Source organism: Polaromonas sp. CF318, assembly GCF_000282655.1.
Lineage (GTDB): Bacteria > Pseudomonadota > Gammaproteobacteria > Burkholderiales > Burkholderiaceae_C > Polaromonas.
The window spans coordinates 1-54,458 of sequence record NZ_AKIV01000076.1 but is presented as its reverse complement, the minus strand read 5'-3'; the positions used below and the strand labels follow the sequence as shown (position 1 = coordinate 54,458).

The following is a 54,458-nucleotide window of genomic DNA, read 5'->3' as shown; positions in this document are numbered from 1 at the left end:
ACCTGCAGCACCTGGTCTATCCATTTCACCGGCACGATCTCCAGGCCGCTTTTGACGTTGTCGGGAATCTCCTGCAGGTCCTTGGCATTCTCTTCGGGGATCAACACGGTCTTGATGCCGCCGCGCAAGGCCGCCAGCAGTTTTTCCTTCAGGCCGCCGATCGCGGTGACTTCACCGCGCAGCGTGATCTCACCCGTCATGGCCACATCGCCGCGCACCGGGATGCCGGTCAACGCGGACACGAAAGCCGTCGTCATCGCGGCGCCGGCGCTCGGTCCGTCCTTGGGCGTCGCGCCGTCGGGCACGTGGATGTGGATGTCACGTTTTTCGAACATCTCGTCCTTGATGCCCAGCACCTTGGCGCGGCTGCGCACCACCGTGCGCGCGGCTTCGACGGATTCCTTCATGACGTCGCCGAGCGAACCGGTGCGCGTGATCACGCCCTTGCCGGGCATAATGGCGGCTTCGATGGTCAGCAGGTCGCCGCCGACTTCGGTCCATGCCAGGCCCACGACCTGCCCGACCTGGTTCTGCTGCTCGGCGCGGCCGTAGTTGTATTTGCGCACGCCCAGGAACTCATTGAGATTGTCCGGCGTGACAATGACCTTGGGCTCCATCTTCTTGAGTTGTATGCCCTTGATGACCTTTCGGCAGATCTTGGAGAGTTCGCGCTCCAGCGAGCGCACGCCGGCTTCACGCGTGTAGTAGCGCACGATGTCGCGCACAGCCTGCTCCTGCACCTCAAGCTCGCCTTCCTTCACGCCGTTGTTCTTGACCTGCTTGGGCAGCAGGTAGCGCATGGCGATGCTGGTTTTTTCGTCCTCGGTGTAGCCGGACAAACGGATGACTTCCATGCGGTCCAGCAGGGCCGGCGGAATGTTCATCGAGTTCGAGGTGGCCACGAACATCACGTCGCTAAGGTCGAAGTCAACCTCGACGTAGTGGTCGCCGAAGGTATGGTTCTGCTCCGGGTCCAGCACCTCCAGCAAGGCGCTGGAAGGGTCGCCGCGGAAGTCGGTGCCCAGCTTGTCGATCTCATCGAGCAGGAACAGCGGGTTGCGCGTGCCGGCCTTGGTCAGGCTTTGCAGGACCTTGCCCGGCAAGGCGCCGATGTAGGTACGGCGATGGCCGCGGATTTCCGCCTCGTCGCGCATACCACCCAGCGCCATGCGCACATACTTGCGGCCCGTCGCCTTGGCGATGGACTGGCCCAGCGAGGTCTTGCCCACGCCGGGAGGCCCGACCAGGCACAGGATGGGCGCCTTGAGCTTGTCGACGCGCTGCTGCACCGCGAGGTACTCGACGATGCGGTCCTTGACCTTCTCGAGCCCATAGTGGTCTTCATTGAGCACGTTCTCGGCATTGCCCAGGTCGTGCTTGATCTTGGTCTTCTTGCTCCAGGGCAGGCCTGTCAGCACGTCGATGTAGGTGCGCACCACGGTCGCCTCGGCGGACATGGGCGACATGAGCTTGAGCTTCTTGAGTTCGCTCTCGGCTTTTTTACGGGCTTCCTGCGGCATCTTGGCCGACTTGATCTTTTTCTCGATCTCTTCGATATCGGCGCCCTCTTCGCCTTCGCCCAGTTCCTTCTGGATGGCCTTGACCTGCTCGTTGAGGTAGAAGTCGCGCTGGTTCTTTTCCATCTGGCGCTTCACACGGCCGCGGATTTTCTTGTCGACGTTGAGGATGTCGACTTCGCGCTCGAGCTGCTCGTAGAGATTCTCGAGCCGCGCCTTCACGTTGGCCAGGTCCAGGATGACCTGCTTCGCGTCGAGTTTGAGCGGCAGGTGCGCGGCAATCGTGTCGGCCAGGCGGCCGGCATCGTCGATGCTCGAGATCGAGGTGAGGATCTCGGGCGGAATTTTTTTATTCAGTTTGACGTAGTGGTCGAACTGCTGCATCACGGCCCGGCGCAAAGCCTCGATTTCGCTGGTCTTGTCGCCGGCAATCACGGCCACGGTTTCGACGGGAGTCACGTTGGCCGAGAAATGCTGCTCGCCTTCTTCAATCTTGTTGACGCTGGCGCGCTGCTGGCCTTCAACCAGCACCTTCACGGTGCCGTCGGGCAGCTTGAGCAGTTGCAGGATGGTGGCCACGCAGCCGACTTCGAACATGTCCTCGACCGAGGGTTCATCCTTGGCCGCGGCTTTTTGCGCCACCAGCATGATGCGGCGCTCGGCCTCCATGGCCGATTCCAGCGCCTTGATGCTCTTGGGGCGACCCACGAAGAGCGGAATCACCATGTGCGGGAAAACCACCACATCCCGCAAGGGCAGGAGGGGGAGGTCTATGGGGGTGGAAGGCAGTGAAGTTTGTCCGGACATATAAACCTTAAACGTTGGCCGTGGCAGCCAGTTGCATGGCCCGGCGAAACACAATCAACCCAGACATGGGGCGCGGGGAGCGCTTTTCAAGCATTCCGGCCAGCCTTTATGGTGCTCAGGCTTTCTTGGCCGCTTCGCGGTACACCAACAAGGGAGCCTTGTTTTCCTCGATTGTGGACTCGTCCACAACAACCTTGTCCACATTGCTGGCATTGGGCAGGTCGAACATGGTGTCTATCAGCGACTGCTCCAGGATGGACCGCAAGCCGCGCGCGCCGGTCTTGCGGGCCAGGGCCTTGCGGGCGATGGCCTTGAGCGCGGAGGGGCGAATCTCAAGGTCCACGCCTTCCATGGCCAGCAGCTTGCTGAACTGCTTGACGACGGCGTTTTTCGGCTCGGTCAGGATCTGTACCAGGGCGTCTTCGCTGAGCTCGGCCAGCGTGGCGACCACGGGCATACGGCCGACCAGTTCGGGGATCAGGCCGAACTTGATCAGGTCTTCCGGTTCGACTTCCTTGAAGGCTTCGGTCAAGGTACGGGATTTCTTGCTTTTGACGGTCGCGCCAAAACCCATGCCCGAGGCTTCCGTGCGGTTCTCGATGACTTTTTCGAGGCCGGCGAAGGCGCCGCCGCAGATGAACAGGATGTTGGTGGTGTCCACCTGCAGGAAATCCTGGTTCGGGTGCTTGCGGCCGCCCTGCGGCGGCACCGAGGCCATGGTGCCTTCGATCAGCTTGAGCAGCGCCTGCTGCACGCCCTCGCCCGACACGTCGCGCGTGATGGAAGGGTTGTCGGACTTGCGCGAGATCTTGTCGATCTCGTCGATGTAAACGATGCCCTGCTGGGCGCGCTCGACTTCATAGTTGCAGCTCTGCAGCAGTTTCTGGATGATGTTTTCGACGTCCTCACCCACATAACCGGCCTCGGTCAGCGTGGTGGCATCGGCCATCACGAAGGGCACATTGAGGGTGCGCGCCAGTGTCTGGGCCAGCAAAGTCTTGCCCGAGCCGGTGGGGCCAATCAGCAGGATATTGCTCTTGGTCAGTTCCACGTCGTCTTTTTTGGCTTTTTCCTTGTGGCGCAGGCGCTTGTAGTGGTTGTAGACGGCCACGGCCAACGTGCGCTTGGCCGGCTCCTGGCCGATCACGTAGCCGTCCAGTGTTCCCTTGATTTCCAGGGGAGTGGGCAAATCCGTGCGGGTTTCGCGGACATCGTCGCCGGCGGGAAGTTCGTCGCGAATGATCTCGTTGCAGAGATCGATGCATTCGTCGCAGATGAATACCGAGGGGCCAGCGATCAGTTTTTTGACTTCGTGCTGACTTTTACCGCAAAAAGAGCAGTGCAAAGTCTTTTCGCTGGAGGAGCCTTTTTTCTCGGCCATTGTGGGGATGCCTTTTAAGGAGCCTGAAGGGAACTGTTACCTAATGATAACCAATAAAAAAACGGCGTTTCTGTTACAGAAAACGCCGTTGTTGCAGAGCAACTTGAGGGGGTTCTGGGCCGACTGGCCGGTTTTACCGCCCTGGGACGCTTAAGGCCGCTTGGCGATCACCTGGTCGACCAGGCCGTATTCCTTGGCGTCTTCCGCGAACATGAAGTAGTCACGCTCGGTGTCGCGCTCGATCTTCTCGATCGGCTGGCCGGTATTGGCCGCCAGGATGCGGTTGAGCTGGTCGCGCGTCTTGAGGATGTCGCGGGCATGGATTTCGATGTCCGTCGCCTGGCCCTGGGCACCGCCCGAGGGCTGGTGGATCATCACGCGCGAGTTCGGCAGCGAGAAGCGTTTGCCCTTGGCGCCGGCCGACAGCAGGAAAGCGCCCATGCTGGCCGCCATGCCCACGCAGAGCGTGGAGACGTCGGGCTTGATGAACTGCATGGTGTCGTAAATCGCCATGCCGGCGGTGACGGAGCCGCCCGGCGAGTTGATGTAGAAGGAAATATCCTTGTCCGGGTTTTCGCTTTCCAGGAACAGGAGCTGGGCCACCACCAGGTTGGCCGTCTGGTCGTTGACCGGGCCCACCAGAAAGATCACGCGCTCCTTGAGCAGGCGCGAGTAAATGTCGTAGGAGCGCTCGCCGCGGCCGGATTGCTCGATGACCATGGGCACCATGCCCAGGGCTTGCGCATCCAGGGCGCCGGCTTGCGGGCCGGTATGGACGCCGCCGTAAATACTGTTTCGGACCATCATGTTTTCTCCAGAGATGTTTGTACTGTACCCAAAAATTCCACCAGGGAATTTCGGCGAAGGCTGGCGGCGCACTCGCGGGCTGCCGATGCCATAGCCCAAAGAAATTGGGGCCTGCGCCGCAAAGCACAAGCCCCAATGCCAGGAAAGTCAGGAAAGGCGCTGAAGAATCAGTTCTGGCCCATCAGGTCGTCGAAGGAAATGGCTTTTTCGGTGACCTTGGCCTTGCCCAGCACGAAGTCGGTGACGTTGTTTTCGATTACAACCGCCTCGACTTCCGCCATGCGGCGGTTGTCGCTCAGGTACCAGCGCACCACGTCCTGCGGTTTTTCGTAGCTGGCGGCCAGCTCTTCGATGTGGGCCTTGAGCTGCTCGGGCTTGGCCTGCAGCTCGTTGGTGCGCACCAGTTCAGCAACCACCAGGCCCAGGCGCACGCGCTTTTCGGCTTGCGGGCGGAAGATTTCTTCGGGAATCGGCGCCTTGTCGGCGTCCTTGATGCCGCGCTGCTTGAGGTCGGCGCGGGCGCCTTCGACCATGCGGTCCAGTTCAGCCTGCACGCTGGACTTGGGCAGGTCGAGTTCGGCATTGGCGACCAGCGCGTCCATCACGGCGTTCTTGTTGCGGGCCAGCAGGCGGAACTTGACTTCGCGCTCGAGGTTTTTCTTGATGTCGGCGCGCAGGCCTTCAACCGTCGCATCGGCAATGCCCAGGGACTTGGCCAGCGCTTCATTGACTTCAGGCAGGTGCGCGGCTTCGATCTTCTTGACCGTCACGAGGAAGTCGGCCTGTTTGCCGGCCACGTCCTTGCCGTGGTAGTCGGCCGGGAAGTTCAGCGGGAAGGTCTTGCTTTCGCCGGTCTTCATGCCGCGCACGGCGTCTTCGAACTCCTTGAGCATCTGGCCGTCGCCGATCAGGAACTGGTAGTCCTCGGCCTTGCCGCCGGCGAAAGGTTCGCCGTCGATCTTGCCTTCAAAGTCGATGGTGGCGCGGTCGCCGTCCTGCGCGGGCGCGTCGGCGGCGCGCTGGGCAAAGGTGCGGCGCTGCTTGCGCAGGATGTCCAGGGTCTTGTCGATGGCCGCGTCGCTGACTTCGGCGCTGACTTTTTCGACCTGGGCACCCGACAAGTCGGCGATCTTGACTTCGGGATAGACCTCGAAGACCGCGTCGAATGCGAGTTCGCCTTCTGGAGCGCCCTCTTTTTCGCTGATGCGGGGCTGGCCGGCAACGCGCAGCTTGGCTTCGTTGGCGGCCACGGCGAAGGCTTCACCGACCTTGTCGTTCATGACCTCGTAGTGCACCGAATAGCCGTAGCGCTGGGCCACGACATTCATGGGGACCTTGCCGGGACGGAAACCGTCCATCTTGACCGTGCGGGCCAGGCGCTTGAGGCGGGTGTCAACTTCCGACTGGATGGTGTTGACGGGCAGCGTGAGCGTCATCTTGCGCTCGAGCTTTTCAAGGGTTTCAACAGTCACGGCCATGATGGTCTTCCTAAGATCAAAAAATAGTCAAAACAGGTTTTCACCTGGCATGTCGCGGATTTCCGCAACGCCTGAATGCATGGACGCAAGAACTGCCGTCCGCAAGCCTCAGGGTGGTGCGCGGGGGGGGACTCGAACCCCCACACCATTGCTGGCGTCAGGACCTAAACCTGGTGCGTCTACCAATTTCGCCACCCGCGCGCCGGAAATAAAAACGGGAATCCGAAAAACCTCCGAATCCCCGCTTGAAATCGGTCAACTCTCTATTTTAGCCGTATCGCGCCCGGTTTTTGCGTCCGGGCGGGCGGCCGCAAAGAATCAGGCCGGCAATGGCTTTTCGGCCGTGGGCGGCCCGGCTTGCAGCCTGTCTTCGCGTTTGACCCGGAACCAGGCAGCGTACATCGCCGGCAAAGCCAGCAAAGTCAGCACCGTCGCCACAATCAGGCCGCCCATAATGGCGACCGCCATCGGCCCCCAGAACACGCTGCGCGACAGCGGGATCATGGCCAGCACGGCGGCGGCGGCCGTCAGCACGATGGGCCGCAGCCGGCGCACGGCCGCCTCGACGATTGCATTCCAGGTCGGCACGCCGCGGGCGCGGTCCTGTTCGATCTGGTCGATCAGGATCACCGAGTTGCGGATGATCATGCCGAACAGCGCGATCACGCCCAGCAGCGCGACGAAACCGAAAGGCCGGTTCAGCGCCAGCAGCGCCCCTGCCACGCCCGCGATGCCCATGAAGCCCGTCACAAAGGCCAGCATCGACCGGCTGAAGCTGTGCAGTTGCAGCATCAGCAGGGTGAGTACGATAAACAGCGCGACCGGCAGGCCGGCAACAATCGAGGACGAGCCCTTGCTGCTTTCCTCCACCGCGCCGGCCACCTGGATGCGGTAACCCATCATGCCTTTTTCCAGCCATTTCGCTTCCAGCGCCTTGAGCTTGGGCATCAGTTCCTGCGTGACCGTGGCACCCTGCATGCCTTCGACGATGTCGCTCTGCACCGTGATGGCGTAGTCGCGGTTCTCGCGCCACATCACGCCCGGCTCCCAGGTGAACACCGGCTTGGCGATCTGCGTGAGTGGAATCGATTTGCCCGATGCCGTGGGCAGGTAGGCGTTGCCGATGTCGGTGATCGCGTTGCGTTCATCCAGCGGCTGGCGCAGCACGATATCGATCAGCTTGTCGCCTTCGCGGAATTGGCCCACGGGCGTGCCGGCCAGGATGGTGCGCGAGGCCTGGGCGATCGACTGGCTGGTCACGCCCAGCGCGCGCGCCTTGGCCTGGTCCACCTCGAGGCGCAGCACTTTCACCGATTCGTTCCAGTTATCGTTCACGCCGCGCGTGTTGCCGCTTTCACGCATCACCGCCTTGACCTCGTCGGCGCGCTCGCGCAGCACCAGCGGGTCTATACCCACCACGCGGAACTGCACCGGGTAAGGCACGGGTGGGCCGTTGGGCAGCAGCTTGACGCGGCCGCGCACCTCGGGGAATTCGGTGGCCAGCAGGGCGGGCAGCTTGATACGCAGCGACTCGCGCACCTTCAGGTCCTTGGGCAGCACGATCATCTGCGAGACGTTGGTCTGCGGAAAGACCTGGTCCAGCGGTAGGTAAAAGCGCGGCACGCCCGAGCCCACCCAGGTGCTGACCGAGCTCACCCCCTCCTCCCGCATCAGGCGCTGCTCCACGCGTTTGGCAGTGGCCTCGTTGGCGGCAAACGAAGTGCCTTCGGGGAACCAGATGTCGACCATGATCTCGGGCCGGCTGGAGTCGGGGAAGAACTGCTGCTGCACCTTGCCCATGCCCACGATGCCCAGCACGAAGATCAGCACGGTGGCGCCTATGGTGAGCCAGCGGTGCTCCACGCACCAGTCCACCGTTTTTCGGAAGTTGCTGTAAAACGGGCTGTCGAACATCTCGTGCGGGCTGTCCTTGCCGGCAGCCACTTCCTGCACGTGCGGCGGCACCTTGAGCAGCAGCGTGCCCAGATAGGGCACGAAGTACACCGAGACGATCCAGCTGAGCACCAGAGCGATCACCGTCACCGCGAAAATCGCGAAGGTGTATTCACCGGTGGTGGACTTGGCCAGGCCTATGGGCAGAAAACCCGTGGCAGTGATCAGCGTGCCCGTCAGCATGGGCATGGCGGTGATTTCATAGGCGAAGGTGGCGGCGCGCACCTTGTCGTAGCCCTCCTCCATCTTGCGCACCATCATCTCGACGGCAATGATGGCGTCGTCCACCAGCAGGCCCAGCGCGATGATCAGCGAGCCCAGCGAAATCTTGTGCAGGCCTATGCCGTAGTACCACATGGCCAGGAAGGTCAGGCTCAGCACCAGCGGGATGGTGATGCCCACCACCAGGCCGGGCCGCATGTCGATGTAGTAGCGCTTCCAGAGCGGCAAGGGGCCCGATCCGTTGTCCGGGCGTTTGTGAAAGCCCAGGCTGATGAAGCTGACCGCCAGCACGATCACCACCGCCTCGATCAGCACGCGCACGAACTCGTTCACCGAAGTGGACACCGCCTTGGGCTGGTTCTGCACGTTCACCAGCTTGATGCCGGCCGGCAGGGTCTTGTCGATGCGCTCCGACAGCGCCGTGAGCGACTTGCCCAGCGCGATGATGTCGCCGCCCTTGGCCATGGAGACGCCCAGCGCGATCACTTCCTTGCCCTGGTGGTGCACCTTCACGGAAGGCGGGTCCACATAACCGCGTTTGATCTCGGCGATGTCGCCCAGCTGCAGCTGGCCGCCCGAGCTGCCGCGTATCGGCATGGCGCGCAGCTGCTCTATCACTTCGAACTGGCCCGCCACGCGCACCTGCACCACGTCCAGCGGCGTCTGCACGGCGCCGGCCGCCTCAATGGCGTTTTGCTGGCCGAGCTGGGCCAGCACCTGGTTCAAGTCCAGCCCCAGCTGCGCCAGGCGTTTTTGCGAGATCTCGATGAAGACTTTTTCGTCCTGCACGCCGAAGAGTTCGACCTTGCTCACGTCGGGCACGCGCAGCAGTTGCTGGCGCACGTCGTCGGCAAAGGTCTTGAGCTCGGCGTAGTTGAAACCGTCGGATTCGAGGGCGTAGATCACGCCATAGACATCGCCGAACTCGTCATTGAAGAACGGCCCCTGGATGCCGCCCGGCAGGGTGCCGCGCATGTCGCCGATTTTCTTGCGCACCGAATACCAGACGTTGGCGACCTCGCTGGGCTTGGAAGAGTCCTTGATCTGGAAAATGATCTGCGACTCGCCCGGCTTGGAATAGCTGCGGATGCGGTCGGCATACGGCGCCTCCTGCAGCGTACGCTCCAGCTTGTCGGTGACCTGCTCGGCCACCTGCTGCGCCGTGGCGCCGGGCCAGTAGGTGCGCACCACCATGGCGCGGAAGGTGAATGGCGGATCCTCGTCCTGACCGAGCTGGAAATAGGACGCGAAGCCCAGGATCATCAGCACCAGCAACAGGTAGCGCGTGAGCGCCGGATGGTCCAGCGCCCATTTGGAGAGATTGAAGCGGGTCGAGGGCGAGGCGAGTTCTCCGGCAGCGCCGTGGCCGTCGTCGTGATGGGCTTGCGTCATGGCCGCCTCACTTCGCGCCGGAGGCAGCGGATGCGGGTGCCGCGGCGGCAGCCATGGCATTCGGGCTGGCCTGCGCCGGCGTCGCGCCGGCCAGCGCCACGCTGGGCTGGTAGAAGGTCACTTTCTGGCCCGGCGACAGCACATGCACACCGGCGCTCACAACCAGCATGCCGGCCTGCAGTCCCGAGCCCACCACCACTTCGTTGCCATCGGCCGTGGCGACCTGGATGATTTGCGGCTTGACCGTCATGCTGGCTTTGTCGACCACCCACACGGCCGTGGCCTTGCCTTCCTGGCGCAGCGCCGTGGTCGGCAGCTTGATCACCGGCACGCCGACGGCGGTGCCCGATTCCGGCACCACATACACCGTAGCGCCCAGCGGCGGCGGCTCCTTGGCATCGATAGAAACCTTGACGGTGTAGGTGCGCGTGACCGGGTCGCTGCTGGCGGCGACTTCCCGAACCTTACCGGCCAGATCGGCGTTTTGCGACCAGACGCGTATCTTGACCGCTGAGCCGGCCTTGATGCCGGCCACCTTGTCTTCGGGCACCGAGAACACCACGTCGCGCACGCCGTCGGCCGCGATGCGCACCACCGGCGCGCCTGCCGCCACAACCTGGCCCGGCTCGGCCTCGATGGCGGTCACCACACCCGATACATCGGCCACCAGCGCCGCGTAATTGGCCTGGTTGCCCTGCACCGCGAACTGCGATTGCGCCTGCTCGAGCTGCGCCTGCGCCGCCTTGAGGGTGGTTTCGCGGCGTTCCAGTTCGGCGCCGCTGATGAAGTTCTGCTCCTTGAGCTCCTTGTAGCGCTTGAAGTCGGCGGCGGCCAGGTCGCGGTTGGTGGTGGCTGCGGCCACCTGGGCGCGGGCCGAATCGGCGGCCAGCCTGAAGTCCTGCGGGTCCAGCTGGGCCAGCACCTGCCCGGCCTTGACGCGCTGGCCGAGCTCGGCCTGGCGCTTGATGATCTTGCCGCCTACCCGAAAGCCCAGCCTCGACTCGACCTGGGCTTTGACTTCGCCCGCATATTCATGGCTGGACGAAAACGCATTGGCCCCCACAGTGAGCACCTTCACGGCGCGAACCGGCTCTTCGGGCGGGGCGGACTTGGAACAGGCGGCCAGCAGCACGGCAGCGCCCACCACGGAGAAAACGGTTTTATTCATGGTCGGATTGGTGTGAAAACTCGGACGGCATGCAGCCAGGCGAAAGCTTAGAAAACTCACTACTGACTGACCGGTTAGTAATCTAGGGTAAATGCCCAGGCTTGTCAAGCGACAATCGCCCGCATGACCCCAGGCCTCCAACAGCCCAGCGCCCCGGTTCCCCTTCAAGGGGTGTCGCACTATGAAAACTTCCCCGTGGCCTCGCTGCTGTGCCCGCCGCGGCTGCGCCCGCCCATCGCGGCGATTTACTGGTTTGCCCGCACGGCCGACGACATCGCCGATGAGGGCCAGGCCACGCCGCAGGCCCGCCTGGACGAGCTGGCCGCCTACCGCGCCGACCTGATGGCGACCGCGGCAGGTTTACCGCCCTCCCCGCGCTGGGCGCCGGTCTTCGAGCGGCTGCGGCCCCAGATGGCGCGGTTCGAACTGCCCGTCAAGCTACTGGCCGACCTGCTGAGCGCCTTCGAACAGGACGCGGTCAAGCAACGTTATGCCGACGAAACCGAACTGCTGGACTACTGCAATCGCTCAGCCAATCCCGTGGGCCGGCTGCTGCTGCACCTCTACGGCATCCAGGACGCGGCTTCGCTGCAAATGAGCGACGACATCTGCAGCGCCCTGCAACTGATCAACTTCTGGCAAGACCTGGGCGTGGACATCCCTCGCGGGCGCATCTACCTGCCGGCTGATGCCTGGGTCCGCCACGGCGTCGATGAAGCGCAGTTGCTGGCGCTGCAAGCCAACCCGGCCACCCTCGCGCTGATAGCGGCCCATGTGCATGCCGCACGGGCCATGATGCTCAGGGGTGCACCTCTATGCAAAAAGATACCCGGGCGCGGAGGCTGGGAGCTGCGCCTGGTGGTGCAAGGCGGCCTGCGCATCCTGGACAAGATAGAAGCGCAAGGCTTTAACACCTTGCAGCGGCGCCCAAAACTCAAGCCCTGGGACTTGTTGCTGATGGGCTGGCGCGCCTTGTTGATGCGCTGATCCGGCACCCTGGCCGCGCGGCATCCCATGTGACAATCGCCGCATGACGCCCGAGCAGTATGTCCAGCAAAAAGCCGCCGCATCCGGCAGCAGTTTCTATTACGCCTTCCTGTTTTTGCCCAAAGAGCGGCGCGCCGCCATCACGGCCTTTTATGCGTTTTGCCGCGAGATCGACGACGTGGTCGACGAGGTCACCGACCCCGGCGTGGCCCGCACCAAGCTGGCCTGGTGGCAAACCGAGGTCCTGAAATCCTATGCCGGTGAGCCTGCGCACCCGGTCATGAAAGCGCTGATGCCGCTGGCCGCCACCTACCGCATCGAGGCGCGCCACCTGCAGGCCGTGATCGACGGCTGCCAGATGGACCTCGAGCAAAACCGCTACCTCGACTACCCCGGACTCAAGCAGTACTGCCATTTGGTGGCAGGCATCGTGGGCGAGGTCGCCGCGCGCATTTTCGGCCAGGCCGACGAAGCCACCACGGCCTACGCCCATAAGCTGGGCCTGGCCTTCCAGCTCACCAACATCATCCGTGACGTGGGTGAAGACGCGATGCGCGGGCGCATCTACCTGCCCGTCAACGAGCTGCAGCAGTTCGACGTGAAAGCGCATGAGATATTGAAGCGCCAGTACTCCGACCGCTTTACCGCGCTCATGAAATTCCAGACCGAGCGCGCCCTGGCGCTTTACGACGAAGCGCTGGCCATGCTGCCCGAAACCGACCGCCGCGCGCAAAAACCCGGCCTCATGATGGCCAGCATCTACCGCACGCTGCTGCGCGAAATCGCCGCCGATGGTTACCAGGTGCTGCACCAGCGCGTGAGCCTCACGCCGCTGCGTAAATTCTGGCTGGCCTGGAAAACCCAGGCATTCGGGCGAGTTGTGTAAATGAGAGTTGCGGTGATAGGCGCAGGCTGGGCCGGCTGCGCGGCAGCGGTGGAGGCCACGCGTCTGGGCTATCAGGCCACGCTGTTTGAAACCACCCGTACCGCGGGCGGGCGCGCGCGCCGCGTGGGCGGCACCCTGCAGGCCCAGGCCGTGGCACTGGACAACGGCCAGCACATCCTTATAGGCGCCTATGCCGAAACCCTGCGCCTGATGAAAGACCTGGGCGTGGACGCCGATGCCACGCTGCTGAGGATGCCTCTGACATTGCAGTTTCCCGATGGCGGCGGCCTGAAGCTGCCGCAGTTGCCGGCCCCGCTCGATGCGCTCGCCGGCATCCTGCTGGCGCGCGACTGGCCGATGGGCGACAAGCTTTCCATGCTCAAGCTCGCGGTGGGCTGGCAGCTCAAGAAATTCCAGTGCGCGCCCGATGAGTCGGTCGCCGACCTGTGCCGCGGCCTGGCGCCCGGCGCCATGGCTGCGCTGATCGATCCGCTGTGCGTCTCGGCGCTCAACACGCCTGCGGAGCGCGCCAGCGGCCAGGTGTTCCTGCGCGTGATGCGCGACGCGCTTTTTTCAGAGAGCGGCGGCTCCAACCTGCTGCTGCCGCGCACCGACCTCAGCGCCCTGCTGCCCGACGCGGCGCTGGCCTGGCTGGCCGCACAGGGCAATGCGCCGCAGCTGGGCGCGCGCGTGCAGGTCATCGCGCCTGTCGGCGCGGGCTGGGTCGTCAGTACCGACACCAGCGCGGCCTTCGACTGCGTGGTGCTGGCCTGCCCGCCACAGGAAGCGGCGCGCCTGGTTGAAGGCAGCGGCGTGGCTGCGGTGGACTGGCTGGCGCGCGCGCACGGCCTGCAGCACGAGGCCTTGACGACCGTCTATGCCTGGGCTTCGGGTGCGCGCCTGCCGCTGCCCATGATGGCCTTGCCTTCCAATGCCGCGGAACCGGCCCAATTCGTGTTTGACCGGGGGCAGCTCGGCGGCCCGGCCGGCCTTCTGGCCTTTGTGATCAGCGCCAGCAGCGGCGACAGCGCCACGCTGACCGCACAGGTGCTGGCGCAGGCGAAATCACAACTCTGGCATCTGGGGCTGGGCGCCATGGAGGCCGTGCAGACCATTGTGGAAAAGCGCGCCACCTTTGCCTGCACGCCCGGTCTGCAGCGCCCCGGCGCCGAGGTCGCGCCCGGCCTGTATGCCTGCGGCGACTACATCGCCGGGCCCTATCCCGCCACGCTGGAAGGCGCGGTGCGCTCAGGGCTGGAGGCTGCCCGGCATCTTCATTAAGCGGATTCAGGCGCTCTTGGCCAGCAAACGCACCGTGCGGTAAGCCGGCCGCGACAGGCAGCGCTGCAGCCACTCATCTACCCGCGGGCATTTCTCCATCAGCCCGGCCCCGCCCTGCACCCAGGCCAGCACCGAGGCCACGCAGATGTCGGCCGCGGTAAAACGTTCGCCGGCCAGGTAGGGCCTTGCCTGCAGGTGCTGGTCAAGCACGCGCAGCGGCGTCAACAGGTGGCGTTCCGCGTCATCGGCCAGTTGGGGCTTGCGGCGTTCGGCCGGCATCAGGATGCGGTGCATCAAAAACGCCAGCGCGTCTTTTTCGCACTCGGTGACCACCCAGAAGCTCCAGCGCAAAATCTCGGCCTGCTCAGCATGGTCTTGAGCGGCCAGCAACGGCACGCCGGGCGCCTTGAAGCGCTCGGCCAGGTAGAGCACGCAGGCCATGGATTCCCAGACCAGCACGCCGTCGTCGTCCACCACGGGAATGCGCCCGTTCGGGTTGATGGCCAGGAACTCCGGCGTGCGTGTGGCGCCGCCCGTGAAGGGCAGCGGGATGTGTTCATGGGCCAGGCCCATCTCGTGGACCAGCCACAGCGGGCGCGCAGCGCGCGAGGCGGCCGTGCCGTAGATCTTGAGCGTCATGGAGAAAACCCCTTCCCAAAAAAGCCCCCCAGGGGCCGGCCCGCCTCAGCGTGGAAACAGGTCGCACAACTCGGTCAGCGTGGCCACCGTCTCGTGCGGCACGTCCGGGTGCGCCCACAACTGGTCGGAGCGGTTGACCCACACCGTCTGCATGCCGCAATTGAGCGCTCCCAGCACATCCAGAGTGGCGTCGTCGCCCACATGCAGGACCTCCCCGGGCAGCACCTCCACCGCGCCGGCGGCGGCATGGAAGATGCGCGGATCGGGTTTGCCCACGCCGAACTGCTGGGCGCTGATGCTGGCCTTGAAATAGCCGTCAATGCCTATGCGCCTGATGTCGGCATTGCCGTTGGACACCGCCACCAGCGGGTAGCGGTCGGACAGGAACTCAAGTGCCAGCACGGCGTCCTCGAACAGCGTCACCTTGTTGCGTTCGTCAAAAAAAACATCGAAGGCGGGCTCGGCCAGCAGCGGATCCTCGCGCGAGCGGTACAGCGCCAGCCGTATCGCCTCACGGCGTATGGCGCTGAGGTTGTACTTGAGCTCGGGGCGCGAGCGCGTGACATGCTCGCGGATCTCGTGCCGCGCGGCGGGGTTGGAAAACAGCGCCGCGGTCATGGGGGCATGCCGGCTGAGCCAGTCGTCCAGCGCTTTCTCGGCTCTTTCGATGGCCGGCCAGATGGGCCACAGCGTGTCATCGAGGTCTAGCGTGATGGCTTTGATGGTGGTCAGGTCGAGCATGGTAAGCGGAAGATGGATAGGCGAGAATAACCCATGTTTTTTCGCCCCCGCTTCACCCCCGAACCGCCCTTCTCCCACGGCGCGCCGCCCGTCGGCCCGGCAGCTTCTTCCACCACCGCCGTGCTGCTCTGCAACCTGGGAACCCCTGACGAAGCCGCGGCGCCGGCGTTGCGCCGGTACCTGGCCGAATTTTTGAGCGACCCGCGCGTGGTCGAAATTCCCAAGCCGCTGTGGTGGCTGATCCTGCACGGCATCATCCTGCGCGTGCGGCCCAAAAAATCAGCCGCCAAATACGCCAGCATCTGGACGAAGGAAGGCTCGCCGCTGCGGGTCTGGACGCAGAAGCAGGCCACCATGCTGCGCGGCTACCTGGCGGTGCGCGGCCACCCGGTTGAGGTGCGCTACGCCATGCGCTACGGCAAGCCGTCCATCGCCTCGCAGCTGAGCCAGCTCAAGGCCGACGGCGTGGAGCGCGTGCTCATCCTGCCGGCCTACCCGCAGTACAGCGGCACCACCACCGCCAGCGTGTTTGACGCGGTCTACCAGTGGGCGGCACGCATACGCCGCATCCCCGAGCTCCGGTTCGTCAACCACTACCACGACCACGAGGGCTACATCAAAGCCCTGGCCGCCCGCGTGCGCGAGCACTGGCGCACCCAGGGCCGCGCCGAACAGCTGGTCATGAGCTTTCACGGCGTGCCCGAACGCACGCTCACACTGGGCGACCCTTACCACTGCGAATGCCACAAGACCGCGCGCCTGCTGGCCGCGCAGCTGGGCCTGGAGCCCGCGCAGTACAAGGTCACCTTCCAGTCACGCTTCGGCAAGGCCAAATGGCTGCAGCCCTATACCGAGCCTTCCCTGGTGGCCATGGCCCAGGCCGGCGTCAAGCGGGTCGACCTGATCTGCCCGGGTTTTACCGGCGACTGCCTCGAAACCCTGGAAGAGATCAACATGGAGGCGCGCGAGGCTTTCCTGCACGCGGGCGGCAAGGAGTTCGGCTACATCCCCTGCCTCAACGACAGCCATGAATGGATCGCCGGGTTGGCCGAGATCGCGCAGCAGCACCTGGCGGGCTGGCCGCAGCAGGCCGATGCCGCGGACACGGCCAAGGCCATGGCAGCCTCGCGCGAACGGGCGCTGGCGCTGGGCGCGACCAAATAGCCTGTCCGAAGATCAGGCCTTAAATCAGACCTTGAGCTTGAGCAGCTGCACCATCAGCTGCGTGGTCTTCACATCGAAGTCGATGAAGTTGCCGAGGTCCGGCCCCGACATCCAGGACTGCTCCCAATAGCTTTGCTTGAGGGTCTTCTTCCACAGCTCATAGGCCAACGAAGCTTTCACGGCCTCCACCATCTCGGCCTGGCGAGCGGCCGGCACGCCGGCGCCGGTGAACACGGCGCGCCAGTTGGTGAGGTCCACGTCCAGCCCCTGCTCGCGAACCGACTTGACGCCGTAGCTGGCTTTTTTGGAGGAGACACCGATGGCGCGCAGCTTGCCGCCGGCCAGCTCCGCACTGAAGGTGCCGTAGCTCGAAACGCCGGCCGCCGCCTTGCCGCCCATCACCGCATCGACCAGCTCGAAGTTGCGCGCGAACGGCAGGTAGACCGCGTCTTCCGGCCTGGCGCCGGCAGCCTTGGCCAAGAGGCCCGCGAACACATGGTCGGCGCCGCCGACCGCGCCTATGGCCATGGACGTCTGTTTGGCGTTGGTGCGCAGGCGCTCCACCAGTTCGTTGATGGTCTTGACCGGCGATGCGGCCGCCACCACGACCACCGGGTAGTCGCTGGTCAGGCGCGCAATCGGTTTGACCTTGGTAAGGTCCACGGCCGGTTTTTGCAATGCCAGCGCACCGACGAGGTTGCTGTCGCCCATGAACAAGGCGTTGGGGTCGGCGCTGTACTTCTGCACATACCAGGCCAGGCCCGCGGTGCCGCTGCCGCCTTCCTTGTTCTCGTACTCGATCTCGTCGCTCAGGCCCTGGCCCACCAGGGCATCACCGAGGGCACGCCCGGCTTCGTCGAGCGCGGTGCGGGACATGGCGGGAATGACGATGCGCAGCTTGGGCGCCAGCTTGCCCTTGGGCGCCGATTGGGCCCAAAGCGGTGCGGCCATTCCGAGGCCGGCGAGTGCGCCCAGAACCGTACGTCGTTGGATGGTCAGCATGTCTTTTTCCTCCCAAGGCCATGGTAGATCGAGTCTCCAGGGCAATGGCTAGGTGTTTGATCCAGTACCCGGACCCTTGCACCAGAGCACTTTTCATGCCACTCGCAGGAGCACGGGCACCCGGGCGTCGCACCCGGGGCGCGCGCTCGCGGCTCAGGCCTTGAGCTTGAGCAAATGCACCATGACCCGCGAAGTGGTCAGGTCGAAATCGATAAAGCTCGCGAGGCTGGGGCCCGAGAGCAGCGAAGACTCCCAGTGGTTCTGCTTGAGCGTTTTCTGCCAGGATTCATGGCCGGTGGCCGCCTTCACGGCTTCCAGCATTTCCGCCTGGCGCGCCTCGGCCACGTTCTGGCCGGTGAACACGCCGCGCCAGTTGGCCATGTCCACGTCCACCCCCTGCTCGCGGATGGAGGGAATGCCGAACACCGTGCGCTTGGACGACACGCCGATGGCGCGCAGCTTGCCGCTGGCCAGCTCGTCGGCGAATTCGCTGTAGCCCGAGATGCCGGCCGCCGCCTTGCCGCCCAGCACGGCCTGCACCACTTCGGCGCCGCCGGCAAAGGGCAGGTACACCAGTTCTTCCGGCTTGCTGCCGGCCGCGCGGGTGAACACACCGGCGAACACATGGTCCACGCCGCCGGCCGAGCCGCCCGCGATGGGCACGTCCTTGGGGTTGGCCCGCATACGGCCGGCAAGGTCCGCAATCGTGCGCACCGGCGAATTGGCGGCGACCACCACCACGAGGTAGTCGCTGGTCAGGCGCGCGATCGGGCGTATGCGGCTCATGTCGACGGCCGGCTTTTGCAGGGCCACCGCGCCCACCATCACCATGCCGCCCATCAACAGGGTGTTGGCGTCGCCGCTGTATTTTTCGGCGTAGTAGGCCAAGCCTATGGTGCCGCCCTTGCCGCCCTTGTTTTCATACTCGATCTCATCCACCGCGCCGGCACCGACCAGGGCCGTGCCCAGGGCGCGGCCGGTCTGGTCCCAGCCGCCGCCGGCATTGGCCGGGATCACGATGCGCAACTTGGGCGCCAGCTTGACCACCTTGGCTTTGGGCTGTGCGGCCGCCGGCGGCCTGGCCGCCGTCTGCGCCCACGCGGGGATGGCCCCGCCCCATGTCGCCAATCCCAGCCCTGCGAGTTTTTCCAGGGCAGCGCGTCGTTTGATGGTCAGCATGTCGTCTCCTTCTGTTGTTGGAACCTCAACTTACAGTTTTGCTCCTCGTCCAGTATTTGGCAAGGCGTGGAAGTACCAGTACCGCCACCACAATCACGACCAGCGTGATCGACATGGGGCGCTGGAAGAACACCATGGCGCTGCCCTCGCCTATCGACACGGCATTGCGCAGTTGCGCCTCCGCCAGAGGGCCCAGGATCATGCCCACCACCACGGGCGCGGTGGGGAAGTCGAAACGGCGCATCAGCACGCCCAGCAACCCGATGGCATAAAGCAGGAACAAATCGAATGCGCTCTGGCGCATGCCGTAGGCACCCACCGTCGCGAAGATCAGGATGCCCGCATAGAGCTGCGGCTTGGGGATCTTCAGCAGCTTGACCCACAGGCCCACCATGGGCAGGTTGAGCACCAGCAGCATGACGTTGCCGATGTACAGCGAGGCGATCAGCGCCCACACCAGGGCGGCGGAAGTGGTGAACAGCTGCGGGCCGGGCTGGATGCCGTAGTTCTGGAAGGCGCCCAGCAGGATGGCCGTGGTGTTCGAGGTCGGGATGCCCAGCGTGAGCAGCGGGATCAGCGCCGCCGTCACGGTGGCGTTGTTGGCCGCCTCGGGGCCGGCCACGCCTTCGATGGCACCCTTGCCGCCGAACTCGGCCTTGATGTCCGGGCTCGCCAGCTTCTTTTCCGTGGCGTAGCTCAGGAAGGTCGGTATCTCGGTGCCGCCGGCCGGAATGCAGCCGAAAGGCGTTCCGATCGCGGTGCCGCGCAGCCAGGCCGGAATCGAACGCTTCCAGTCGGCCTTGGTCATGTGCACGCGGCTGAGCTTGTTCTGGTCCTCCACCGTTTTGCCCTCATAGAGCACGGCATAGAGCACTTCCGCCACCGCGAACAGGCCGACGGCCACCAGCACGATTTCAATGCCGTCGAGCAGTTCCGGGATACCGCCGGTGTAGCGGCCCTGGCCCGAGATCTGGTCCAGGCCGACGCAGCCGGCGGCCAGGCCGACCAGCAGTGCCGTCATCCCGCGCAAGGTGCTCTTGCCCAGCACGGCGCTCACCGTGGTGAAGGCCAGCAGCATCAGCAGGAAATACTCGGGCGGGCCCAGCTTGACGGCAAATTCCGCCACAAAGGGGGCGAACAGCGTGACGATGACGGTGGCGATGGTGCCCGCCACAAATGAGCCTATCGCCGCCGTGGCCAGCGCCGCGCCGGCGCGCCCGCTCTTGGCCATCTTGTTGCCCTCCATGGCCGTGACCATGCTGGCGGTTTCGCCGGGCGTGTTCAGCAGGATGGAGGTCGTCGAGCCGCCATACATGGCGCCGTAGTAGATCCCCGAGAAAAAAATCATCGAGGCGGTGATGTCGACCTTGGCTGTGATGGGCAGCAGCATGGCCACCGCCACCGCCGGGCCTATGCCGGGCAGCACGCCCACGGCCGTGCCCAGGGCACAGCCCACCAGGCACCAGATCAGGTTGACCGGCGTGATCGCCGTGGCGAAACCCGCCATCAGGGCATTGAAGATGTCCATGTCAGATCCACCCCGTGTTCGTCAGGCCCGGCAGGTTGATCGCCAGGAATTTGGTGAACATCCAGAACACCGGCGCGGAGATCAGGAGCCCCACCACAAAATCGGTGACCCAGGTGCGCGGCGCATTGACGCCCGCCTGGCCGCTCGCGCGGCGAAGACCTTGCACCGCCAGCAGGTAGCACAGCGTGCAGCTCAGGATGAAGCCTATGGTGGTGATCAGCGCCGCATTGAGCAGCAGCCCCGCCGAAACCCAGGCAAAACCGGGCCAGTAGGCCTGCGCGGCACCGGAAGGGGGGTCCAGCTCGCGGAAGCCGCCGCTGCGCGCTTCCCAGATGATCCAGGCGCCGCAGACCGTGAGACCGACGGAGACCAGCCAGGGCAGGAAGTTGGGGCCGACGCCGCCGTAGCCGGCCTCGGAAGAGATGCTGATCGCGCCGAAGGCCAGCGCCAGGCCGGTCAGCAGCACGCCGGCACCGACCAGGGTTTGCGGCCAGACGGCCGAGGGATCTGAAGTTGTTGTCATCGTTATAGTTCCCGAAAGACGTGGGACGGACGTGAACAGTCTGGCGGCACGCCGCCCTTTCGTCAAATTTTCATCAAATCCGACACCGGGACGGCGTGGCGCCCTTGCACGCTTACACGCGCGAAGACCTGAAGGGTCAGACCATGCCGGACTTGACCATGGTCGCGCGCAGGGCGGCGAAGTCGTCATCGACGAACTTGGCAAAAGCCTCGCCCGACAGGACGGCGGGCGTCCAGTCGTTCTTCTTCACGGCTTCGGCCCAGGCCGGCGACTTCAGCGCGGCCAGCACCAGGTCGGTCAGGGCCTTGCGCTGCTCGGCCGTGATGCCGGGGGCGCCGTAGACGCCGCGCCAGTTGCCGATTTCCACGTCGATGCCCTGCTCCTTGAGCGTGGGCACGTCCACGCCCGGCAGGCGTTTGCCGGAGGTCACGGCGATGGCGCGCATTTTGCCGGCCTTGATGTACTCGGCGAACTCGCTGTAGCCGCTGCCGCCCACCGTGACGTTGCCGCCCAGGATGGCCGCCGTGGCCTCACCGCCGCCGCGGAAGGCGACGTAGTTGATCTTGGAAGGATCGGCGCCAACCTTCTGCGCGATCATGGCCGCCGCGATGTGCTCGGTGGAGCCGCGCGAGCCGCCGCCCCACTTCACGCTGCCGGGATCCTTCTTGAGCTGGTCGACCACGTCCTTCATGGTCTTGAAGGGCGAATTGGCGGGCAGCACGAACACGTTGTACTCGCTTGAGAGGCGCGCGATCGGCGTGGCCTGCGAGAGGCTCACCGGCGGCTTGCCGGTGATCAGGCCGCCCAGCATCACGGCGCCCATCACCATCAGCGCGTTGGGGTCGCCCTTGGAGCCGTTGACGAACTGGGCCAGGCCCAGCGCGCCGGCGGCACCACCCTTGTTGTCGTAGGTCACCGTGTCGGCAACCTTGGAGTCGGTCATGGCCTTGCCCAGGGCGCGGCCCGTGGTGTCCCAGCCGCCGCCGGGATTGGCCGGAATCAACATCTTGATGTTGGCGGCCGCGGAGGCCGACAGGGGCAAGGCACCGGTCGCGGCCAGGGCCGCCAGGGATTTCAGAAAGGTATCGCGACGCATGAGAATGTCTCCTGTGGATGGGCGCCCAAGGCGCCCGGATGGCTGATAACCCGCCTATCATGCACCCCCTGGCTGTCAAACGGCTGTCCGGCGGGACTGGGGAAAGTGCTAATGTCTAGGGCCTGTTAACAGGCCCCAACAACAGGCCCTAACCCATGATGCCCACGGTGATGTCCACGGTCAAACTACTGCTGGTGGAGGACGACGCCTCCATGCAGGCGGCGCTGCAGCGCGCCCTGGGGCGGCGCGGCATGGAGGTTTTCAGCTGCACCGACGGGCGCCAGGCCCTGGCGCAGTGGAAGGCCACGCAGCCCGACGTGGTGGTGCTGGACCTGACCCTGCCCGGCCTGGACGGCCTGCAGGTGCTGGCGCAGGCGCGCGGCCAGGGCCTGACGACCCCGGTGCTGATCCTCACGGCCCGCGGCACCGTGGGCGACCGCATCGTCGGCCTGAACACCGGCGCCGACGACTACCTGCCCAAGCCCTTTGACCTGGACGAACTCGAGGCGCGGCTGCGCGCCCTGGGCCGCCGCCGCCCCGCGGCCGGCGCGGAACCCGGCGCCGCGCCCCAGCTCGTGGGCCATCTGCGCTATGACAGGGAAAGCGGCGCCATCTACCACCGCGACCAGGTGCTGGAACTCACGCCGCGCGAGCTGGCCCTGCTGCAGACCCTGATAGGCAAACTGGGCCACGCCGTGTCCAAGGAACGTCTCTTCGAACTGGTGTTTCCCGGCGAAACCGACGTGCAGTACGAGGCCGTCGAAGTGGTGGTCTACCGGCTGCGCAAAAAGCTGGCCCAGACCGGCGTCACCCTGGTCACCTTGCGCGGCCTGGGCTACCTGCTGAAAGTGGATGCATGAGCGGCCGGGAGCCTGAGCCGCCGGAGCAAACGTCGCCAGCAGGCCCGGCACCGCATGAAGCCAGCGGCCAGAGAGCCATTTCCCTTAGGCGGTATCTGCTGACCGGCATCCTGCTCCCCGTCGGTGTGCTGATCATCGTGAACACCGCCAGCCTGTACCGCCAGGCGCTGGCCGCGGTGAACACCGCCTATGACCGCACCCTGCTGGCCTCGGCCAAGTCCATAGGCGAACAGCTGGACGTGACCGGTTACGACGAGCAGTCCGAACTGCGCGTGACCGTGCCTTATGCCGCGCTGGAGGCCTTCGAGGCCGACAACCAGAGCCGTTTGTTCTACCGCGTCTCCAGCCTCAAGGGGGACCTGGTCTCGGGTTTTGAGCAACTGCCCTTCTGGCGCGGCGAGATCCCCATACGCCCGCCGTATTCGGCGCTGGTGGATTTTTACGACGACGTGTTCCGCGAGGAACCGGTTCGCGTCGCCGTGCTGCTGCAGCCCGTGGCCAGCGGCAAGGGCCGGGCCATGGCCGTGGTGCAGGTGGCCGAGACCCTGGAGCTGCGCAAGACGCTGGCGCGCAAGATCCTCTTTGACACCTTGTGGCGCCAGGCCATCCTGCTGGCGGTGATCGCTCTGGTCGCGGTGGTGGTGGTGCAGCGCGCCACCCGTCCGGTGCGCCGGCTCAGCGCCGAACTCAAGGCGCGCCCCGAGGGCGACCTGACGGCCATCGCCGCCCCCGACGCGCCGCGCGAGCTGTTGCCGCTGATCGAGGCGACCAACCAGGTGATGGGCCGGCTGCAGCACCTGCTGGACAACCAGAAGCGTTTTGTGCGCGACGCGGCGCACCAGCTGCGCACGCCGCTGGCGGTGCTCAAGGTGCAGGTGCAGTCGGCGTTGCGCGGCGACATGGAGGCGCGCGACGCGCTCGGTGAGATCAACCAGACCGTGGACCGCGCCACCGTGCTGGCCAACCAGATGCTGGCCCTGGCCAAGGTGGAGCAGTTGCGCCAGCAGGCCGACCTGCAGGCCATAGACCTGGCGCAGGTGGTGCGTTCGGTGGCGCTGGACCTCTCGCCCCTGATCGCCGAAAAAGACATCGACTTCGAGATCGAAACCGTGCCGGCCCAGGTCAGGTCGCATGAATGGATGCTGGGCGAACTCACGCGCAACCTGCTGCACAACGCCATCAAGCACACGCCGGCCGGCGGCCCGCTGGCCGTGCGCATCGTGCGCGACGCCAGCTTTGTGGCGATGACCTTGAGCGACAGCGGGCCCGGCGTGTCAGCCGAGCTGTCGGCGCGGCTTTACGAGCCGTTTTCGGCGGGCGACGTGCGCCACGGCTCCGGCCTGGGGCTGGCCATCTGCCGCGAGATCGTCGAAACCATGCACGGCAGCATCACCCTGGAAAACCGCGTCGTGCACGGCCAGGTGACCGGGCTGGACGCGGTGGTCCGCCTGCCCACGGCCTGAAGCGCCCACGCGCCCGGCAGGGGCGTTGGGTATTGGTTCAAAATAGCCGCCAATGGATAAATTGCGCATCGACAAATGGCTGTGGGCGGCCCGCTTTTACAAAACCCGCGCGCTCGCGGTCGAGGAAATCGACAAGGGCCGGGTCAAGGTCAACGGCGCCGAGGCCAAGCCCGCGCGCGAGGTCAAGTCCGGCGACACCGTGTCGCTGCGCCAGGGCCAGGTCAACCGCACGGTGGTGGTACGCGGCATCAGCAGCCAGCGCGGCTCGGCCCCGGTGGCCCAGCAGCTCTATGAAGAAACCGAGGAAAGCCTGCGCCTGAAGGCCGAGGCCGCCGAGCAGCGCCGCCTGAACAGCGACCCGGCCGGCGCCCAGGAACACGGCCGCCCCACCAAGCGCGACCGCCGCACGCTGGACAAGGCCTGGAACAACCGCTGGAGCGCCTCCGCTGATTAAGCGCTAGCGTAGGCCCGCTGCGCCAGAGCCTGCGCCAGCAGCGCGGCGGGGTCCACCAAGTCCAGCGCCTCCATGCCGGGCACCGCGCTGAGCGCCAGCGGTATCTCGGTGCAGCCCAGTATCAGCGTGGAAAGCCCGTGCCGCGCGGCCAGTGCCTCGGCCACGCCCGTGAAGCATTCGCGCGCCAGCGCCATGTTGCCCACTTTCACGCCCTCATAAATGCCGCGCATCAGGCGTTCGCGTTCCTCGGCCGCGGGTGTGTGGCACTGCAGGCCGGCCTGGCGCAGCGCCTGGTCGTAGAGGCCTGCGCGATAGGTGCCCTCAGTGGCCAGCAGGCCCACCTCGCGCACGCCGCGCGCGGCCAGCGTGTGCGCCACCTCGCGGGCCACGTGCAGCACTTCGAGCTGCGGAAAACGTTCCTGCAGCTGTCCGTGCCAGGCATGGGCGGTGTTGCAGGCCACCGCGACCGTGGTGGCGCCCAGGGCCGCCAGCTTGCCCATGGCCTGCAGCATGGGGTCCAGCGGCTGGTGCCCCCCCGGCCCGGGCAGTTCCAGCGCCGTGCTGCGGTCGGGTACCGGCACCTGGGCCAGCCAGTGCTCGGGAAAGCCCTGGTCCGACACCGGGATGTCCAGGGCGCGCATGTGGTCCGCGCAAGCCTGGACAAACAGGCGCGCGAAATCCGCGCCCGCGGCAGGCCCCATGCCGCCCAGGATGCCGACCACGCGGGGTCTGTTCATGTCATTGCCTTTCAGTAGTGGTGCGCCCGGAAAGCGACAAAATCCAGGCGCACGCCGGCCGCCTGTGCCTCAGGGCAGCCGGCCATTGATGGTTGCTAGGGGAAAAAAGCCGCCGGCCTTGCAGGCGCCGGCAGCGCGATGACCTGAAGCCATCAGCGGGGAGCGGCGCGCCGGCGCTCCCCGCGGGGGCTTACAGCGCCGGCTTGTCGCTCAGCGCCTTGAGGTTGGCCTTGAGCTCCTCGCTCATGGGCAGGTTCAGGTTCACGCCCTTGGGCGGAATCGGCGAAGTGAACCACTTGGCGTACATCTTGGTGAACTCGCCGGACTTGATCAGGCGGGTGATGGTGCCGTCGACCAGCTTCTTGAACTCGGGGTCGTCCTTGCGCAGCATGCAGGCATAGGGTTCGACCTGCAGCGAGTCGCCGACGACTTCCAGCGAGGCCGGGTTCTTGGAGTTGGCCATCAGGCCGAACAGCAGGATGTCGTCCATGGCGAAGGCCAGCGCGCGGTCGCTTTCGACGAGCAGCAGCGAATCATCGTGGTCCTTGCCCAGGATCAGCTGCATGTCCAGCTTCTTGTCGGCGCTGTACTTGCGGATCACCTGCGCATTCGTGGTGCCGGTGGTGCTGGCCACCGTCTTTTTGGCCAGGTCGGCGTAGTTCTTGATGCCGGAGGACTTTTTGACCAGCAGGCGCGTCCCGGTGTAGAAATGGTTGATGGCAAAGGCCACGTCCTTGCCGCGCGCGGAGTTGTTGGTGGTCGAGCCGCATTCAAGGTCATAAGTGCCGTTGACCAGCAGCGGGATGCGGTTCTGCGAGGTCACGGGCATGTAGGCGACTTCGAGGTTGGGCTTTTTCACCTTCTTGCGCACGTCGTCAATGATGGCCTCGGTCAGTTCCGCGGAAAAACCCACGGAGGTCTTGGAGCCGATCAGGTAGCTGAAAGGCACCGATGCTTCCCGGTAGGACACCGTGATCTTGTTGCTGTCGGCGACCTTTTTCAGCGTCGGCACGGTTTGCGCGCCCGCGTTGGCGGCCAGGCCGGCTGTCAGCAGCACGGCGCTCATGAGGGTAGTGAATTTCATGCGTGTCCTTTCGGGGGCAATGGGTTGGTAGTTTCGGTAACCGGGGGAAACTGGCATCGCTAGTGTAGGAACTGCGGCGCCCGGCGTGTCATTCATTTTCACGTCAAACCCATGACAAAAACTCATGGTTTACCCAAGCGCACCGCCTTGGGGCCCGGGGCATAACCGGAAGTCATGGCCGTTGGCGAATTCAGCATTGTTCAAACCCGTGCGCCTTGCGTACAGTCGCGCTCATTCGAGAAACAACAAGGGTTTTTATGCATGTGTGCGTGCTTGGTGCGGGAATCGTGGGCCTCGCCACCGCCTACAGCTTGCGCCGCGCCGGCCATGAAGTCACGGTGGTGGACCGCGCCAGTCCCGGTAGCGGCGCCAGCGGCGGCAACGGCGCCCAGCTGAGCTACTCCTACGTCCAGCCGCTGGCCGACCCGGCCATCTGGCGGCAACTGCCCAAGCTGCTGCTGTCACCCTCCTCGCCGCTCAAGCTTCGCCCGCGCCTGGACACGCGGCAATGGCTGTGGGGCCTGCGCTTCCTGGCCGCGTGCAACAGCAAGACCTCGCGCGACACCACGGGCCAGCTGCTGTCGCTGGCGGCGCTGAGCCGCCAGTCCTTCGACGCCATGATGGCCGAGGAAAAACTCGACAACGATTTCTCCGCCACCGGCAAGCTGGTGCTGTATTCGGACGAGGCCGCCTTCTCGGCCGCGCAGCGGCAGATGCTGCTGCAGCGCGAACTGGGCAGCAGCCAGGAAGCCGTCAATGCCGACCGCTGCGTGGAGATAGAGCCCGCGCTGAAGAGCCGCCATGCGCAGATCGCAGGCGCCATCTACACACCCGGCGAATGCGCGGCCGACTGCCAGAAAACCTGCGACGCGCTACTGGTGGTGCTGCGCCGGCTGGGCGTGCGCTTTCTGCTGGACACGCCGGTCGGTCAACTGGTGCAGCGCGGCAAGTCCATCGCCGCCGTGGCCACGCCGCAAGGCCACATCGAAGCCGAGCGCTTTGTCATGGCGCTGGGCGCGGACTCGGCCCTGATGGCGCAAGGCCTGGGCCTGCATTTGCCGGTTTACCCGCTCAAGGGCTATAGCATCACGGTGGACGTCGCTCCCGCAGAGCATGCGGCGCCCTCGGTCAGCGTGACCGACAGCGCGCGCAAGGTGGTGTTCGCCCGCATAGGCTCGCGCCTGCGCGTGGCCGGCATGGCCGAACTCTCGGGCTACGACACGGCAGTGGACCCGGCGCAAATCGCCTCGCTGCAGGCTTCGACCGAGACGGTTTTTCCGGGCTGCAGCCGCTTTGAGGGATTGAGCCCCTGGGCCGGCATGCGCCCCGCTACACCCACCGGCCTGCCGGTGATAGGCCGGCACGCCAAAGGGCCGGACAACCTGTTTTTCAACACCGGCCACGGCGCGCTGGGCTTTACCCTGGCCTTCGGTTCGGCGCAGCGCATCAGCCGCATGATCGCGAGGTGAGTTAGCCCCCTTCTCGGCTCACTTCGTGTAGCCGGATCCCCCCGCAGGGGCAACAGCAGCGGCCCGGCAAAGCCGGTTCCGCGCTGTTACTTGCGAAGAGACCAGCAAGCCGCACCTGGGGTTTCAGGCGCGCTGCGTCAGGGCCTGCTGGAAACAGCGCACAAACGCCCTGACCACCACCGAGCCGGGCTTGCCGGCCGGGAACAAGGCCTTGATGGGCACGGGGATCAGCGGCTCCAGCTCCAGCACGTCCACGCGCGCAGGATCGGCCGAGGCCGCGGTGCAGGTGTCGATCACGGCAATGCCCAGCCCGTGGTGGGCCAGCGCCAGCGCCGAGTGGTAGGTCTGCACCGTGATGGGGAACTCCAGGCCCACACCGGCTTCGCGGCAGGCCTGGTTAAGGCTGCGGCCCACCGGGTCCAGCGCGTCCAGCCCGACCACCGGCGACTTGCTCAGGTCGGCCAGCGTGACGCTGCCGCGCTTGACCAGGCGCGGGGCCAGCATGCCCTTGGGCGCCACGCACACCATGCGGCCGTCGGCCAGGTGCTCCTGCGCGAGTGCCGAATGCGCGACCGGGCTGAACAGAAAGCCGGCATCGGCCTCCTGCAGCGCCAGCGCCGAAACGATTTGCGGCGAATGAAGGGCCTGAAGGGTGATGGCCACGTCGGCATGCTTGACGCGAAACAGCTTGATGGCATGCGGCAGGATTTCATAACTGAGCGCCAGCACCGTGAGGATGCGCAGTTCCCCGGCGCTGCCTCCGGTCTTGAGGTTGGCGGCCAGGCGCTGCACTTCGTCGAGCTGGGCGAACAGGCGCTCGATGTGCGGGTACAGCGTCAGCGCTTCGGAGGTCGGCGTCAGCCGGCCCTTGCTGCGCTGGAACAGCGCGAAGCCCAGCTGCAGTTCCGCATGCTGCAGGATACGGCTCACGGCCGGCTGCGTGACGTTGATCAGGCGAGCGGCCCCGCTCACGCTGCCGGTCAACATGACGGCGTTGAAGACTTCGATATGGCGCAGGCGCATGATGGGGTCCGTAATCTGTTTCGGCGTGAAACACTGCGAATTATGGCGAACAGGCCCAGGGCGCCAAGGTCGCGCGGCGCGGGAGGAGATTGTTCACGCTTTGTTTCATAATCGTCCGTCCACGTTTTTCCCGAGTCGGAAATACGCGTTCGCTCAGTAAACTGCGGCATATTCCGCCGGCCCCGAATCCCTGTTACCCCAAGCTGCATGCGCCTCAGAATCTACCTGGTTGAAGACAGCCCCGTCATCCGCGACAGCCTCGCGGAATCACTGGAGGAACTGGCTCGCGCGCGCATCGTGGGCTGGGCCAGCAAGGAAGCAGAAGCGGTCCAGTGGCTGAACCAGAACAAGGCCTCCTGGGACCTCGCCATCGTGGACCTGTTTCTGCTCGAGGGCAGCGGCCTGGGTGTGGTGATGAATTGCCGCGAGAGGGACTTGAGGCAGAAGGTCATCGTCCTGACCAACTACGCCACGCCCGCCGTGCGCGAACGTTGCCTGGCCATAGGCGCCGACGCGGTGTTCGACAAGTCCAATGAGATCGACGAATTCACCCGTTACGCGCTCGAAGAAGTGGAGCGGGCCGCGGGCTCCACGCAGTGGTGAGGCCACCGCGTCCGTGATCACACAGCCGCCGCCGCAGCCAGCAACCAGTCCCTGAAGATGCGCATGCCGGCTGTGGCCGGCCGCGATTTAAGCCGGGTCAGCCAGTAGCCGCCGGTTTCTATTTCCACCGCGAACGGTCGCACCAGGCGCCCGACCTGCAGTTCGCGCGCGAACATGTTCACCGGCAGCAGCGCCACACCGGCGCCCTGCGCGGCCGCCTCGGCCATGGTCAGCGAAGAATCAAACACCACACCCCGAACCACTGGGCAGGCGACACCGGCCGCGGCAAACCAGCGCGCCCATTCATCGGCCCGGTAGGAGCGCAGCAGCAGTTCCCTGGCCAGATCGGCAGGCTCGCGCAAGCCCCGGGCCAGCGCGGGTGAACACATGGCCGACAACGGCGACACCAGCAGGGCCTCGGCCTCAGTGCCGTGCCAGGCGCCGTCGCCGAAGCGGATCGCGTAGTCCAGGCCCTCACCGGCCAGGTCGACGCGGTTGTTGTTGGTGAAAAGGCGAAAGTCGATGAAGGGATGGGCGCGCTGGAAATCCCGCAGGCGCGGAATCAGCCAGCCGACGGCGAAGGTGCCGACGGCGCCCACCGTCAGCACTTCGCGGAATTGCCCGTCCTTGAATTGCTCCAGCACCGAGCCCATGCGGCCGAAAGATTCCGCCAGCACCGGCAGCAGCGCCAGCCCTTCGTCGGTCAGCGCCAGCCCGCGCGGCAGGCGGCGAAACAGCGGCACGCCCATGCGCTCCTCGAGGTTCCTCACATGCTGGCTGATGGCGGTTTGCGTCACGTTGAGCTCGTCAGCCGCCCGCGTGAAGCTCAGGTGCCGGGCCGAGACCTCAAAGGCGCGCAAGGCATTGAGAGGAAGGTGCATAGCGCTTAAGCCCCAGATTTACTTATGGATAACCTCGATTATTGCCGTTTGTTGGATTGCCAGGCCCTTGTTATCGTCACGGCCTTGTTCAATAGCTTCAGAGGAAAAACATGCAAAGACGGCAATTTTCAGGTGCGCTGGGTGGGCTGGTGGTCGGTGGCGGGCTGTTCAGTTACACCCAGAAATCATTGGGTGCCGGTAATCGGCCAGATACGGCATCCGCCACCCGGCGCCTGGCCGCCATAGAAAAAACCAGCGGCGGCCGGCTGGGTGTTTCCATCCTCGACACCGGCAGCGGCGCGAAGTACGGCTACCGCGCCGGCGAACGCTTTCCGATGTGCAGCACCTTCAAGCTGCTGGCGGCGGCACTGGTGCTGCACCGCGTGGATGCCGGCCAGGAGCAGCTGGATCGAAGAATCCCCATCGCGGCCGGCGACATCCTGCCCCACTCGCCCACGACGCAGCAACACATAGGCCCGCAAGGCCTGCCCATGGCCGCGCTGTGCGAAGCGTCCATCATCGTCAGCGACAACGCGGCCGCCAACCTGATGCTGGCCAGCTTTGGCGGCCCGGACGGACTCACGACCTACCTGCGCGGCTTGGGCGACAAGATGACACGGCTGGACCGCACGGAACCCGAACTCAATGAATCGGCACCCGGCGACGTTCGCGACACCACGACGCCGGACGCCATGCTGGCCACGGTGCACAAGCTTACGCTGGGCTCAGCCCTGTCCGACGCATCGCGGCAGTTGCTCGTCCAATGGCTACAAGCCAACACCACCGGCGACCGCCGCCTGCGCGCGCTGCTGCCGCCGGGCTGGCGTGTCGGCGACAAGACAGGAACCGGGGCCCACGGCTCGACCAACGACGTGGGCCTGATCTGGCCGCCGGGGCGCCCGCCTTTGCTGGTGGCGGCTTACCTCACGGGCACACAACAGCCGGCCGCACAGCGCGATGTCGCGCTGGCCAAGGTGGGGCAGCTTGCGGCGTCTTTGGTGCAGTGACAAGTTTTTGGCAGACGCAAAAAAGCCGCCCGAAGGCGGCTTTTTATACTGGCGGAAACGGACGGTTTCGCCTCCCTGCAGCGTTGCTTACCGCAAATTTCACAAAATACAAAGGGCAAACAAAACCGGCTTTGGCCGGTTTTTTTACGCCTCCTTTCCTGTTAAAGGTTTGCACACTATGCACCCCCATTCTCACTACCGTTTCGCATGCGCAACCGCGCACGTGAGAGAGGGTCAGGTCAGCTAGATGCAATACGGATACGCAAGAGTAAGTACTAAAGAACAAGAAACACAAACGCAAATCGATGCACTGCGCAAAGCAGGCGTCGATTTTGTTTTTTCGGAGAAGCGCTCAGGTGGCGACGCCAAGCGGCCGGAACTTGAGAAACTTCTCAGTTCACTGAAACAGGGCGACGTGCTTGTCGTCTACAAGCTAGATCGGGTCGCGCGATCCCTAAGACATCTATTACAAATTCTAGATAGGCTTAACGCCATCGGCGCGCAGTTTTGGAGCCTGACCGAGGCGATAGATACAAGCACGCCAGCCGGGCGCATGATGATGCAGATTGTCGGAGCATTTGCCGAATTCGAGCTGGAGATGATTCGCGAGCGTACGCGAGAAGGATTGCACGCAGCGATGCGTCGAGGCTCCAAGCCAGGAAGACCACGAGCAATGACGCCCGCCGAAGAAAGTGAGGCCGTACGCCTGGTCCTAACCCGCCAGGCTACGAAATCGGCTGTAGCGCGAAGATTTGGCACTCACATCAGTAGTGTGAAACGTGCCTTGCATAGAGCAAGTGGACAGTGTGAGATTTTCCCAGAGCACTAAAACCGTCATCTATCAAGCGCGCCTTGCCAACCATGCATTTCGTTTTAAAGCCACCAGTCGGCCCTCATTTCGCTGGCAACTGCTTGATGTCGGCAATCAATTGAAGCTGCTGCAAATACTCTGAGCGCCTCTTTGCCAGCCACCGGACAACCGTCGCATTGTCAAGAAGACTCTTAATGTAGGTTTTAATAATAACGAGTTGAAGATTGGCTGGGCCATAGCCCTCCTCCAAAAGCTTGGTATCAGCCTGGACCGCAACTAACTCACGCTCAAGGCGCTGCAAAGTCTCCGACACGCCACCTCCTCTCCCTACCTTCGTGGTGCGATCCTCTATCAACTGTTCTGATGAGGAGCCATGCAGCATGGCTGCTGTCAGCTTTAGCGAGTAATTATTCAAATTAATCATCGCCTGTGCCACATCGATCTGCCGAAATGGTTTCATCTGCCGCAGTGAACTAAATATGCCCATCGGCGCCGGCTTGTCAGCTAGCAAAGCGATGACCTCGCTGCAAATCCCATCCAATAATCTAAACCGCAAATGAATTGCATCCTCAGAAATATTCAACGCATCGGAAAGACGTTTTACAGAAACACCACGCTCCGCAGCCTTAACGATCATTCGATGCTCCTGGATCGTGGACAAGCGATTAACTCGTTTGTTGTATGTGTAGCCTTCATCATCCGTCGATATTAAGCATCTCACCGTTTTGACTTCAAGGTCACGCAATGCCTCTAACCGCATCTTTCCATCCAGCACCAAGAAGGTTCCAGGCACCTCTTTTCTCTGCGCAATGACGATGGGCTCTACGAGTCCAATGGCATGCACTGAAGCGCGGATCTGCAGATATTTAGTCGTACTCTTAAGATTCGGGAGAAATGGCGTTGCCGCATGTAGAAGATCCAAGGGAATATCTATGCAATCGCGCTCAAAACCCAAACGAACCGGTTTCGGCACCTTGCTCATGGCAAGAATCCTTCCTGACGAGCCAAGTCGACTAAAGGTGTCGGGACATCCGTGAGCTTCTCCCTCCTAAGTAGCTCGCGAAATTCATCACTAGAAAAAAGTTCTTTGAATATCTGCTGCGTCAACAGCAGTGCGCCCTGCGTGTGCTCCGCTTTTTTCTGAATTAGTTGGTGCTTTGCTGTGTCTCGCTGATATAGCTTAGCTAGATCTTCTGGGCTCATCGGTCGCCTGTTGGATCCGCTCCTAAAGGATATGCGACCTTGCTTTCCGTTGCGCATTCTCTGCTCAAGGATTTTCCTCACAGCGAGCACTTTACGCCCCTTGATTTCACCGCTTTCATAAGCGTCCAACAACAATTGCTGTACCTCACTATCGCTAGAACGAGAAATACTTACAGCCAGGTTCAATGGTATGTATCCCGATTCTGCAGCAATGAGCAAGCGCCTCTCCCCTCGCTCCAATAGAGTCACAACGTTGCTAACCCAGGTTTTTTCATAGCCAAGCTTTATGCCGATCTCAGCGTCGCTGTAGCCGCGGCTTCGTAACGAGCGAACCTGTTCAAGCGCTTCGCCGGCTCGCGGTGACCGACGAGCAACGTTCTCGACGATGCTCATTACATGCCCTGTTTCTTCGTCCACATCGGCCACCAGTGCAGCAATCTCAGTCTGTCCCAACATTTTGTAGGATTCAAGCCGGCCCTGCCCGCAAATTAATGCATACGGCTTCTCCCCAGAACCGGAATTTAAACGACGCACGGTAATCGGCCGCTTGAGTCCTACGTCCTCAATACTCTCAGTAATTACTCGATGAATTTTGGCGTTCCGAACCCGGGGATTAACCACCGCGATATCGTCGATCAGGATCATTTCGATCTTTGTAGGTGAATGCATCAAACAATTTCCTCCAGTGGCTGTCGCCCTGCTAGCTGATAGAAAAATTCAAGAGAACTGGTGCGATAAGCATCGAGAAAAAATCCGTTGTCTTCCAGTGTCGGCAACACATCCGGCGCAAAATCAATAGAGGGCAAAAGGTAGTAGTCGAAAGCGTGGAGATTCGACTGATCCATCCTCGCAACAACCGTGATATCAGGTTGAAGGCCGGCATCAAAGCGTATTCGCCAGCGAAGTGTCCCCGAGGGCATAGATTTACATCGAGCGATTACGAGAGATGCGGTGAAATCACCGTTAATCGTTAGAAGATCAGTCGATGGGTCGCGCTCCGTCGAACCACCGAACTGTCCAATTTGCTCAGTCATTTCGTCTATTAGCTGCGGGTGACGACGCCGAAGCTCCCGGTTTATCTCAAGATACGCATAATCTCGATTCGGCCTATAACCCACTAAGCTGTACGCACGCAGAAGACTGCCGAACCGGCTGCGATATGCGGCGCTAGACGGTAAGTTTTCGTCCTCGTCGATTACTATCCCCGAAAGCGCGCCATGCTTTTCAAGCGTTTGCTTGAGCAAATCGAGCATTTGAGCGTCGTCAAATCGCCGTGATCGGTTCTCAATGATCGTTTGAGCTTGTCGAAACAGATGTATCGGGACGATCGCTTCAAATGCGCCATCCTTACGGATCCATGCTTCAGGGCTGTTTTGCTTATGCTTGATCTTCAGCTTGAAGGACGTTCTGTTATAGACATTGTTGCCAATGTATTTCTCGTTCGTGAGGATTTGGTGGATGGTGCCGCGTGTCCACGACGCCCCGGCGTCGGAGCGAACGCCATCTCGATTTAGCACGGACGCAATTATTCGCTCGGGCATTCCATCTTCGAGGAAATGTCGATAGATCCGGTGAACGATAGCCACCTCTTCTAGAGGGCCCGGCACCAGAATCACTCTGTCCGTCTGGATACTTTTCTTTTCGCCACGAGATAGAAAGCCTTTCACCCCATGTTGCTCATCAATTAGCTGACGCCGAAGGCCAAATCCTGGAGGACCTCCTTGACGATACCCAAGCTGCACGAGATTACGTTGCCCCGCAAAGACCTTTACGGAGAGCTCACGGCTGTACTCCGCAGCCATGCTGCGTTTGATGCCAATGAAAACCGTTGAGGGCATGGAGCCATCATTACTAAATGGTTCCGCGCAATAAATTACGCGAATTCCACGGCTCTTACACGAGTGCTCATACACTGCGGCTTCATCCGGATCGGGAAAGCGGCCCCATCGACTTATGTCATACACCAACACGGCGCTGAAATCAGGTTTAGGGTGCTGTACATCACGCAAAAGCTGCTGAAGCGCACTTCGTCCTTTGAGATTCAGGCCGCTCTTTCCCGCATCCGTGTAGGTTCGGATAATCCGCATACCGTGACGTGCTGCGTATTCCGCAATGGTTGCCCCCTGATTCTCTGTGGAATATTTTTGGTGCTCCGTCGACATGCGCACGTACTCCACAACTGGGATCTCGTCAGCAACTTCGAAGGTTGCGGCGTCGTTAGTTTGAGGGGTGTCATCTAGCACTTAATAGCTCCGCTATCTGGTCAAGTGCTTGATCATTCAATTGACTGATGTAGTTTTGGTGACAAGTGAAACGAGATATCGCGATTGGATTGCAAGATAACCACACTGAATTCTTTAGTCGTATGCAGCGCTACCGATAATCCGGCCTGGCTGCATCCTTTGGTGCCAGTCGCTGCGCTTTGTGTCACGTCGGCTGCGGGCGCCAGACCTCGCGCCGTGAAAAAACCGGGCTGCCCCGGTCGCCGCTGAATCCCCCCACAAGACCCCGTCCCGGTGTGAGGGGCACTTGTGGGGGGATTTTTAATACAGCGGCAACCGGGTCATCCCGGTTTTTTCTTGTTGAACTAGCAGCACCCCCCTCCGCCCCCTACTCGGGGGAACGAGGAAGCCCGAGCGAGAGGATGTTTTTTAACTCCCCTCGTTCATCAACTTCCCTTGGAGATTTCCATGTCTGCTGTTACTACCGAGATCGTTTCCCCCGCTGCTGCCGTTTCGCATGCGAAACCGGCCCTTGAGTTTGTGTCCCTCAACGTGATCGACTTCCTGCCGCAGGTCCGCACTGCGTCCGGCCTGGACGAGGACGAGCTGCAGGAGCTGGCCGAGTCGCTCAAAGCTCAGGGGATGCTGCAGCCGGTGCTGCTGCGACCGGTCGGGGATCGCTTTGCGCTGATTGCCGGCGAGCGCCGCTGCAGGGCCGCGTTCATGGCCGGGTTCTCGCATGTACCGGCGCTGATTGGGGAGGCGGACGATCAACGGGCGGGCATCCTCCAATTGGTGGAGAACGTGCAGCGGGAGGATCTGTCCTTGATGGAGCTTGCGGCAGGCCTGCGCGGCCTGGCCGACCAGGGCAAGACGCTTTCGGAGATTTGCCAATTGGTGAAGAAGTCCAAGTCCTGGGTGTCAAAACATCTGGCTGCGTCGGTGGAGAACCTGGGCTACTACACCCGGCAATTTATGCAGAGCGAGACGACGGAAGACCTTGAGCTGGTCCTGGTGGTGAACCAGATCGAGAAAACCGGGAAGTGGTATCCGCGGGGAACCCAGCTGGTGGACCGGCTGGAGGCGGGCAAGGCGGGCCGGGAGGAAGCGCGGGCGCTGCTGGCGGCGCTCAAGGAGGAGCTGGCGGCCGAGATTGCGCAGAAGAAGGCGGACAAGAAGGCCGCGAAGCAGGAAAGCCTGGCGCTGGATGGCGAGGACAAGGAGCCCGAGCCGCCGAAGTGGAACGCCTGGAACGCGGAAGGTGATCTGGACGAGCAGCTCAGGGAGGAAGGCCATGCGCCTATTGCCGAGCTAATCCGGGGCCTGACCAAGGCGCAGCAGGCGGAGATTGCGGGCCACTACAAGCAGGAGTACGACGCCGGCAAGGCACTGGCCAAGGCCACTGACCTTTTAAAGCTGCGTGGCCTGCATCAGCTGATCATGGAAGACGGCGAGGCTGCGAACTGGAACACAGCAGCGTTTATTTTGGGAAATTCGGGCCTCAAGCTGACGCTGGAGGGCCTGGCTAGCGAGGTGCATGCGCTGATCCATGGGGAGGCATAACCATGGGCCTCGGTGAAATATGGCTGTGGGTCAGTCTCCTCCTGATTGCCCTGATCGTCTTCTGCGCTTTGCTTGACGACTACCGGGAGGTCAGGCGGTATGAGCTGGCGCAGCGGGAGGTGCGGCGCCGGCACGATCAATGTCTGGCTGATGCCAGGGAAAGGGCGAGGCAGGAGGAGGAACGGCGGGCCAGACAAGAAGAACCTAGTCCGTAATAAAGTAAGCCAGCATCACTTCTGCACTGGCCCATACGCAGTTAGCGCTTTTTAAGCGCGTCTGCAAGGGCTAGTCTGGCTAGTTTGTTTCTTTCGCCCTCGATAATCCCGAAACCTGTGGGCCGTGATGATGAGTTCATGAGGCCTGAGAGCATATTGCGACTGGAAAGCTCAGGCAAGCTCAGCAGATTGTCGGCTTCAACACCGTTGGGGTCACTTCGCAGGCAGAGATTACCGTAGTTGCTCAAATATAGGCCAACAGAAATTGGTGGGCTGAGCAAACTCTTCGTCGAATGGACGAAAAAGTGCACATGGGGACTTTTTGCCATAGCGATGGCCTCGTCAAAGGGGGCCTCCCAAGGCAAATTCGTGTCCATGTCAATTCCCCCGAAGCGCTGAATGTGCTCGTAACGATCGTCACGCGGTGTTTTATTGATGGCAGTAATTAGCAAGCGGGTCATATAAACCTCATTGGTTAAGTTGATGGTTCGGCCAGGCAAGATGCTCGGCTGACTGAGGTCCTTCAACAGCACAACCAATAGCCATGCGCCCTATCCTTCTCCTATCGTCATGAACCATTCCAGGCTGTTAATCTGGAAGGTCGCACCCCTCGTTGCTCAGCGGCAGGTGTTGCTTTGGCGCCTCCTAAGTGATGCTATTTAGAACATCAATTTTTTGAGGCGCTTTATTTTACCCGAATAACTGTTTTTATAAACAGTACTGAAATTACATCCAGTATTTCGATTGGGAAATTCATACCTCTTTCGCATGAATTCGCCAATAAGTCCTCTTCTCAAGAGATGAGAAATTAACAAATCTGAACCTCAGAATATGCACTTGATGGAATATTCCCTCAAGGCTATAATTTCCTCATGGCTTGGGAAATTGAATTTACCGATGAATTTGGGGCATGGTGGGACAGTCTCACCGAGGATGAACAGATATCCCTGAAGGCTACCGTCGGCCTACTCCAAAGTGAGGGGGCGAATTTAAGGTTCCCGTATAGCAGCGGCATTAATGGCTCAAAACACAGTCATATGCGCGAGTTGCGCACCCAGCACGAAGGTAGGCCCTACAGAACCTTATACGCATTTGACCCACGCAGGACGGCAATTTTATTGATCGGCGGCGACAAAACCGGCGATGACAGATGGTACGAAACCTATGTCCCCATCGCCGATCAGCTGTACGACGTGCATCTGCAAGAGATCGCGAAAGAGTTGAAAGGCAAGGAGTAAAAAATGGCTAGAAAATTTTCTGAACTCACGGCAAAGATGTCACCAGAAGCGCGTGCTCGCGCGGATGTGATGACCAAAGCTATGCTGGCAGAAATGCCTTTGCATGAGCTACGCCAGGCGCGCGGTCTTACGCAGAGGATGCTGGCTGAAGTGCTTCATGTCGAGCAACCATCTATTGCCAAGATGGAGAAGCGAACTGATATGTACATGTCTACTCTACGGGGATTTGTGCAGGCCATGGGTGGAGACTTGGTCGTGACAGCGAAGTTTCCTGATGGTGATGTCAGGATCAGCAACTTCTCTGAGATCTAAAACGCATCCGGAGGATATTCGCATGCGAAATAGAAAACGGACCAAAGAGACCGTTTTCAGTCGGGCCCTCAGTGCTGAATTGCGCTGAAATCTGAGCCAACTTTTCTATCGAGTCTTGACCTAGGCTCTTTGGGAAGGTGCTCACAATGTGGACAAGTTCTTGATCTTCTCCTTGTATGGATCCACATGTGAAGTAACTAGGCGGCCCGTGTCCCTCCTCCATTTAGATGAGGGACACGATGGCTGCTCCGGAGTTGCATGCCGTAGAAATAAAAAACAGCTACGCATCACCGTGACCTGGTATGCATAAAGCAACCCACCTGCTACATTTCCTAAAACTAAGGTTTTTCTTGCAAGTGGCCACAAAAAAAACGCCCCCAATAACTCCAGCTGGAATCAGACGATCCTTCGTGAGATGGGTTTGGGTACTGCTTGCTCCAGCGGGCATCATGCTGATGACCTACGGGTTGTGCGTGCTCACCGGTATTAAGGATGCATTCGTCGCGAATTTTGGGACCGCAGATGCTCTTCCCATTGCCGCAATGATGCTAATAGCGCTTGGACAAGATTTGGTTGGTATGCCTAAAGAACACGAGGATGGCTGGCTTGCAGTTGTCAACGGAGAAAGTGCGCCATTCGTTTGCGCGTTAATATGGGCAGGATACGGTGCACTAAAACTGAAAGCATTGCATTTGGCTCAAGGCACACTTCAAGAATCTGACAAAGAGCTGCTGGCAATTTTTGGTGTCTTATCTCTATTAATTGTTGGTTGCGTTGGAGCGTACGCAGTGTATGTTCGATTTCGTGTCATGCAACTCCAGCTCGGGGAATAGATGCTTACCTTCGCCTGGATTCTTCTTACAATTTTCGCAATCATATTTCTTGCTCTCGTCAGAAGTGCATGGATTGCTCGACGCCGCTATTTAAATGCGCTACACAAGTCAAACAACGCAACCACGCATGTAGAGCATATCCGCCCCACAAGATTTTACGGCGGCGGCCGCCCCATCAACTTGATTTATACGTCCGCACAATTCAGTCAAGCGGCTGAGATATCGCACATCCTCGCGGCAAGCAGCACAGCTACTGACATGGCGAACAATCTCATCGCCGCGGCAAGCAACTCCTCCAGCGCGGAAATCGCTTCTCGCGGCATGAGGAATGTGCTCATCTCTGAATCCTCTTCACTCTGAAGAAAGGAATTCCCACAATGGTAAGTTTCACAAAATCCGACCTGGCTCTTCTTAAAGAAACAATCCTAGAACTTATTCAAGAGGCCAAAGCACAAGAGCAACAGGCGGCTGTTAAAGCAGAAAACTCTCCTCTTTCTGACGATGAGACTAAACAGCTTCTTAAAGCCCTGTTGCAGTCATATCGAGTAAGGCAAAATTTTTCAGTTGGGGACATAGTCCAATGGAAGCCAGGATTAAAAAATCGTCGCTTCCCCGCGGAAGTAACCCCAGCAATTGTGGTCGAGGTTTTCAATGTGCCAGTAACGAATCCAATTACTGATCACGGATCGCCATACTTCCAAGAAGTGCTGGATATGAAAATCGGCGTGGTAACCGACACCGGTAATATGAATACATACGTGGTTGATTCGGCTAGGTTTGTGACACACAACTAGCATCTTCGCATCCGAAACAGGTGCGCGAGTAGCATCCAGTCCAGAAATTAGAAAGAAAACCCATGATTCCAAGCGAAGAATGGCGCCGTACCTTCGTCACGGCCATTCAGCAAATCACCGCTGGGGACACCGCCAAACTGCGAATGACTGATTGGGCAACCAAGGCCCAAGCCCAGCACGGACATCGCAACCCGGTCGAAGTGGCCCACGAAGAATGGACTAGCGGTAAACGGCCCCCTTCGAACTAAAACCCACCGCTGAGGACGGATTTCGCATGCGAAATAGGCGCGCGCGCCCTCAACGGGGCGTTTTTATTGCGCTACAGCTTGATTCGCTGTTGTAGCCGTCCTCTGCAACGCCATCGTGATCTGCGGACTGTCGCAAGTCAGCGCCCTCACCTTCTCTTTCCACTGCAGCGAAGCCGCGCAGTCCGTCAGCGCCTTCCACCTGTAGCCGATCCGCTCCAGCTCCGAGCTCGTCACCGTCGTGATCTGCACGCCGTTCTGGCTCACGGCCAGGACATAGATGGTCTTTCCGTTCATGGTGATCTGCCCCACCACATGCAGGCCCTTGAGCCCGTAGGGCTCCGGGATTTCATTGATCCCGACCGGCTGGTCGCTCGCCTGCTTGCCAATCACGGCGGTAACCGTGCCGACCGGGTCTGAAACGGCTTTGGCGACCCCCTGCCCCGCGCTGGAGGTCTGCACCAGGCTGGCGGCTGGCGGACGCTTTACAGCCGGTTTTGGCGTGTCCGGCTGCGGCCAGAACGCCCAGACCACGGCCACGGCCCCCACGGCGAACACCGCCCACTTGGACCGGTTGAACTTCACCAGGAAGGGCGCCATGTCCTGCGCGGCCGATTCGGCCACGCTGTTGCCCTGCGTGTGGCTCTTGTAGAACTTGAAGAACTCCGGCTTGTACTTGCGCTCCTCGGTCGAGACCACCCCGCCCCGGTAGCCGCCGTGCGTCTTGCGGATGTAGTGATCGGCCTTGCCCAGGATGTCAGCCTTCCTGACCTTGATCAGAATCGCCAGCAAGCCGGCGATGGACGAATTCATGTCCCGGAAGTTCTGCGTTCCCAGCAGCACGTCGGCGTTGAAGTGCCGATGCAGCTTGTACCACTCGACTACCTGGGGATCGGTCCCAAGTTTGGGCATGCCCACATGGCACTCGTCGATGATGAAGAGCGGTCCCTGCCCTGTTTTCGGGTGCTTCCACTCGCTCCAGTAGTCCCAGACATGGCCGAAGAGCGAGACCTTCACGTCGGGCTTTTCGGTATGGCCGTCCTCGAAGAGTTCGAAGGCGTTGCCGTTGCCTTTTTCGTCCACGCGCTCCGCGTCCCAGGTGCCGCGTATGGGCTGGGTGCGGGTGCGCAGCTCGATCAGATCCCGGTAGTCCGGGTTCACCGCGGCGAACATCTCCACCAGCAGCGGAAGATTGGTGATGACCAGGCGCCCTTTCTGCAGCGCCGGCAGCACGTGGTAGACCACGGCCTCATAGCTCTTGCCCGAGCCCGGGATGCCTTCGAGCCCGTTGATCATGATCCGAGCCTCACGAACGGGATGAGCTGCAGCACCAGGCGAATCACGATGGCCGCCGTGATGATGCTGATCGCTGGCCCCACCCCGAGCAGGCCCAGAATGTTGAGCAGCTCGGCCGGCAGCGGGCCTACCTGGGCGGCGTAGGCATCGACCGCGCTGGTGTCGATCGAGCCAATGCCCGCAATGGCGATCTTGAGCATCTGCTCGAACTGCCAGGCGAAACCATCCTTGACCAGGTCCCAGAGCGCGACGAAGACCGCCACCCAGAGCGCCCCAATCCATTCCAGGACGGCGGTGACCTTGGCCAGCAGCATAGAGAAGAAGGCGGACATGTCAGCCTCCGAAGATCAAGGCCCGGGCCAGCAGCAGCGCGCCGACCAGAACGATCAGCCGCGCCCAGTCCCAGACATAGCAAGGCGGAGCCACGTCGCGAACCCCGAAGTCGGCCCAGACCGCGAAGGACAGGTCCATGTTCATGACCGGGCAGGTGCCCGAGCTGCCGACATGGGGCATCAGCTTGCCGGCCAGGGTCGCCAGCGGCGTCGCGGTGAGCGCGGCCTTCTGCTGGGTCCAGACGCCTTCCAGGCCGTTGGGGTACTTGGGCGTGTAGAGCTTGGGCTGCGCCGGCAGCGGCGTGTCGGTGACGTCCACCTTGGGCGGGTCTTCCTCCTTGTCCGGGGTTTCGGTGGTGGTCTCGCTGGAGATCGGCTCGCCCGTGGTGGTGTTCGTGATATTGGTGATAGTCACCGTGGTGGTCGTGATGGTGTCGCCGTTATAGGTGTGGTTGTAGGTCGTGTTCTCGGTCTTGGTCGTGTTGTTGGTGGTGTTCTGCGTGACCTTCTGGGCGCCTGACGAGGTGGCCGGGCCGGTGACGGTCATGGGGCCGGTCTTGACCTTGACGCCGGTCTCTGCGGCGGATTCCTCGAGCAGCTGGCCGACCTTGGAGCTGGTGGGCCAGCCGCTTTTGGCGGCCACGGCATCGACGAACTCTTGCTGCGACGAGGGCAGATAGGCCACGGGCTTGGCGGGAATGGGCGCGACGTTGATTGGCGCGACGGCGCCCATGACGTAGGGTGTGCCGTTTGTGTAATAGATGTCGATATAGCAGACCATGTTTGAGATGTCGCTATTCGTGCGCGGGTTCACAAAGTTGAACTGCGGATTGGCGGCTTTCCCCAGCTCAGCCTGCTTCTGGCAGGCCTTCAAGGCCGTGGGAAACGTCCCGCCTGACATGGTGTAGCTGTAGCACGGCGCCACGGTGCACACGTCGGGGTCTTCTTTCTCGACCTTGATGGTGCCGTCGGGATTGCGCGACAGGATGAACTTGATTTCCTTGGCGAAGTCGTAGAGCACGACGCCGGCGCCGATGACCGCAGCGGCTTTCAGGCCCAGCCTCACGAGCATGCGGCCCGTCGCCGCGCCGATCTCGGCGGCGGGGACGCGGGCGGTGGCGGAGACGGGTACGCGGTTCCCGGCGGGATTGGTGACGCTGCCGGTCGCGGTGGCCTTGGGTAGCCCGCCGTCAGTCTCTATGGTCGGCACGCCAGGCGCTGCGAGCGGGGTGCCGTTGGAGGCCAGGGTGACGGTGGTTTTGCCAGCTCCGGTGGCCAGGCCCATGAATTTTTCGAAGGCGGACGGTGCCGCGACGGTCGCGGCCAGGAGATGGAATGGCAGCAGCAGCATTGCAGCCGCTACCAGGGCGCGAAGGCGGCTCAGGTGGTTCAGGCGGCTCATTTGCCACCTCCGAGCGCGAGGCAGAAACCGATGCCGCTCAGAGCACCGATCAGGGCGATGATGGCCCAGAACAGGGCTATGAGGGCACCGGTGAGCACGATTACACCTTGCGGATAACGCGCTTGGCCAGGTCCGGGCCCTTGAAGGCCAGCGCGATGCCGACGATGATCAGGCCGATGGCGACCACCTTGCCGACCACGGTGTTCAGACCAATGGCGTCAAAGAACTGGTCCAGCACGCTGGGATCAGCGGTCTGGGCCATGGCGCGCGAGCCCAGCAGGGCCAGGCTGGTGCCGACGGCGGCGACTTTGGCGGCTGCGGTGCTGCCGAACTTCTGGGCGGTTTTGAACAACTTCATTTGAATTCCTTTTTCAAATGGTGTTTTCCGGGAACACCCCGGAACTACACCCCACAGCACACGACGTTTCACAACGCTGGCGTGCTGCAGGCTGGAGTCAAACCTTGCGTATCAACCCGGTCGCGAGGGCTATGCCGTAGCCGATGAGCCACATCGTGAGCACGGCACCCAATCCCCATGAATAAGCTTTCAGAACTCCTTGTGGTGTGATGCCGAGCAGGGCCGGATCCAGTGCCTCGGCCAGGCTCAGCGATGAGACCTTGTCCGGCGGGCACGGGTTAAGGTCTTCGGTGCAGATCAGGAAGCGCATCAAGCCTCCTCAAACACCACGTCATCCGACCCGCACGAAGGGCATTCAACTCCCGCTTGCGAATCATCGATTTCATCTTCCTCAATCACGTAGCGGCAGTTTTGGCAAACACCGACAAACGAAGAATCACCACCAGAACAATCAGACATAGCATTCCCCCTTTCAGTTCGCTCGATGGCGCAATGTGGCGCGGGCATCACGCACACCGAGGCGCAGGACCTCGACGCAGGTGATCAGCGCCTGGTGGATGTAGACCCAGGCCGCCGCGAAGCGGTTATGGGTGCGGATGGGGTTTCGCATGCGAAACGAATTGGAATGTTTCATTTGCTCTTGCTGTAGTCGCGTTCCGTGCCGAGGCGGTCCAGGTCAATGAGTTGCGGCATGTCTTCAAAGTCGCAGTTGTCTTCAACCAGCTGGTTGACGGTTTCGATGTCGGAGACGACACCGCCGCCGGCCTCGCGCAGCGATGCGACCCACACGGGCTGGCCCCCATCCAGTGCAGGACAGAGGAACTTCCCGGTCGTTTTGGACTGGATGAGGAGGCGCATGTTTAGGCCGCCGCTCTGGCTTGCTGTTGTGGCGCGGGCTTGATGCCCACCAGGGTGAGCTTGGAGGCGTTGTCCGCGCCGGCCACCACGTCGAATTCGCAGTCGCAGAGCAGGCCCGTTACGGGCCAGGACTTGCCCAGGTGGGCCCATTTCTCGAACTCGGTCGCATCGCCGAACTTGAAGGGGCGCGAGACGGACCCGATGGAGCGGCCGGCGGAGTTTTCCGCGACGTCCACGATCAGGTGGAAGGTGGTGGAGCTGAAGGCCTTCTTGGTTTCCTCGAAGGTGCCTGACGACTCTTTGATGCCGGTGCAGATGGCTTGGCTTTTCATTTTCATAACTGACTAACTCCTCTCCCCTCTGTTAAGCCATGGCGAAGGCCGGGGCACCTTCTGGCTGTGACAGGCGACCGAATGCCGCCGCGAATGAACGGCCCAGCTCTGCGGGCATGAATTTTTGAAGGCGACCTGGCAGCTTCTGGTTGCTGACGAAGGTCAGGAACTCCTCGACGCCGAGGAACTGGAATGCGGCGGCGACAGACGGCGCGGCGGTCTGCAGGGTCCAGCGGATGTTTCTGACGCATTCGGCTTCGACGGTTTCCATGGGCAGGCGCCCGGTGGTGGAGACCTTTTGCGGGATGGCGACGGCGTCAGCCAGGGCCAGGGCCGCGGTGTGCCAGTCCGAGGCGCCGGCGAAGAAGTCGGCGGGGCGACGCAGCATGTCCACGGGCAGCACGCGCAGCTTGTTGCCGTAGCGCAGCTCCAGGCGCAGCCATGGGCTGCCGGCTTCGACGCCGAAGAGCTGGTCGCCCTTTTCGTAGGCGTTGGTTTCCTTGCCGGCTTCCTTGGAGCCGAAGTAGAGGGAGCGTCCGCCTTGGGAGTGCTCGGACCAGTCGCCCACGAAGTTGACCTTGAGCAGCTTGCCGCCGACATTGCAGCGGCCTTCGTTGTAGTCCTCGCGTATGGCCTTGATGCCGCCGGGGTAGCCGTCGAAGAAGTCCAGGGCCAGGTCGCAGCGGGTCAAGGTGGCTTCGCGTTCTTCGAGGATGTCGGCCAGGCGTTCGCGCCAGCCGTGATGGGCGAAAGTGCAAGCCATCCCGAACAGGTTGCAATGGATGGTTTGCGCTTGCGCTTTCTGGCGTGGTGATTCGCCGGAGGACAGGAAGCCGACCCAGCCGCATTCGGCGCCGTTGCGCTCTATGCACCAGCGGAATTTGTAGAAGTCGTGGCCCTTCTTGAATTCGGGATTGACGACGAAGTCGGGGCCTAGGGCCGCTGCAACGGTTTGCGCCAGGTCCAGGGCCTGGGTGGAGGCGTCGAAGTCGCAGTCGGGTATCTCGCGCAGGACGCGGGCTTGCTGCGCGGCCCGGTAGTTCTCGTCCCAGATGTTGGTGTCGGGGTGCGGGAAGAGCAGATCAACAGGGACATAGGGCGCGTTGCGGCGCAGGACCGTGAAGCGGACCCAATCGACATGGACCGGGGTCTTGGAAGCCAGGCGTTCAGCTTCGAGGCGGTATTTGACTTCGGAACCGTCCAGGACCAGTGATGAGCGACTGGGGCGTGTCATGGGTTGTTATCCCCGTGATTACCAACGGGGAGGTTTTGGAGGGGCCCGCAGCCGCTCGCGCCCTTCCCCGCAAGCGGGGCCCCTTTGGCGCGCTCGGCTGCGTGCGCCTGGCGACCGAAGGCATAGATTTCGTCTAGGGTTTTGCCGGCCATGAAGGGCCAGGTCTTGAGGAACTCGGTCTGGGCGAGATGGCCGATGTTGGAATGGACCATGGCTGCGCCGGACTGGCCTTTGATGGGGCGGCTCATGCGATCACCCTGACGGTGACGGGCGAGACGCCGAGGGCCAGGAGGCTGCGTAGGTAGACGGCGGCGTCGGCAGCGCTGTAGCCGGACTGAATGACCAGGTCGCCGGCGCCGGAGGTGTCGGTGTATTCAAGTTGGTAGAGAGGGTTCGCCTCCCCTACCGTTGGGGCAACCAGAGGAGCGAGCCCAGGCCGGAGCGGGCTGCTGTGACGGGTGGTTTCAGTCAAAATGAACCTCCAACATAGGGAGAGGATTGAATGAAAAGCTTGGTCTGGATGGCGCTGCTGGTGGCAGCTGTGTTCGTGGTTCTTGCAGTGCTCAAACGCAAGCAGAGCGACGCCGAAGTTCCACGAGACATTGACCTCAGGAAAAAGCGTCCGCTGACGGAGCGGGAACAGAGCATGTTTTTCCGACTCTGTTCGACATTCCCGCAGCACGTGGTGCTATCGCAGGTCGCCTTCTCTGCTTTGCTAGTGAGCAAACAGCAGGCAACCCGCAACGGGTACAACCGGAAAGTTGCGGACTTCGTGCTTTGCACCAAGGCCTTTGACATCCTGGCGGTCATCGAACTCGACGACAGCAGCCACAAAGGCAAAGAAGGCGCCGACAGCGACCGGGACGCATGGCTTACGAAGGTCGGCCATCGGGTTGTCAGGTACCAGCAGATACCCGACTCAGCGCAATTGCTGGCAGATTTCCCCGTCTCGAAATGACTTCGCAACCAGTACGCAGCGAGCGCATTTCCACATTCCCGTAAAACGGTGTACATTCACGCAATCCCGTAAGTTTTAGCAATTTACGGAATGTATCATAAATTCACGGAAACACGTAAATGATCATTCAAACTCTCATTGACGTTGCAAAAATGCGCAGCGGAAAAAATTACGGACAGATGGCCAACGAGCTTGGCGTGAACCAGACGCGCATTAGCGAATGGAAAAAAGGTGTGACCTGGCCGGGCACAACTGAGATCGCGTACTTCGCACTTGAAGCAAATCTCGATGTGATGAACACGATCGCAGAAATCGAGCGCGAAAAAAAACCGACTCTGTCCCGCGTGTGGGAGAGAGTCGGTAGTCTTGGCGGAAACGGAGGGATTCGAACCCTCGATGAGGCTCTACACCCCATACTCCCTTAGCAGGGGAGCACCTTCGGCCACTCGGTCACGTTTCCAATAAATCGATTATCTCACGACTTGCCGGCCATTTTCAGGTGGAAGGCTGGTCCAGGTCAAAAGCCTTGTGCAGGGCGCGCACGGCGAGTTCCATGTACTTCTCGTCGATGACCACGGAGGTCTTGATTTCGCTGGTGGAGATCATCTGGATGTTGATGCCCTCCTCGCTCAGCACGCGGAACATCTTGCTGGCGATGCCCACGTGGCTGCGCATGCCGATGCCGACGATGCTGACCTTGCAGATCTTGGCGTCGCCGGTGACTTCCTGCGCACCCAGCTTGGGGACGACCTGGGTCTTGAGCAGGTCGACGGCCTTGGAGTAGTCGTTGCGGTGGACGGTGAAGCTGAAGTCGGTCTTGCCGTCCTTGCTGACGTTCTGGATGATGACGTCGACTTCGATGTTGGCGTCGGCCACGGCGCCCAGGATCTGGTAGGCGATGCCGGGGGTGTCGGGCACGCCGAGCACGGAGATTTTGGCTTCATCGCGGTTGAAAGCGATGCCCGATACGATGGCTTGTTCCATGTTTTCGTCTTCCTCAAAGCTGATCAAAGTGCCTGACTTGGCTTCTTCGTTGATGTCGATGTCCCATTCGGTGAAGCTGGACAGCACGCGCAGCGGCACCTTGTATTTGCCGGCGAATTCCACCGAGCGGATCTGCAGCACCTTGGAACCCATGGAGGCCATCTCGAGCATCTCCTCAAAGCTCACGGTGTGCAGGCGGCGCGCCTCGGGCACCACGCGCGGGTCGGTGGTGTAGACGCCGTCGACGTCGGTGTAGATCAGGCATTCATGCGCCTTGAGCGCCGCGGCGATGGCAACCGCCGAGGTATCGGAGCCGCCACGGCCCAGCGTGGTGACGTTGCCGCCCTCGTCCACGCCCTGGAAGCCCGTGATGATGACGACCTTGCCGGCGTCCAGGTCGGCGCGCACGCGCTCGTCGTCGATGGACTCGATGCGGGCCTTGGTGTAGGCGTTGTTGGTCTTGATGGTGACCTGCCAGCCGGCGTAGCTCACGGCCTGCATGCCCTCGGCTTGCAGCGCGATGGCCAGCAGCGCGCTGGAAGCCTGCTCGCCGGTGGCGGCCAGGGCGTCGAGTTCGCGGCTGTAGGCTTCGCCGGCCTTGGCGGGCGCCAGTTCCTTGGCCAGGCCCAGCAGGCGGTTGGTTTCGCCGCTCATGGCGCTGGGGACGACGACCATCTGGTGGCCGGCCCGCGCCCACTTGGCCACGCGTTTGGCCACATTGCGGATGCGCTCGGTCGAGCCCATCGACGTGCCGCCGTATTTATGAACGATCAATGCCATTGCAGGATGTCAATCAGAAGTTGTTGCGAATTTTTTGCGGGCTGTTACCGGCAAAAAGCGCTGTTTGAGAGGCTTTTGGCGGTGCAGCGGCGCCAGCAAAGCCTTCAATTATACCTAGGCTACTACCTGGTTAAGCGGGCTTATCCGCCGCGGCCTCATAGCGCAGGGCCGCGCCGGCCCGCGTGACATGGCCGGTCGCCACCTTGAGGTGGATGCGGTGGCCGCGGGTGGTGCAGGCGGCGATCTGCGACAGCAACTGCTCAAGCTGCGCGGCACTGGGCGTGGCCCCATGCGACTCCAGCAGCCAGTGGCGCAGCACATTGGCCTGGCGCGGCGCGGAAAGCGCCTGCAGGGCGGCGATGGCGGGTGGCGTGCCGACACGCGCCAGGTCTTCACGGGCCACCTCGGCCAGCAGGGCCTGCGCCTGGGCCGCGTGCTGGGCGCTGCGCGCGAAGGTTTCGCGAAACTGCGGAAAGGATTCGGCCAGGGCCGGCAGCAGGTGGGCGCGTATGCGGTTGCGGGTGTAGCGCTCATCGCTGTTGGTCGGGTCGTCGACAAAGGGGATTTGCTGCTCCAGCAGCCAGGCGCGCAGGGCCGCTGCGGGGAGCTGCAGCAACGGCCGCAGGAACAGCATGCCGCCGCGCTCAAAACGCGAGGCCATGGAGGCCAGGCCCGGCAGGCCCGCGCCGCGGCTCAGCGCCAGCAACAGGGTCTCGACCTGGTCGTCGGCATGCTGGCCCAGCAGCACCGCGGCCAGGCCTTTTTCGGTGGCGGCCCGCGCCAGCGCGGCATAACGCGCCAGCCGAGCGGCGTCCTCGGGGCTCTGGCCCGCAGCATTGCCGGCCTGCACCCGCAGCACCTGCAGCGGTACCTTCAGGCGCGCGCAGGTGTCGTCGCAAACTCGCGCGAAGTCGTCGGCGGCGGCCTGCAGGCCGTGGTGGATGTGCAGCGCCGTCACCTGCCCCGGCCAGCGCTGCGCGGCGGCCAGCAGCAGCGCCGTGGAATCGGCGCCGCCGCTGTAGGCCACGCCCACAGGCAAAACGGGATCAAGGGATTCCAGCGCCGCCAGCGCCGGGTTGGGGCCGCTCACGCCGTGCCCGGCGCGAAGCCAGCCGGCGCTTTATTTGGCGTCGGCCTTGGTGTCGGTGAAGCGGCCATAACTTTGCAGGCGTTCATAGCGGCGGTCCAGCAGTTCCTTGACCTTCAGGTCGCTGACCTGGCGGAAGGCGTCGTTGAGGGCGCGCTTGAGGAAGGCCGCCATCTGCTTGTGGTCGCGGTGGGCGCCGCCCACGGGCTCGTTGACGATCTTGTCGATCACGCCTAGGGCCTTGAGGCGGTGCGCGGTGATGCCCAGGGCTTCAGCCGCTTCCTGGGCCTTGTCGGAGGTCTTCCAGAGGATGGAGGCGCAGCCTTCGGGGCTGATGACGGAGTAAATCGAGTACTGCAGCATCACCACCTGGTCGGCCACCGAAATCGCCAGCGCGCCGCCCGAGCCGCCCTCGCCGATGATGGTGGTGATGATGGGCACTTCAAGCTGCGCCATCTCGAAGATATTGCGGCCTATGGCCTCGGACTGTCCGCGCTCCTCGGCGTCTATGCCGGGATAGGCGCCGGGCGTGTCGACGAAGGTGAACACCGGCAGCTTGAACTTCTCGGCGGTTTTCATCAGGCGCAGCGCCTTGCGATAGCCCTCCGGCTTGCTCATGCCGAAGTTGCGCAGGCCGCGCTCCTTGGTGTCGCGGCCTTTCTGGTGGCCCAGCACCATGCAGGCGGTGCCGTTGAAGCGGGCCAGGCCACCGACGATGGACAGGTCGTCGGCGAAGTGCCTGTCGCCGTGCAGCTCGACGAAATCGGTGAAGATTTCGTTGATGTAGTCCAGCGTGTAGGGGCGCTCGGCGTGGCGGGCGATCTTGGTGATCTGCCAGGGCGTCAGGTCGCTGTAGATGTCTTTGGTGAGTTGCTGGCTTTTTTTGGCCAACTGGTCGATCTCTTCGGAGATATCGACGGCCGACTCGGTCTGGACGTAGCGCAGTTCTTCAATTTTTCCTTCGAGTTCCGCGATCGGCTGCTCGAAATCAAGGAAGGTTTTCTTCGCCATGTGTTGCTCCTCAGGGCTTCTTCAAACTTAGATCTTGCTCGGTGCCGCCAGGGGCACCCAGGACCGGCAAGGGATCCAGCGAGCGCCAAATATACCAAGTTGCAACGCTGCAGTACGGCGCCCAGGCGGCGGCCACCTCGCGCGCGTCGCTGCGGCTAACGGATTCGCCGGAAAAATAGTTCTGGCTGATGCCGCTGATCAGGCCGATATCGTCCAGCGGCAGGACATTGGGGCGCATCAGGTAAAAGATCAAAAACATCTCGGCCGTCCAGCGGCCTATGCCGCGGATGGCCACCAGCTCGGCGATGATGGCCTCGTCGTCCATGGACTGCCAGTCCTTCACGTGCACCGTGCCGGCGTCGAAGTTGATGGCCAGGTCCACCAGGTATTCGACCTTGCGCGCGCTCAGGCCGGCGGCCCGCATGTCGTCGACCTTGAGCCTGAGCACATTGGCCGGCGTCATTTTTTTGGGCAGGGCCTCGAAGCGGTGCCACACGGTTTGCGCGGCCTTGACCGAGATCTGCTGCCCCACGATGCTGCGCGCCAGCGTGCTGAAGGCGTCGCCGCGGGCCTGCAGGTGGGCGTCGCCGAACTGCGGGATCAGGCGCTTCATCACGCGGTCCTTCTTGACCAGGTGCTTGCAGGCCTCGGCCCAGTAGGCGGGGGCCGCGGCGACCGGGCCGGGCACGTCGGCCAGCTCGGCGCTGGCGGGGCCGCTTTTGACGACCTGTTTCATGGCGCCTTGCGCAGGGTCTGCGGGTTCAGCGGCGGCCGGGGGCCCACCATTCGGGCAAGGGTCACAACTGGACCTCCCAGGTGGTGCCGGCGGCGGAATCCTTGAGCACAATGCCCTGGGCCAGCAGATTCTGCCGGATGCGGTCGGCCTCGGCGAAATTTTTCGCGGCCTTGGCGGCGGCGCGTTCGGCGATCAGGCCCTGGATGCTGGCCTCGTCCAGGCCGGCGCCGGCCTGCAGGTAGGCGCCGGGCTCGCCCTGCAGCAGGCCCAGGCAGCCGCCCAGGCTTTTGAGCAGGCCCGCCAGCGCCGGCGAGCGCGTTTTGTTGACTTCCCCGGCCAGGTCGAACAGCACGGCCACCGCCTCGGGCGTGCCGAAGTCCTCGTCCATGGCCGCCTTGAAGCGGGCGGCGAAGGGCTGCGCCCAGTCGATGGCGGCGGTGTCCGCTGCGACCCCGGCCAGCGCGGTGTACAGGCGCTTGAGCGCGCTCCGGGCGTCGTCCAGGTGGGCGTCGCTGTAGTTGAGCGCGCTGCGGTAGTGGGTGCGCACCAGGAAGAAGCGGATGGTCTCGGCGTCGTAGCGGGTGAGCACATCGCGGATGGTGAAGAAGTTGCCCAGCGACTTCGACATTTTTTCGTTGTCCACCCGCACAAAACCGTTGTGCACCCAGAAGCGGGCCAGTGGCTTGCCGCTCGCGCCTTCGCTCTGGGCGATCTCGTTTTCATGGTGCGGGAACTGCAGGTCGGCGCCGCCGCCGTGCAGGTCGAAGGTCTCGCCCAGTGTCTGGCAGCTCATGGCCGAGCACTCGATATGCCAGCCGGGGCGGCCGGGGCCGTAGTCGCTGTCCCACTTGGCGTCATCGGGCTCGGTGGGCTTGGCGCTCTTCCAGAGCACAAAGTCCAGCGGGTCGTCCTTGCCGTCCAGCACCGCCACGCGCTCGCCGGCGCGCAGCTCGTCCAGGGACTTGCCCGAGAGCTTGCCGTAGCCCTTGAACTTGCGCACCGCGTAGTTCACGTCGCCGCCGGGCGCGCGGTAGGCCAGGCCCTTGTCCTCGAGGGTGGCGATCAGGCCCAGCATCTGCGGCACGTACTCGGTGGCGCGGGGCTCCAGCGAGGGCGGCTCCATGCCCAGCGCGCCTATGTCCTGGTGCATGGCCTGGATCATCTCGTCGGTCAGCGCCCGGATGCTGATGCCGCGCTCGACCGCCCGCTTGATGATCTTGTCGTCGATGTCCGTGATGTTGCGCACATAGGTCACGCGCAGGCCGCTGGCCTTGAACCAGCGCTGCACCACGTCGAAGGCCATCATCATGCGCGCATGGCCGATGTGGCACAGGTCGTAAATCGTCATGCCGCACACATACATGCGCACATGGCCGGGCTCCAGGGGGGAAAATTCTTCCACGGCACGCGACAGCGTGTTGTAAATGCGAAGGCTCATGAAAATTGGGGCGGCGGGAGACATCGGTCGAAAACCGACTATCAATTGGACAGGGGGAACAGGAAGGTTTATCTCACGGACGCCAGTGGCGGACAAGGGCCGGTTGGCATACGCGCAAAAACCTGCGACAAAACGGAAAAGTACGGAATCCGGGCGGCCATGGACTATACCCCCTCAGCTACAATCGGCCAGTATATCCAGCCCGATGGACAACATTCAGCGGCCCCTCTGGCCACCTGAAAAGCCGGGCCGTTTATGGCAATTTTCGACCCACGGCCCTCAAACAGCCCCAGGGGACCCAAAACAATAGCGAGAAGTTCTTATGCCCACGCAAAACTTTTTTAAACGCAAACCCCTGTCAGCCGTCCTGCGCCTGCTGGTGGCTGCCGCCGCCCTGTCGATGTCCGCGGCCCATGCCGACGATTACGCGGATGTCAGTCGCCTGATGCGCGCCGGCCAGTTTGCCGAAGCCATGGCCAAAGTGGACCAATACCTCGCGACCAAGCCGCGCGACCCGCAGATGCGTTTCTTCAAGGGCGTGATCCAGACCGAAACCGGCAAGGCCAATGAGGCCATCGCCACCTTCACCAAGATCACCGAAGACTACCCCGAGCTCCCCGAGCCCTACAACAACATGGCCGTGCTGTACGCCGGCCAGAGCCAGTTCGACAAGGCCCGCGCCGCGCTGGAAATGGCCATACGCACCAACCCCAGCTACGCCACCGCCCACGAAAACCTGGGCGACGTCTACGCCCGCCTGGCCAGCCAGGCCTACAGCAAGGCACTGCAGCTGGACGGCGGCAATGCGGCCGTTCCGCCCAAGCTGGCCCTGATTCGCAACCTGTTCTCGGCCGACGCCAAAGCCCAGCCGCAAGCCGCGGCCA

At 62.6% G+C, this 54,458-nt stretch carries 56 protein-coding genes and 2 tRNA genes (1 of these 58 running past the window's edge); 19 read left to right on the top strand and 39 right to left on the bottom strand.

The genetic code is table 11. The features are described from left to right. From lon to PMI15_RS14960, 7 genes are all read right to left on the bottom strand, one after another. Positions 1-2,324, bottom strand: the 5' portion of a protein-coding gene (gene lon / locus PMI15_RS14990; RefSeq protein ID WP_007870590.1) for an endopeptidase La. The gene continues 106 nt to the left of window position 1, outside the view; the window shows 2,324 of its 2,430 coding nt (coding positions 1-2,324); it begins with the start codon at positions 2,322-2,324; its stop codon lies beyond the left edge, outside the window. A gap of 115 nt (positions 2,325-2,439) precedes the next feature. After that, positions 2,440-3,705, bottom strand: coding sequence for an ATP-dependent Clp protease ATP-binding subunit ClpX (clpX, locus tag PMI15_RS14985; protein ID WP_007870588.1), 1,266 nt, complete (start codon positions 3,703-3,705; stop codon positions 2,440-2,442). 150 nt (positions 3,706-3,855) lie between these two features. Then, positions 3,856-4,512 (bottom strand): ATP-dependent Clp endopeptidase proteolytic subunit ClpP, encoded by a 657-nt coding sequence (gene clpP / locus PMI15_RS14980; protein WP_007870586.1) that lies wholly within the window; start codon positions 4,510-4,512, stop codon positions 3,856-3,858. A 167-nt stretch (positions 4,513-4,679) separates the two neighbouring features. Next, on the bottom strand, positions 4,680-5,990 hold the full coding sequence (tig, locus tag PMI15_RS14975) for a trigger factor (protein WP_007870582.1): 1,311 nt from the start codon (positions 5,988-5,990) through the stop codon (positions 4,680-4,682). A gap of 114 nt (positions 5,991-6,104) precedes the next feature. Next, positions 6,105-6,191 (bottom strand) — tRNA-Leu (locus PMI15_RS14970). 117 nt (positions 6,192-6,308) lie between these two features. Beyond that, positions 6,309-9,557, bottom strand: a complete 3,249-nt coding sequence (locus tag PMI15_RS14965) for an efflux RND transporter permease subunit (protein WP_007870578.1) — start codon at positions 9,555-9,557, stop codon at positions 6,309-6,311. 7 nt (positions 9,558-9,564) lie between these two features. Beyond that, complete coding sequence (locus PMI15_RS14960; protein WP_007870575.1) at positions 9,565-10,725, bottom strand: efflux RND transporter periplasmic adaptor subunit; 1,161 nt, start codon at positions 10,723-10,725, stop codon at positions 9,565-9,567. A gap of 123 nt (positions 10,726-10,848) precedes the next feature. Here PMI15_RS14960 and hpnC point away from each other — a divergent pair, with 123 nt between their 5' ends. The 3 genes from hpnC to hpnE are packed head-to-tail and all read left to right on the top strand — an operon-like array spanning position 10,849 to position 13,879. Then, the gene (gene hpnC, locus PMI15_RS14955; RefSeq protein WP_007870572.1) at positions 10,849-11,712 is read left to right on the top strand and encodes a squalene synthase HpnC; all 864 of its coding nucleotides are present in this window, start codon (positions 10,849-10,851) and stop codon (positions 11,710-11,712) included. 43 nt (positions 11,713-11,755) lie between these two features. Beyond that, complete coding sequence (gene hpnD / locus PMI15_RS14950; protein ID WP_007870569.1) at positions 11,756-12,598, top strand: presqualene diphosphate synthase HpnD; 843 nt, start codon at positions 11,756-11,758, stop codon at positions 12,596-12,598. Then, positions 12,599-13,879, top strand: a complete 1,281-nt coding sequence (hpnE, locus tag PMI15_RS14945; RefSeq protein ID WP_007870566.1) for a hydroxysqualene dehydroxylase HpnE — start codon at positions 12,599-12,601, stop codon at positions 13,877-13,879. A gap of 6 nt (positions 13,880-13,885) precedes the next feature. On the opposite strand, the gene PMI15_RS14940 is transcribed toward hpnE, so the two are convergent. Beyond that, the gene (locus tag PMI15_RS14940) at positions 13,886-14,518 is read right to left on the bottom strand and encodes a glutathione S-transferase family protein (RefSeq protein ID WP_007870563.1); all 633 of its coding nucleotides are present in this window, start codon (positions 14,516-14,518) and stop codon (positions 13,886-13,888) included. 45 nt (positions 14,519-14,563) lie between these two features. Beyond that, positions 14,564-15,259 (bottom strand): HAD family hydrolase, encoded by a 696-nt coding sequence (locus PMI15_RS14935; protein ID WP_007870559.1) that lies wholly within the window; start codon positions 15,257-15,259, stop codon positions 14,564-14,566. Between the two features lie 33 nt (positions 15,260-15,292). On the opposite strand from PMI15_RS14935, the gene hemH reads away from it, so the two are divergent. After that, the gene (gene hemH / locus PMI15_RS14930; protein ID WP_007870556.1) at positions 15,293-16,423 is read left to right on the top strand and encodes a ferrochelatase; all 1,131 of its coding nucleotides are present in this window, start codon (positions 15,293-15,295) and stop codon (positions 16,421-16,423) included. 24 nt (positions 16,424-16,447) lie between these two features. Here the strand turns inward: hemH and PMI15_RS14925 are convergent, their stop codons facing one another. From PMI15_RS14925 to PMI15_RS14905, 5 genes are all read right to left on the bottom strand, one after another. After that, a complete protein-coding gene (locus tag PMI15_RS14925; RefSeq protein ID WP_007870553.1) occupies positions 16,448-17,425 on the bottom strand; it encodes a tripartite tricarboxylate transporter substrate binding protein in 978 nt (325 codons plus the stop codon). Between the two features lie 153 nt (positions 17,426-17,578). Then, positions 17,579-18,604, bottom strand: coding sequence for a tripartite tricarboxylate transporter substrate binding protein (locus tag PMI15_RS14920; protein ID WP_007870550.1), 1,026 nt, complete (start codon positions 18,602-18,604; stop codon positions 17,579-17,581). Positions 18,605-18,629: 25 nt separating this feature from the next. Further along, positions 18,630-20,132, bottom strand: a complete 1,503-nt coding sequence (locus tag PMI15_RS14915) for a tripartite tricarboxylate transporter permease (protein WP_007870547.1) — start codon at positions 20,130-20,132, stop codon at positions 18,630-18,632. 1 nt (position 20,133) lies between these two features. Next, the gene (locus tag PMI15_RS14910) at positions 20,134-20,655 is read right to left on the bottom strand and encodes a tripartite tricarboxylate transporter TctB family protein (RefSeq protein ID WP_007870545.1); all 522 of its coding nucleotides are present in this window, start codon (positions 20,653-20,655) and stop codon (positions 20,134-20,136) included. 136 nt (positions 20,656-20,791) lie between these two features. Continuing rightward, positions 20,792-21,751, bottom strand: a complete 960-nt coding sequence (locus PMI15_RS14905) for a tripartite tricarboxylate transporter substrate binding protein (protein ID WP_007870542.1) — start codon at positions 21,749-21,751, stop codon at positions 20,792-20,794. Between the two features lie 155 nt (positions 21,752-21,906). On the opposite strand from PMI15_RS14905, the gene PMI15_RS14900 reads away from it, so the two are divergent. Genes PMI15_RS14900 through PMI15_RS14890 form a run of 3 tightly spaced genes read left to right on the top strand, consistent with a single transcriptional unit; the run spans position 21,907 to position 24,528 of the window. Continuing rightward, positions 21,907-22,611 carry a response regulator transcription factor gene (locus tag PMI15_RS14900; protein ID WP_007870540.1) on the top strand — a complete coding sequence of 235 codons (705 nt, stop codon included), beginning with the start codon at positions 21,907-21,909 and terminating at the stop codon, positions 22,609-22,611. Then, the gene (locus PMI15_RS14895) at positions 22,608-24,074 is read left to right on the top strand and encodes a sensor histidine kinase (protein ID WP_007870538.1); all 1,467 of its coding nucleotides are present in this window, start codon (positions 22,608-22,610) and stop codon (positions 24,072-24,074) included. The genes PMI15_RS14900 and PMI15_RS14895 overlap by 4 nt, the downstream gene beginning before the upstream one ends. Before the next feature lie 52 nt (positions 24,075-24,126). Further along, positions 24,127-24,528, top strand: a complete 402-nt coding sequence (locus tag PMI15_RS14890) for an RNA-binding S4 domain-containing protein (protein ID WP_007870536.1) — start codon at positions 24,127-24,129, stop codon at positions 24,526-24,528. Here the strand turns inward: PMI15_RS14890 and PMI15_RS14885 are convergent. Next, on the bottom strand, positions 24,525-25,265 hold the full coding sequence (locus PMI15_RS14885; RefSeq protein WP_007870534.1) for an aspartate/glutamate racemase family protein: 741 nt from the start codon (positions 25,263-25,265) through the stop codon (positions 24,525-24,527). The two genes, PMI15_RS14890 and PMI15_RS14885, sit on opposite strands and share 4 nt — an antisense overlap. Before the next feature lie 190 nt (positions 25,266-25,455). Next, the gene (locus tag PMI15_RS14880; RefSeq protein ID WP_007870531.1) at positions 25,456-26,349 is read right to left on the bottom strand and encodes a transporter substrate-binding domain-containing protein; all 894 of its coding nucleotides are present in this window, start codon (positions 26,347-26,349) and stop codon (positions 25,456-25,458) included. A 257-nt stretch (positions 26,350-26,606) separates the two neighbouring features. Here PMI15_RS14880 and PMI15_RS14875 point away from each other — a divergent pair, with 257 nt between their 5' ends. Continuing rightward, positions 26,607-27,818, top strand: coding sequence for a D-amino acid dehydrogenase (locus PMI15_RS14875; protein WP_007870529.1), 1,212 nt, complete (start codon positions 26,607-26,609; stop codon positions 27,816-27,818). A gap of 123 nt (positions 27,819-27,941) precedes the next feature. Here the strand turns inward: PMI15_RS14875 and PMI15_RS14870 are convergent, their stop codons facing one another. Further along, on the bottom strand, positions 27,942-28,841 hold the full coding sequence (locus PMI15_RS14870) for a LysR family transcriptional regulator (protein ID WP_007870526.1): 900 nt from the start codon (positions 28,839-28,841) through the stop codon (positions 27,942-27,944). 207 nt (positions 28,842-29,048) lie between these two features. On the opposite strand from PMI15_RS14870, the gene PMI15_RS14865 reads away from it, so the two are divergent. After that, positions 29,049-29,444 (top strand): response regulator, encoded by a 396-nt coding sequence (locus PMI15_RS14865; protein ID WP_007870523.1) that lies wholly within the window; start codon positions 29,049-29,051, stop codon positions 29,442-29,444. Between the two features lie 17 nt (positions 29,445-29,461). On the opposite strand, the gene PMI15_RS14860 is transcribed toward PMI15_RS14865, so the two are convergent. Continuing rightward, the gene (locus PMI15_RS14860) at positions 29,462-30,325 is read right to left on the bottom strand and encodes a LysR family transcriptional regulator (RefSeq protein WP_007870520.1); all 864 of its coding nucleotides are present in this window, start codon (positions 30,323-30,325) and stop codon (positions 29,462-29,464) included. A gap of 110 nt (positions 30,326-30,435) precedes the next feature. On the opposite strand from PMI15_RS14860, the gene bla reads away from it, so the two are divergent. After that, positions 30,436-31,332 (top strand): class A beta-lactamase, encoded by an 897-nt coding sequence (gene bla / locus PMI15_RS14855; protein ID WP_007870518.1) that lies wholly within the window; start codon positions 30,436-30,438, stop codon positions 31,330-31,332. 247 nt (positions 31,333-31,579) lie between these two features. Next, positions 31,580-32,161: a recombinase family protein gene (locus PMI15_RS24410; protein WP_007870515.1), complete on the top strand. Its 582-nt coding sequence runs from the start codon at positions 31,580-31,582 to the stop codon at positions 32,159-32,161. A 64-nt stretch (positions 32,162-32,225) separates the two neighbouring features. Here PMI15_RS24410 and PMI15_RS14850 read toward each other — a convergent pair whose 3' ends face one another. Genes PMI15_RS14850 through PMI15_RS14840 form a run of 3 tightly spaced genes read right to left on the bottom strand, consistent with a single transcriptional unit; the run spans position 32,226 to position 35,523 of the window. Continuing rightward, positions 32,226-33,125 (bottom strand): plasmid partitioning protein RepB C-terminal domain-containing protein, encoded by a 900-nt coding sequence (locus PMI15_RS14850; protein WP_007870510.1) that lies wholly within the window; start codon positions 33,123-33,125, stop codon positions 32,226-32,228. Beyond that, positions 33,122-33,991: a plasmid partitioning protein RepB C-terminal domain-containing protein gene (locus tag PMI15_RS14845; protein WP_238541131.1), complete on the bottom strand. Its 870-nt coding sequence runs from the start codon at positions 33,989-33,991 to the stop codon at positions 33,122-33,124. The genes PMI15_RS14850 and PMI15_RS14845 overlap by 4 nt, the downstream gene beginning before the upstream one ends. Positions 33,992-34,014: 23 nt before the next feature. Then, on the bottom strand, positions 34,015-35,523 hold the full coding sequence (locus PMI15_RS14840; protein ID WP_369751958.1) for a recombinase family protein: 1,509 nt from the start codon (positions 35,521-35,523) through the stop codon (positions 34,015-34,017). Positions 35,524-36,036: 513 nt separating this feature from the next. Here PMI15_RS14840 and PMI15_RS24075 point away from each other — a divergent pair. Beyond that, positions 36,037-37,131, top strand: a complete 1,095-nt coding sequence (locus PMI15_RS24075; protein ID WP_007870501.1) for a ParB/RepB/Spo0J family partition protein — start codon at positions 36,037-36,039, stop codon at positions 37,129-37,131. Between the two features lie 256 nt (positions 37,132-37,387). On the opposite strand, the gene PMI15_RS14825 is transcribed toward PMI15_RS24075, so the two are convergent. Next, a complete protein-coding gene (locus PMI15_RS14825; protein WP_157214642.1) occupies positions 37,388-37,807 on the bottom strand; it encodes a DUF3892 domain-containing protein in 420 nt (139 codons plus the stop codon). A gap of 411 nt (positions 37,808-38,218) precedes the next feature. Here PMI15_RS14825 and PMI15_RS14820 point away from each other — a divergent pair, with 411 nt between their 5' ends. The 5 genes from PMI15_RS14820 (at position 38,219) to PMI15_RS24850 (ending at position 40,523) form a co-directional block, all read left to right on the top strand. Continuing rightward, the gene (locus tag PMI15_RS14820) at positions 38,219-38,584 is read left to right on the top strand and encodes a type II toxin-antitoxin system RelE/ParE family toxin (RefSeq protein WP_007870494.1); all 366 of its coding nucleotides are present in this window, start codon (positions 38,219-38,221) and stop codon (positions 38,582-38,584) included. A gap of 3 nt (positions 38,585-38,587) precedes the next feature. Continuing rightward, positions 38,588-38,896 carry an XRE family transcriptional regulator gene (locus PMI15_RS14815; protein ID WP_036839211.1) on the top strand — a complete coding sequence of 103 codons (309 nt, stop codon included), beginning with the start codon at positions 38,588-38,590 and terminating at the stop codon, positions 38,894-38,896. Positions 38,897-39,345: 449 nt separating this feature from the next. Beyond that, a complete protein-coding gene (locus PMI15_RS24860; RefSeq protein WP_157214641.1) occupies positions 39,346-39,729 on the top strand; it encodes a hypothetical protein in 384 nt (127 codons plus the stop codon). Beyond that, positions 39,730-40,089, top strand: coding sequence for a hypothetical protein (locus PMI15_RS25330; protein WP_157214640.1), 360 nt, complete (start codon positions 39,730-39,732; stop codon positions 40,087-40,089). A 17-nt stretch (positions 40,090-40,106) separates the two neighbouring features. Further along, positions 40,107-40,523, top strand: a complete 417-nt coding sequence (locus PMI15_RS24850; protein ID WP_157214639.1) for a hypothetical protein — start codon at positions 40,107-40,109, stop codon at positions 40,521-40,523. Positions 40,524-40,834: 311 nt separating this feature from the next. On the opposite strand, the gene PMI15_RS14810 is transcribed toward PMI15_RS24850, so the two are convergent. The 11 genes from PMI15_RS14810 to PMI15_RS14765 all read right to left on the bottom strand — a co-directional run bounded on the left by PMI15_RS14810 (position 40,835) and on the right by PMI15_RS14765 (position 47,052). Further along, entirely contained in the window at positions 40,835-42,064 is a 1,230-nt protein-coding gene (locus PMI15_RS14810) for a zonular occludens toxin domain-containing protein (protein ID WP_007870490.1), read from the bottom strand. Continuing rightward, positions 42,061-42,396, bottom strand: coding sequence for a DUF2523 family protein (locus tag PMI15_RS14805; RefSeq protein ID WP_007870487.1), 336 nt, complete (start codon positions 42,394-42,396; stop codon positions 42,061-42,063). The genes PMI15_RS14810 and PMI15_RS14805 overlap by 4 nt, the downstream gene beginning before the upstream one ends. Before the next feature lies 1 nt (position 42,397). After that, complete coding sequence (locus PMI15_RS14800; RefSeq protein WP_007870485.1) at positions 42,398-43,798, bottom strand: hypothetical protein; 1,401 nt, start codon at positions 43,796-43,798, stop codon at positions 42,398-42,400. 100 nt (positions 43,799-43,898) lie between these two features. Next, entirely contained in the window at positions 43,899-44,156 is a 258-nt protein-coding gene (locus tag PMI15_RS14795) for a hypothetical protein (RefSeq protein ID WP_007870481.1), read from the bottom strand. A 97-nt stretch (positions 44,157-44,253) separates the two neighbouring features. Beyond that, positions 44,254-44,466 (bottom strand): hypothetical protein, encoded by a 213-nt coding sequence (locus tag PMI15_RS14790; RefSeq protein ID WP_007870479.1) that lies wholly within the window; start codon positions 44,464-44,466, stop codon positions 44,254-44,256. A gap of 162 nt (positions 44,467-44,628) precedes the next feature. Further along, positions 44,629-44,790 carry a hypothetical protein gene (locus tag PMI15_RS24845; RefSeq protein ID WP_007870476.1) on the bottom strand — a complete coding sequence of 54 codons (162 nt, stop codon included), beginning with the start codon at positions 44,788-44,790 and terminating at the stop codon, positions 44,629-44,631. After that, entirely contained in the window at positions 44,787-45,014 is a 228-nt protein-coding gene (locus tag PMI15_RS14785; protein WP_007870457.1) for a hypothetical protein, read from the bottom strand. The genes PMI15_RS24845 and PMI15_RS14785 overlap by 4 nt, the downstream gene beginning before the upstream one ends. Before the next feature lie 2 nt (positions 45,015-45,016). After that, on the bottom strand, positions 45,017-45,352 hold the full coding sequence (locus PMI15_RS14780; RefSeq protein ID WP_007870454.1) for a hypothetical protein: 336 nt from the start codon (positions 45,350-45,352) through the stop codon (positions 45,017-45,019). 25 nt (positions 45,353-45,377) lie between these two features. Further along, complete coding sequence (locus PMI15_RS14775) at positions 45,378-46,580, bottom strand: replication initiation factor domain-containing protein (RefSeq protein ID WP_007870453.1); 1,203 nt, start codon at positions 46,578-46,580, stop codon at positions 45,378-45,380. Continuing rightward, positions 46,577-46,828, bottom strand: a complete 252-nt coding sequence (locus PMI15_RS14770; protein WP_007870447.1) for a hypothetical protein — start codon at positions 46,826-46,828, stop codon at positions 46,577-46,579. Before PMI15_RS14770 ends, PMI15_RS14775 begins: the two co-directional genes overlap by 4 nt. Next, a complete protein-coding gene (locus PMI15_RS14765) occupies positions 46,825-47,052 on the bottom strand; it encodes a hypothetical protein (RefSeq protein ID WP_007870444.1) in 228 nt (75 codons plus the stop codon). Before PMI15_RS14765 ends, PMI15_RS14770 begins: the two co-directional genes overlap by 4 nt. A gap of 30 nt (positions 47,053-47,082) precedes the next feature. On the opposite strand from PMI15_RS14765, the gene PMI15_RS14760 reads away from it, so the two are divergent. Then, positions 47,083-47,538, top strand: coding sequence for a DUF2726 domain-containing protein (locus PMI15_RS14760; RefSeq protein ID WP_007870441.1), 456 nt, complete (start codon positions 47,083-47,085; stop codon positions 47,536-47,538). Between the two features lie 367 nt (positions 47,539-47,905). Here the strand turns inward: PMI15_RS14760 and PMI15_RS14755 are convergent. From PMI15_RS14755 to cysS, 6 genes are all read right to left on the bottom strand, one after another. After that, positions 47,906-47,998, bottom strand: a tRNA-Ser gene (locus PMI15_RS14755). Between the two features lie 35 nt (positions 47,999-48,033). Then, positions 48,034-49,302 carry an aspartate kinase gene (locus PMI15_RS14750; RefSeq protein WP_007870438.1) on the bottom strand — a complete coding sequence of 423 codons (1,269 nt, stop codon included), beginning with the start codon at positions 49,300-49,302 and terminating at the stop codon, positions 48,034-48,036. Positions 49,303-49,432: 130 nt separating this feature from the next. Continuing rightward, a complete protein-coding gene (tilS, locus tag PMI15_RS14745; protein ID WP_007870436.1) occupies positions 49,433-50,392 on the bottom strand; it encodes a tRNA lysidine(34) synthetase TilS in 960 nt (319 codons plus the stop codon). A gap of 30 nt (positions 50,393-50,422) precedes the next feature. Then, complete coding sequence (locus tag PMI15_RS14740; RefSeq protein ID WP_007870434.1) at positions 50,423-51,400, bottom strand: acetyl-CoA carboxylase carboxyltransferase subunit alpha; 978 nt, start codon at positions 51,398-51,400, stop codon at positions 50,423-50,425. A 10-nt stretch (positions 51,401-51,410) separates the two neighbouring features. Continuing rightward, positions 51,411-52,136 carry a DNA-3-methyladenine glycosylase gene (locus PMI15_RS14735; RefSeq protein WP_007870432.1) on the bottom strand — a complete coding sequence of 242 codons (726 nt, stop codon included), beginning with the start codon at positions 52,134-52,136 and terminating at the stop codon, positions 51,411-51,413. A 61-nt stretch (positions 52,137-52,197) separates the two neighbouring features. Further along, positions 52,198-53,574 carry a cysteine--tRNA ligase gene (cysS, locus tag PMI15_RS14730; protein ID WP_007870430.1) on the bottom strand — a complete coding sequence of 459 codons (1,377 nt, stop codon included), beginning with the start codon at positions 53,572-53,574 and terminating at the stop codon, positions 52,198-52,200. 322 nt (positions 53,575-53,896) lie between these two features. On the opposite strand from cysS, the gene PMI15_RS14725 reads away from it, so the two are divergent. Beyond that, on the top strand, positions 53,897-54,458 hold a 562-nt coding region (locus PMI15_RS14725; protein ID WP_007870428.1), incomplete at its 3' end, for a tetratricopeptide repeat protein.

What these genes read in the sequence shown, in the direction of transcription:
- PMI15_RS14770 (WP_007870447.1), bottom strand. Translation starts at nt 46,828, where the DNA reads ATGAGCCGCCCCATCAAAGGCCAGTCCGGCGCAGCCATGGTCCATTCC.
- PMI15_RS14860 (WP_007870520.1), bottom strand. Translation starts at nt 30,325, where the DNA reads ATGCACCTTCCTCTCAATGCCTTGCGCGCCTTTGAGGTCTCGGCCCGG.
- PMI15_RS14760 (WP_007870441.1), top strand. Translation starts at nt 47,083, where the DNA reads ATGAAAAGCTTGGTCTGGATGGCGCTGCTGGTGGCAGCTGTGTTCGTG.
- PMI15_RS14890 (WP_007870536.1), top strand. Translation starts at nt 24,127, where the DNA reads ATGGATAAATTGCGCATCGACAAATGGCTGTGGGCGGCCCGCTTTTAC.
- PMI15_RS14865 (WP_007870523.1), top strand. Translation starts at nt 29,049, where the DNA reads ATGCGCCTCAGAATCTACCTGGTTGAAGACAGCCCCGTCATCCGCGAC.
- hemH (WP_007870556.1), top strand. Translation starts at nt 15,293, where the DNA reads ATGTTTTTTCGCCCCCGCTTCACCCCCGAACCGCCCTTCTCCCACGGC.
- PMI15_RS14965 (WP_007870578.1), bottom strand. Translation starts at nt 9,557, where the DNA reads ATGACGCAAGCCCATCACGACGACGGCCACGGCGCTGCCGGAGAACTC.
- PMI15_RS14775 (WP_007870453.1), bottom strand. Translation starts at nt 46,580, where the DNA reads ATGACACGCCCCAGTCGCTCATCACTGGTCCTGGACGGTTCCGAAGTC.
- PMI15_RS14925 (WP_007870553.1), bottom strand. Translation starts at nt 17,425, where the DNA reads ATGCTGACCATCCAACGACGTACGGTTCTGGGCGCACTCGCCGGCCTC.
- PMI15_RS14735 (WP_007870432.1), bottom strand. Translation starts at nt 52,136, where the DNA reads ATGAAACAGGTCGTCAAAAGCGGCCCCGCCAGCGCCGAGCTGGCCGAC.
- PMI15_RS14960 (WP_007870575.1), bottom strand. Translation starts at nt 10,725, where the DNA reads ATGAATAAAACCGTTTTCTCCGTGGTGGGCGCTGCCGTGCTGCTGGCC.
- PMI15_RS14825 (WP_157214642.1), bottom strand. Translation starts at nt 37,807, where the DNA reads ATGACCCGCTTGCTAATTACTGCCATCAATAAAACACCGCGTGACGAT.
- PMI15_RS14815 (WP_036839211.1), top strand. Translation starts at nt 38,588, where the DNA reads ATGGCTAGAAAATTTTCTGAACTCACGGCAAAGATGTCACCAGAAGCG.
- tig (WP_007870582.1), bottom strand. Translation starts at nt 5,990, where the DNA reads ATGGCCGTGACTGTTGAAACCCTTGAAAAGCTCGAGCGCAAGATGACG.
- PMI15_RS14795 (WP_007870481.1), bottom strand. Translation starts at nt 44,156, where the DNA reads ATGAAGTTGTTCAAAACCGCCCAGAAGTTCGGCAGCACCGCAGCCGCC.
- PMI15_RS14750 (WP_007870438.1), bottom strand. Translation starts at nt 49,302, where the DNA reads ATGGCATTGATCGTTCATAAATACGGCGGCACGTCGATGGGCTCGACC.
- PMI15_RS14785 (WP_007870457.1), bottom strand. Translation starts at nt 45,014, where the DNA reads ATGCGCCTCCTCATCCAGTCCAAAACGACCGGGAAGTTCCTCTGTCCT.
- PMI15_RS25330 (WP_157214640.1), top strand. Translation starts at nt 39,730, where the DNA reads ATGCTTACCTTCGCCTGGATTCTTCTTACAATTTTCGCAATCATATTT.
- PMI15_RS14790 (WP_007870479.1), bottom strand. Translation starts at nt 44,466, where the DNA reads ATGCGCTTCCTGATCTGCACCGAAGACCTTAACCCGTGCCCGCCGGAC.
- PMI15_RS14875 (WP_007870529.1), top strand. Translation starts at nt 26,607, where the DNA reads ATGCATGTGTGCGTGCTTGGTGCGGGAATCGTGGGCCTCGCCACCGCC.
- bla (WP_007870518.1), top strand. Translation starts at nt 30,436, where the DNA reads ATGCAAAGACGGCAATTTTCAGGTGCGCTGGGTGGGCTGGTGGTCGGT.
- PMI15_RS14900 (WP_007870540.1), top strand. Translation starts at nt 21,907, where the DNA reads ATGATGCCCACGGTGATGTCCACGGTCAAACTACTGCTGGTGGAGGAC.
- PMI15_RS14915 (WP_007870547.1), bottom strand. Translation starts at nt 20,132, where the DNA reads ATGGACATCTTCAATGCCCTGATGGCGGGTTTCGCCACGGCGATCACG.
- PMI15_RS14885 (WP_007870534.1), bottom strand. Translation starts at nt 25,265, where the DNA reads ATGAACAGACCCCGCGTGGTCGGCATCCTGGGCGGCATGGGGCCTGCC.
- PMI15_RS14805 (WP_007870487.1), bottom strand. Translation starts at nt 42,396, where the DNA reads ATGTCCGCCTTCTTCTCTATGCTGCTGGCCAAGGTCACCGCCGTCCTG.
- PMI15_RS14870 (WP_007870526.1), bottom strand. Translation starts at nt 28,841, where the DNA reads ATGCGCCTGCGCCATATCGAAGTCTTCAACGCCGTCATGTTGACCGGC.
- PMI15_RS14940 (WP_007870563.1), bottom strand. Translation starts at nt 14,518, where the DNA reads ATGACGCTCAAGATCTACGGCACGGCCGCCTCGCGCGCTGCGCGCCCG.
- PMI15_RS24075 (WP_007870501.1), top strand. Translation starts at nt 36,037, where the DNA reads ATGTCTGCTGTTACTACCGAGATCGTTTCCCCCGCTGCTGCCGTTTCG.
- cysS (WP_007870430.1), bottom strand. Translation starts at nt 53,574, where the DNA reads ATGAGCCTTCGCATTTACAACACGCTGTCGCGTGCCGTGGAAGAATTT.
- PMI15_RS14740 (WP_007870434.1), bottom strand. Translation starts at nt 51,400, where the DNA reads ATGGCGAAGAAAACCTTCCTTGATTTCGAGCAGCCGATCGCGGAACTC.
- PMI15_RS14850 (WP_007870510.1), bottom strand. Translation starts at nt 33,125, where the DNA reads ATGAGCAAGGTGCCGAAACCGGTTCGTTTGGGTTTTGAGCGCGATTGC.
- hpnD (WP_007870569.1), top strand. Translation starts at nt 11,756, where the DNA reads ATGACGCCCGAGCAGTATGTCCAGCAAAAAGCCGCCGCATCCGGCAGC.
- PMI15_RS24860 (WP_157214641.1), top strand. Translation starts at nt 39,346, where the DNA reads ATGCTGATGACCTACGGGTTGTGCGTGCTCACCGGTATTAAGGATGCA.
- PMI15_RS14800 (WP_007870485.1), bottom strand. Translation starts at nt 43,798, where the DNA reads ATGAGCCGCCTGAACCACCTGAGCCGCCTTCGCGCCCTGGTAGCGGCT.
- PMI15_RS14780 (WP_007870454.1), bottom strand. Translation starts at nt 45,352, where the DNA reads ATGAAAATGAAAAGCCAAGCCATCTGCACCGGCATCAAAGAGTCGTCA.
- PMI15_RS14910 (WP_007870545.1), bottom strand. Translation starts at nt 20,655, where the DNA reads ATGACAACAACTTCAGATCCCTCGGCCGTCTGGCCGCAAACCCTGGTC.
- clpP (WP_007870586.1), bottom strand. Translation starts at nt 4,512, where the DNA reads ATGATGGTCCGAAACAGTATTTACGGCGGCGTCCATACCGGCCCGCAA.
- PMI15_RS14880 (WP_007870531.1), bottom strand. Translation starts at nt 26,349, where the DNA reads ATGAAATTCACTACCCTCATGAGCGCCGTGCTGCTGACAGCCGGCCTG.
- PMI15_RS14905 (WP_007870542.1), bottom strand. Translation starts at nt 21,751, where the DNA reads ATGCGTCGCGATACCTTTCTGAAATCCCTGGCGGCCCTGGCCGCGACC.
- PMI15_RS24410 (WP_007870515.1), top strand. Translation starts at nt 31,580, where the DNA reads ATGCAATACGGATACGCAAGAGTAAGTACTAAAGAACAAGAAACACAA.
- PMI15_RS14845 (WP_238541131.1), bottom strand. Translation starts at nt 33,991, where the DNA reads ATGATCCTGATCGACGATATCGCGGTGGTTAATCCCCGGGTTCGGAAC.
- PMI15_RS24850 (WP_157214639.1), top strand. Translation starts at nt 40,107, where the DNA reads ATGGTAAGTTTCACAAAATCCGACCTGGCTCTTCTTAAAGAAACAATC.
- PMI15_RS14935 (WP_007870559.1), bottom strand. Translation starts at nt 15,259, where the DNA reads ATGCTCGACCTGACCACCATCAAAGCCATCACGCTAGACCTCGATGAC.
- PMI15_RS14810 (WP_007870490.1), bottom strand. Translation starts at nt 42,064, where the DNA reads ATGATCAACGGGCTCGAAGGCATCCCGGGCTCGGGCAAGAGCTATGAG.
- hpnC (WP_007870572.1), top strand. Translation starts at nt 10,849, where the DNA reads ATGACCCCAGGCCTCCAACAGCCCAGCGCCCCGGTTCCCCTTCAAGGG.
- clpX (WP_007870588.1), bottom strand. Translation starts at nt 3,705, where the DNA reads ATGGCCGAGAAAAAAGGCTCCTCCAGCGAAAAGACTTTGCACTGCTCT.
- PMI15_RS14895 (WP_007870538.1), top strand. Translation starts at nt 22,608, where the DNA reads ATGAGCGGCCGGGAGCCTGAGCCGCCGGAGCAAACGTCGCCAGCAGGC.
- hpnE (WP_007870566.1), top strand. Translation starts at nt 12,599, where the DNA reads ATGAGAGTTGCGGTGATAGGCGCAGGCTGGGCCGGCTGCGCGGCAGCG.
- PMI15_RS14920 (WP_007870550.1), bottom strand. Translation starts at nt 18,604, where the DNA reads ATGCTGACCATCAAACGACGCGCTGCCCTGGAAAAACTCGCAGGGCTG.
- PMI15_RS24845 (WP_007870476.1), bottom strand. Translation starts at nt 44,790, where the DNA reads ATGAAACATTCCAATTCGTTTCGCATGCGAAACCCCATCCGCACCCAT.
- PMI15_RS14820 (WP_007870494.1), top strand. Translation starts at nt 38,219, where the DNA reads ATGGCTTGGGAAATTGAATTTACCGATGAATTTGGGGCATGGTGGGAC.